The following is a 45,846-nucleotide window of genomic DNA, read 5'->3' as shown; positions in this document are numbered from 1 at the left end:
ACGGGTGCGCCGTCAGGGACTTGAACCCCGAACCCGCGGATTAAGAGTCCGCCAGCGTCCGTGTGAACAAATCCAGCGGGACCCCGGGCTGTCTATCTACCAGCCATTTCACGTGGCGTCCGTACTAACCAGTGCAACGTCGTCTATCTGGTTTCGGGCTGTCTCCGCCCACCGATCGCCCACCCACCGCGCCGCGAGGACCACCCGATGAGCCCCACCCTTCCCCCCGACCAGCTCCTCGCCGCCCTGCGCGCCTGGGCGAAGGGCGGCCTCCGCGCCGAGGCCGCCGTCGAACTCCTCGCCGCCTTTAATGACGGCTACTGGATCCGCCGGATGGCGTCGACGCCCGACCGGCTCGACGTCCGCTACTCCGACGACCCCGAGTACGTCGGCGCCGGGCCCCCGGTGGCCGACATCCGCTGGCGGAACCTCGCCACCCGACCCCTCACGGCCTCGTCCACCGAGCACGCCGTCCTGCTGATTGCCTGCGCGATCGGCGGCGACACCCGCGTCGACCTTGGCAACGAGCTGACCCGCCTCGGCAGGCACGGCATCGAATGCGTGACCGCCGCTGTCCGGCACGCTGGCGGTGTCCGATGACGGACCTTCCCCGTCCCGCCTGGGCCGACCGGATCACCCCCGGGATGACGATCAGCATCCCCGTCCGCTCCCCACAGGGACACCTCCCCACCGACGGCGAGCAGATCACCATCCTTCAGACCCGCCCGGACGGCGACTACGTCCACATCCTCGGCATGACCGAGGCGGGCCCGTTCGCCCGCGGCTTCGACGACGTCGAGCCGGTGATCGTGCACGCCGAGCCGGAACCCGAGCCGGAACCCGAACTCTCACCCGCCGCTGCCGCGCTCGCCCGCGCGGTGGGCCTCACCACCCCGGCCCATCCCCGCGACGCCCCCCGTGGCCGTCTCCTCCAGGCTGCCGACGGCGCCGTCTGGGCCCAGGACCCGGCCGCGGGCCTCTGGTGGTACCCGCTCGACGGCCGATGGTGGGAAGGCCACCCCGACGACGAGCACGACCTTCAGTTCCTGCTGCCCTGCGGCATCCCGGGGGAGGAGTAGTGGTGGACGACTGCGCGTGCATCACCGTCGAGGCGGCACCGGCACCCGAGCCGGCCACCCGGCGCGCCTTGGCCGTCGAGCGGGCCGCCTCCGCCGACGACCGCCAGGCCCACGCCGCCGCGATCCTCGAACTGCGCCGTGAGCATGCCGCCGCGATCGCCGAGCGGGACCAGCGGATCGTCGCGCTCGCCGGCGAGGTCGCCGCGCTGCGCCGGCAGCTGGCCCACGCCCGCGGCGGCCCCGTCGGCGCGGCGCTGCTCGTGGCGGCCGCGCTGGCCGTGGGCTGGTGGCTGGTACGGCGGGCGGGGGTGCTGGGGTGGTAGGGAGCTTCACCGCAGCGTCGCACCGGCACCTGTGGACGCTCTGGCGGGGCGAGAAGGCGTGGCACTGGCTCGCCCTGTTCGCCGGCCACGCCCAGCCGATCGGCTACCGGAACCACTGGCACGGCCGCTACGAGTGGCAGCTGCACCTGACCCCAGTCCACCTGAGCCGGCACTGGTCGCAGTGGGAGGCCGGCGTCTGCTGGGGACGGCGGTCGCTGTACGTCAGGAGGCACAGGTGAGCGCCGTCGACCGGGCCGCCGAGGAGACCCACAAGGCACTCCTCACGGACGAGCCGCTCCGCGCGGCCGTCGAGCTCGCGCTCCGAGCCCCGACGCGAGACCCACGCTGGGCGGTCACAGCCGACGTGCTGGGCGCGATCGCTCCGCTGGTCGCCGCCCGGATCGACGACGCGCGGAACCGTGCGTACGAGGCATCCGAGCAGCGGTGGTCGGATCTGATCGCCGAGTTCCGCCGGATGATCCAGATCGTGCAGGGGCAGGTCGATCGCGCCCGGGGCGGCGCCGACGCCGGGCTGCTTGTCGAGGCGGTCAGTCTGCTCGCGGCCCGTTCCTGCGAGACATTCACCAGCGGTCCCGGGTCCTGCACTCGGTATCCGGGGCGGTTCGCCTACGCCCGTGATGGTGCGTCCTCCTGGTGCAACCCGTGTGTGGCGTGGGCCGCGGTGAATGGCGTGGCGCTCACTCATCAGGAGGCATCGCGGTGAGCGCCGTCGACCGGGCCGCCAGCCCACGTCCGGCCAGCGACGATCCTTCCGTGCTTGCGGTCCTTGCCGTCTGGGATCCCAAGGGAGACTTTCAGGACGACCCCGACGCCGCGCCGGTGATGCTGCGGTACGCGCGGGACGCTGTCGCCGCCGTGCGCGCCACGGCCGCCGCCGAGCGGGAGCGGGACCAGGCGTTGGCGGCGCTCGCCCGGATCGAGAACGGCGACTACCCGACCGTGGCCGAGGCTGCCGCTGTCGGCGCCGATGGCGGTCCGGACAGCCCGACCACTGCGCAGATCATCGCCGCCGCCGCGCGGCTCAACAACGGGGGGAACCGTGCCTGAGCTGGACACGGCCGCGCTCCGGGCGCGGTACGAGAAGGACACCACCCGCATCAACGGCCAGCAGGCCCGACGCGACATCAGCGCGCTCCTGACCCGCATCGGGACGCTGGAGGAGACGCTGCTCGCCGCCGCGACGCTGGTCTACCCGGATGACGACTGGGGGCCGCGGCCTCCGGGTGGCGGGCAGAGCTACGACTCCTACCTGTCGGAGAACGTCTACGAGGAGGCCGTCAGCGTCCGGGCCGCGTGGAAGAAGCGGGGGTGGCATCGTGGGTGACCCGCTGGACCTCGACGCGATCGAGGACCGTGCCGGCGAAGTCGACCCGCTCGGGGATATCCGGGCGCTGGTCGCCGAGGCCCGGCGGCTCCGCGCGCAGGCCGACGACGTCACCGCCGCCCGTGACGAGGCGGAGGAGTGGGCCGATCGGATCGCCCTCGCAGTCGCGCCCGTCGAGGAGATCGGCGAGCACAGCTCCGCGAACAACCCGTGGGCGAACGCGATCGAGGCGGCAGGTCGGCTCCGCCAGCGGGTCGCCGGGCTGGAGGTCGCGGTCGAACCCGACGGTGCGCGCCGCCTCGAACTCGCGAAGAAGCTGGCGGTCTCCGCTGGCAACCTGCTTCGCGTCGAACGTGACGACGCGCGGGCTCGTGCGGAGCGCGCCGAACGGCGGGTCGCCGATCTGGAGGCCGCCGCCTCCCGTCCGACCGTGGTCACGGACGCCATGGTCGCCGCCGCTGTCGACGGTGCGCTCGACCTCGTCTACGAGGCGTTCCCCGGGCCGCGCGGCCAGCTGAGTCACCGCCAGCACGACGCCCGCGAAGGTGTCCGCGATGAGCTGGGCGGCTACGACAGTGGCTGCCCGTTCTGCCGGCTCGCCGGCTCACATCCGTTGATCGCCGGTCCGGCTCGTGAGCGGGTGGCGCGGGCCATGCTGGAGGCCGCTGCCGCTGTGGGTGTGCCGCCGGCCGGCAGCCCCCGTGGGCGCGCCGAGGCGCTTCTTATCGCCGCCGACGCCGTCAAGGCACTGGAGCGGATCGCCAACTACGAACGGCCAAACGACGACGAAATGGCAACCCTCACCCGCGACTGCTCGCCAGGGGACGGCGAGGTCCTGCGCCGGACGATCGGGCAGGACCCGCAGAGCATCGCCGCCGCGGCTCTCGTCGATTTGCGCGAGCGTCACCGGGTGGCCGGCATCCCCACACCGTCAGACCCCGATGTGTTCGAGGCGCCGCCCGGGACCATGCTGCGGCGCGTGGGCCGTCTCGGCGCTACCGGAACCCTCTACCCGCGCGGCTCGCTGGTCGCCGCCGCGGACAACCCCTGCCGCGCCCTGTACGACGCGACGTGGCCGGTCACCGCCACACCGCTGCCGCGGTGCGAGCCGCACTGTGGCGCCGACTGTGCTGCGCCCACGGAATGCCCAGCACCGGACAGCGCAACGGAGACGTCCCGGTGAGCGCCGCCGAGGGTGCCATCCGCCGCTGCGACCACCCGGGCTGCGGCGCCACCTACGACGCCGCCGCCGTCATGACCGGGCAGGCCCGTGCCGATGGCTGGACCAGGTACACGTCCCGTGGTGAGCATTACTGCCCGTCGCACCAGGACAGCCCCGTACTCACCGCGCAGCGCGCGCTCCGCGACCGCTACGGCCTGGAGTGGAACCGCGTACTCGCGGACCTGCCGGGACGGTGGCCGCGAGAGGACATGGTGGACCTGCTGACGGCCATGCCCACCATGTCCGGGGTGTGGCGGCGGCTCGCCGTCGAGGTGTTGGACCTGCTCGACGCCGTGCCGGCCGGCAGCGTCCGCATCGAGTGGGGACACCGGCTCGACCCGGCGTTTCCGCGCTTGGACGAGTTCGACCCGGAGGACCGGGCCGAGGTACACCGCTGCCGGAAGGGTGGGCGGTGCGACCGGCCGATGATCAGAGCTCTCTACCCTGCGGTCCACGTCTGGCGGCTGGTACCGACCGGTGACATCCCGTGGCAGACAGGGCCGGCACCGGAGGTGACCCGGTGACCGCCGTGAAGTGCAAGATCGTCTACCACGACGACCCATTCTCCCCGCCCTCGGTTCTCGCCTACACCACCGACCGGACCATCGCCCTCACCGCGGCACGGCGCTGCTACGACCAGCACGGCTACGACGACGAGGCCGACGGCCCGCTGACCGCCGGCGAGCCGAGGCTCTGGCGTTGGGTACCGACGGGGCCCCACAGCACCTCCGACTACTCGCGCATGCTGCATCTCGCTAGCCGACCGGGTCGGGGTGTGTTCACGGCGATCGAGGTTCGGCCGGCACCGGAGGTGTCCCCGTGACGCCCTGCCCGGCCACCGTCGAGGAACTGGCCGCCGACGTGCAGGCACTGGAAGACCTGCTCGGTGACCTGTGGCTGTACGTCAACTGGCGGTGGATCACCACGCAGTTGACGACGCCGCAGAAGGAGCGGTTCGCGGACGCGGTCGAGGCGTCGTCAGCCCGGTTGAACGCCGGCACCGACGAGACGACGCATGTCGACCGCTGGTGGCGCGACGACGAGGAGACCGGGTGATGTCCCGTCCGGTTCCGCCCGTCCTGGCCGCCCCGTTCTCGGACAGCCCCACCGCGCAGCCCAGCCCGGCCCCGGTGTTGAGGCAGCGGGACCTGACCTGGCAGAACGCCGGGGAAACCGCCGGCCTCGACGACGAGGTCGGAGACGACGAGGAGACCACCACCGATGGTTGAGATCAACTTGGCCGGCCCGGACGCCCGGACCGCCATCCAGCACGGGGACATCGTCCGCTACGACGGACACCCAATGGTCGGCCCCGGCGGTGCCTGGCGCGAACTGCTCGGCGAGAACCCGCGGCCGGCGTGGGCCTACCTGCCCGACCGGCACGACATGGATGATCCCGATCCTTGGGCGCTCCTGACCGACCGCGAGGGGGTGTGGGATCTGTGGTGGGGCTGGGAGGATCTGCCGCCGCTGGTGACGCTCGTGCTCCGCGGGGGGATGCCGGTCGGGCGCGGGGAGGACCGTCCCTGCCCGGCGTGCGACGACGGCGTCGGGCCCTGCACCTGCGGTCTCGACGACGAGGAGAACGACACCGATGGCTGACCCCAGCCTGACCATTACGATCGACGCGGCCAAGCTCGCCCGGGAAGTTGCCGCCGAGCTCCACCGGCTGAAGAACGCACGGATCCGTCGGATCTGCGACGAGCTCGCCGCCGAACGCGCCGCCGAGCAGAACGCCGCCGACGGGTTGGACGACCAGGACGGGCCCGCCGTCCGCGCACGGCTCTACGCCGAACTCCACGACGGCCCCGTCCTCACCTGGGCCCATCTCCCCAGCGGCGGCTGGCGCTACGTCGGCCTCGACGGCTGGCACCGCGACGACTTCGACGGCGCCCCCGACTGCACCGTTGAGGAGCTGATCCCGCTGGGCTGGGTGGAGATCCCGGCCAGCGCCATCCCGGCCGCCGGCGAGGAGAAGATCAGTGGCTGACGTCGAACAGCTCGCGGACCTCCTCGCCGACCTCGACCGTGACCCTGACGGCTACACCACGAACGGCACGGTCGCCGCGATGATCCGTGCGGCGTGGGGGCCTGACGCCCCGGCCGACCCGGATGCGTGGGAGCCGTGCGAGTGCGGATGCAACGAGGCCGCCGAGTGCCCGTGCGACGAGCCGGCCCCAGCCGAGGAGACCGAGGGCCACAAGTTCACGGTCACCTCCGGACACGGCGGCACCGGCTGGCACTGCGCGACCTGCGTGTGGACCGGCGTCGATGTGGGCAGCGAGGCCGCAGCCCGACGGGAGCACGCCCGGGTGGCTGCAGACATCACTTCCGGACGTCTCGTGCCCGCCCCGGCCGAGGAGACCGATCGGTGATCAGCCCCGACTTCTACCTACCGCCGAACCCGCCCGAGGATCCCGAGGTTCCCCACTGCCCTGCCTGTCTGCATTCCGTGGTCGCCCACAGGCCGACGGGAGGGTGCGGCGTTGAGCGCATCGGCGGCGACGTCATCCATCTGTGCGAGTGCACCCGCACCTACATCAGCTTCTTCGAGGCCCCGGCCGAGGAGACCAGCGAGGAGCAGAAGCATGGCTGACCAGCCTGCCGCAACCGAACCGCGCGCCGCCGGACCCACCTGGGCCAACAGCGACTACGACCTGCTCGACGCCCTCAGCGCCCGCTTCGAGCAGCTGATCCACGACGAGGCCGCCACCTGGGAGGTGGATTTCGACGCCGGACCCGGCGCGGTGGTCGGCGTCCCCGACGCGGCCCGGGTCATTGCCAGGCACGTCCTTGGGAAGCCGGAGCATGTCCGGGTCGGCCCGGCCGAGGAGACCGCAGGTGCGTAGCCCGATCATGAAAGGTCGCTGCATCGACTGGCGATACGAGCTGGGTAGAGCACGCACCCGAGCAGCCATGAAGATCGCCTGGCGCCTCCCCCGGTGGCTCGTCTACTGGGCCAGTATCCGGCTCATATCCCACGCCACCACCGGCCGGTACGGCACCACCGTCGTCCCCGACCTGACCGCGGTGGACGCCCTGAGTCGCTGGCTGGCAGCCCCGGACGGAGATGCCAGCGCCGCCCTCGACGGAAGCCAGGTCATGGTCATGTGCCCGATGACGCACCTACCCGAGATGGCCTGCGACACCTGCGGCAAGCCGGTGGAGACCAGCGCCGAGGAGGCCCCCCGATGATGCCTGCCGCGAAGACGCCGCCGCCGGACCGCCGCCCGTACCAGCCGGCATCCGCCGCGACCAGCGACCGTGTCGTCTACACCACCCCGCCGTCCGGGCAGGTGGTCCGCGAGGTGCTCCGCCAGATCGGCTGGCACGGATTCTCCGGCGCGTTCTACAGCCTGGGCGAGGAGCCGATGCGGCACGAGCCGTCCGGGTTCGCGCCGGTGTGGCTGACGGTGGACAGTCAGCCGATCGCGCCGCCGGACGACGCCGAGGAGGCCGAGCGCCGTGGCTGAGCTGACCACCGACCAGAAGATCGACTACCTGTGGGATCGGAGCCTGTCCCGTTACGTGGACGTGTACCGCGTCGGCCTGGGCGACGACCTGCACCGGCTCCGCTGGGCCGGGCTCCACGCCCGAGCCGCCGGTATCTCCCGGGGCCGGTACGTCCGCCGGCATCTCGCCCGTACGCTCCGGCTCACGCTGACCCGGCGGAGCCACCGCGGGGTCTGGCAGGCCGAGCCCGCCGCGTGGGCGACGCCGGTCCTGTGGCCGCGGGCGCCGCGCGGGCTGACCGAACGGTCGTGCCGGCGCCGTGCGTTGCGGATGTACGCCCGGGCCCTGGCGGAGGCGTCCCGTGCCGACACCTGATCTGCCGCGCCGCCGGCTCGCCGACCTCGACTGGGTGATCACCCCGTCGGGCGGCAGGCTTCACCACACCAGCCAGCCCGACCATCTCGCCGAACAGTTGGAAGACAACGGCTACCTCGACAGCCTCGCCACCGGCGGCTACACGGTCGGATTGGACTGCGGCCGGCAGGCAGCCCGGGTTGACATTCCTGGGGTGCTGTCCCGCATGTCCGTGCCGCGTTGCGCCCGCTGCTGCACGGCCACCGGTATGCCCCGCGGCCTCGGATCACCGAGGAACGACCCTGCCTGCCAGGCGCTGCTCGGCCTGAACGAGGAGACCTCTCATGCCACCTGACCCGTCCGGCCCGACCGTGCTGATCAGCATCCGGTCCGAGTCCGGGGAGACCGCCGGACGTGCGCTGCACGAGCTGATGCGCACCGTCAACCAGATCAGCTCGATGCCCAGCATCACGACTGTCCGCGCGGAGATGGTGCCCGCCGCCGGTGTGGTCGATGTCGCCGAGCTGATCCGGGTTGCCGGCAAGCTGGTCGACCTTGACAGGGACATGACCGCGCGGGCATCTACCAGCCTGCCGAACCTGATCGGCGAGTTCCGCCGGGCGCTCGGAGAGGACGATGGCCGTGACGACTGATCGGCGGGCGCGTCGCCTGATGGAGATCCACGCAGGGGCGGTTCCGATTGCCCTGTGGCCGGCGTTGCGCGACGCGCTGGTCGGCGCCGCCGACGAGCTGGGCATACGGCTGTCTCTCATGCCGGTGGGTCCGGCGGACGGGCCGATGGTGGACCTGGACGCAGTCGAGGTGTTCCGGCTCCGCGCCCGGGTCGCTGAACTGGAAGCGCAGGCTGCGGCCGAGGAAACCGCGCTGGCATTCGAGACGACCTGCACCGGCTGCGGGCAGGCGTGGGCCATCGCCTACGACGAGCGGCTCCGCAGGGACGCCGCCGAGGCTCGGCTGGCCCGGGTGTGGGCACGGCTGGACGATCTCCCGGAGATCGGGGGGCCGCCCTACGCGCACCCGCGGTTCGCGGCTGGCTGGCTGGCTGGCCGGGACATGCTCGCCGCGATGGTCCGGAGCGCCCTCGACGCCGACGGCACGACGGTCAGCCAGCCGCCCGCACACTGACGAGCCCGGCGGCGGTCCGGACACACTGGGCGGCCCCTGCCGCGGTGAGAACCAGACCGCGGTCCGTGCGGGCGAGCAGGCCGCGGTCGATCGCCTCCTCCACGGCGGGCTCGAGCCGATGTCCGCGTACCCCCAGCCGGCCGGCGATGGCGGTCTCGTCGACTCGCGCGTCCTCCGCGCGGAGGGCGGGGGTGATCACTGCGACGATTGCCAGCCACAGCTCCGCGGCCCTCGGCGTCTCGGCCAGCACCCGGGATGACCACGCCCATCCCTGACCGGTGACCAGCCACCGGCCCGCGTCCAGCGTGAGCAGCCCCTGCCCGGCGAGCAGCGCCAGACGCAGTGCGAGCAGCGTCCGATCCGCGCGGCCGGCGGGGGCATCGAGCGCAGAGGCGAGCGTGCCCAGGGTGACGCCCCTGGGCTGGGCGAGCAGGTGTAGCGCCGCCCACAGCTCGCGGCGGGAGATCCCGGTGTCCGGCCGGCGGTCCCGCGCCGACCCGAGCCCGGGCAGCTCACGGCGGGTGTAGATCGTGCCGGCGGACAGGCGCATCGCGCCGAGCATGCCCAGTCCCGCCAGCGAGTCCAGCGCGGCGCCGATCGCGGCCTCCTCGGTCGCGAGGCGGTCCGCGACCGCACGGGCGGTGATTCCACGGCCCCGCGCCTGGCCGAACCCGGCGAGCACTGCCCGGTGCAGGTCAGCGGCCCGCACGTGGCCGAGGGGCCGGGTCACGACCCGGTCCGTGCGGATGCGGCGGCGGGCAGCACCCCGGCGCGGGCGGCGGCAACGATCTGCTCCCAGATGGACGCGGGCAGGATCAACATGGTGCCGCCGGCCGCGACGGTGACGTGACCCTCGGGCCGGCGGACCGCCGCTCCGGTCGGCCCCCAGTAGATCCACTCTCCGTCCGGGCCCGCTGTCTGCTGCCTGGTCGTGGCGGTGGCGGCGAGGCCGTCCCAGTCGGGGGCGGGCATGGTGAGCGCGTGCTCCACGCCGGTGTACCGCCAGCGGACCAGCACGCCGTCGCCGTCGCGGGCGAACTGGCAGGCGGGCGCGGCGGGGGTGGACCTCCAGGGCATGATCTCTCCGGGGTGGGGTGGTCAGGGCCTGCCCGCCCGGCGTCGAGCAGCAGGCGGGCAGGCTGATCAGGGGATGTCCCCGCCCGCGGCCGCCCGTGCCGCGGGCGGGGACGTGGATGGCCTGCCCGCTGCGCGGACCGACAGGGGCAGGCCGGTCTCGGGGTCGGTCAGACCGTCGCGGGCGCCGGCGCGTCGGACGCGCCGCGGAGCAGCAGCTCGGCGCGGGCCTGGACCTGCGCGGCGGTGAGGACGCTTACGCCACGGTAGGTGCCTGTGGTGTAGGCCCGAATCAGGTCCACCAGCAGCACACCCATCCGCGTCACCGCGACGTCCAGCCCTTTCATGTCGTCGTCGGTCGGGGCGAGCTCGCCGAGCAGGACGCTGTGGATCACGGCGGTGATCTGCGCGATCTCCTGCCCCGCCGACGCCGCAGCCTGCTGGTAGCGGGTGCACTCGGAGTGCAGCACGTCCACCTGCGACTCGGACAGCCCGAGCCTGGCGCGGTCGTACACCTCCTGCCCGAACAGGTTTTCGGGCAGGACGGTGAGCACGGACATGGGGAGGAAGGCCATCAGAACGCCACGCCGAGCTGGTCCCGGTCGAACTCGCCGCTACGGACGCCGGCGACGAAGGCGTCCCACTCGTCGTCGGTGAACGCGAGCACGGGGCCCGCCGGCTCCCTCGAGTGGCGCACCGCGACCCCGCCGAGCGACAGCCGGGCGGCCTCGACGCAGGCCCGCTCGCCGTCGCTGTAGCTGCTCTTGCGCCACGCCGCCTCGGGCGGGGACACACTGTCAGTCATGATCACTCCTGGGGTGTGTGGGCTGCCCTCCCCGCGGTGAGACGCGGCGGGTGAGCGTGCGCCGACTAGGCGGCGCGGCGCGACCGCGGGCCGCGGGGAGGGCAGCGGGGGTGTCCCCAGCTCGGAGGGTGCTGGGGACGATCAGGGGCCGGGCAGATGGACGAGGTGGAGCGGGACCACCGCGGCATCCGCGAGGCCGGAGAACCGGGCGGCATGCCGCTCCGCGGCGGCGGGCGTGCCCCAGGCGCCGTGGATCTCCTGGTCCCCGGTGGCCCACCGGATCAGCACCGCGTAGAGGACCAGCGTGCCCTGCACGATCTGGTCCTCGGCCAGCCCGGTCCAGACCACGCGGGCGGGGAGGAGCTCCCGGCGTGACGGCGCTGGCACGCCGGGCCCGTCTCCCCGCCCGGTGATCTCAACCGGCCTGGGGTGGGACTCCTGCATCAGCCGTACCTCCCCGTCGTGGCCGGCTGACCTGCCGGTCTCCACATGACACACTGCGCACCAGACCTGAGACAGACTGCAATGCAAATACATCCATGCAATGCAGATCCACACAGCCCGTGCGGCCGGTCGGAGGGGAGCCACCGTGCACACTGGACCCGGACCGGAACCCCGGCCAGCACTCGACCAGCTCATCGCCCACATCGCGGCGCTACGCAAGGCCAGAGGCCGGGCGGCGAGCTGGTCAGAACTGGAAAGGAGAACCGGCGCGCTCCGCCAGGCGCTGTCAGCGGCCGGCAGCGGGCGCCAGCCCGGCGGTCGGGTGTGGGCCATCCCATCTGAGGGCACGATCATCGCGTTGGATCAGGGACTACGCGCAGGTGGAAGCGTGTTCGCGGCCTGGGTCCAGGCCCGCCGCGAGGACGAGGAGATCCAGCTCGCCAGGATCGCCGCCAGCGCATTCCCCGGGATGGGTGGACTACCCCCGCATCCGGGGCGGACAGTGGACGCGACGCGGGAGGTGATAGAGATGGACCCGAGCCGGCGGCTCTTCACCGGTGGGCTATCCGCTACGGCAGTACTCGCGTTCGCGGGCACCGTGGACGAGCAGCTCCAAACGTACCGACCCAAGATCACGGATGTGGCGGACGCGGAAAGCGCCTTGGCCGACCTCGAACGGCGAAGGACCACGGCCGCCCCCGCTGACCTGTTCCCACCCGCTTTCGACGCATGGAAGGCCGTGGAGGAGATCCTCGGGCGGCGTGTCCACCCCTCCTACATCCCCAAGTTGACCTTGCTTGCGGGGACGCTGGCTGCCGGCTTGTCCACCGTGGCGGCGTTCGCGGGTGACGATCGGACCGCTCGCGTCTTCGCTGGCATCGCCGAGGTCCACGCGACCGCAGCCGGTGAGCCGGTGCTCCAGGCTCGCGTGGCAGGCATCCGGTCATGGCAGGCCCTCGACGCCGGCCTGGCGCTCACCGCCGCAGACATCGCGGCGGAAGGCCGCCGCCGCGCCGTGCCCGCCGACCAGGCCAGGCTCGCCGGCTACGAGGCAGAAGCCGCGGCTGTCGCCGGCCAGTACGACCGCGCAGACGCGGCCCTCGCGGTCATGCGCGACGGTCGGCGGGCCGCAGCAACCGGGCATCCGGCGATCGAGTGGGAGGATGCCAACGAGGAGCTGTTCACCGCGCTCGCCGCATCGACTACCCCAGGGCGGGGCCGCCTCGCTACGGAGGCCGGCACGCGCGCCGTGGACAGTTTCCGTGGGCCGTGCCAGGGCATGGCGCTGGCCCACCTGGCGGTAGCGTTCGGCCGCCTGAAGATGGACCGTCCCGACCCGGGTGCCGCGGCGGTTTCGGCTCTCGCCGCGTTGAATGTCGTCGCCACGGCGCCGAACGCCGAGGTACATGACCGCGCCCGCAGACTCTCGGCGGAGCTGGTGCCGTGGCAGGGAGAGCAGGCCGTGGCGGAGCTGGGCCGCCGGGTCGCCGCCGTCTGAGCCGCGCGTGCCGGTTACAGATCCGGCACGCTTGCTCCCCGTCCGCGCATGTCGGGGTTACTCTCCCCGTCGTACCGGCAGAGACGGCGGGACGGAGGGCACGGTGGGCTGGGGTAAACCCAAAGATCAGGGCGGCGGATCGTCGGGCACGAGCGGCCGAAACGTCGACAAGCGGGGTAACACGGGCGGCGGATCCAGCACCGGCCGGTCCGGCACCAAACGCGGCGGCAAAGATCATTCGATTGACCATGAACACACCGAGGACAAGGGCGCGCTGACCTGCCCGACCTGTCTTGGTGCCGGCGAGGTTGACCGGCCACTCAGCGAAGCGGACGAGGACGGCAACTTCTCCGGTGGCCACCGGAAGAAATGCGGCCGGTGCGATGGCACAGGAAAGGTCAACAAGAAATGACCGAGCCCGCGCCGGAGCCGGCCGAGGAGCTGATGGTCACGGAGATCCGGATCTGGTGCAAGAAGTGCCGGCGACGCCGGGGCGCCGCGCTCACCGGCCGAGGCACCGAACCCGGACGGGTGAACTGCACGCACGGCGTGACGCTGTACGCGCCGGGGCATGGTCCTGGCGAGGCGCCTCCAGATCCGACGACGCCGGAGGAACGCCGCCGCGGGGCGGTATGACCGCCGTCCGCCCCTTCTGCGGTGCGTGTCGGCGTGCCGCTGGTGCCCGCCGTGTCCGTGCCATGCGGGGCGCGGCCGGGCTGCCAGTGGTCGGGGCTGTGGCTCCGGCCTGCCCTCGCCACGGTGCGGCGAGGATCCCCGTCGATCGGGTACGGCTGGACCTGTCGTCGCCGGAGGAGCGCCGCGAAGGCCCGATCTGAGCCACCGGCACCGTCGGAGTGTCACCGCCCGGGAGGTCTGATCCCGGGCATGCCGAAAGCGCCCCGGCCACCCGCGTGAGATGCGGGTGGCCGGGGGCGCGCTGGCGTCTGGGGTCAGACGGTCGGCTCGTCCGGGGACGGCTCCGGCGTCGGCTCCGGGGCGGGCGGGTTCGCGACCGCGTCGACCCGCGCGACCAGCTCGTCGACGCGCGAGAAGTCGAGCGGCTCGCCTGCGGCGACCTGCGCCTTCAACGTCTCGATCTCGGCCGCGATCGCCGTGATGTCCTCACCGATGGCGGTGACGGCGGCGTCCAGCTTCTCCTGGTTGGTGGCCATGGTGGCGACCTTTCGTTCGAGGGTTGCGACCGTCCGGCGGGACGGCCACGGGGGGAACCGGGGTAGGCGCATCAGTACGCCGCCCGGGTGTCGTCGGCCGGTGGGCGGGCCGCGCGGGGGCTGACCTCGCCGCGGTGGCCGATGCCGAGCGCCGCGGCGACGAGCGCGAGGATCGCCGCGTCCGCGCCGGGCGGGATGTCCACGGCGAGCAGGACGAACGCCGACACGAGCGCCTGGATCACCGCGTAGATCAGCGCCGGTTTGAGCGGTGCCGTCCGCCAGCCCGTCACCGCGGCGAGCACGGCCGCCGTGATGGCCAGGATCGCCGCCTGCCATCCGGGGGTGAGCGTGTCCGGCCACCACAGGGCGGCCAGGCTGACGGCGGCGGCGATGACGGCCTGGGTGCCACCGGCGAGCGCGGCCGGCTCACGGGCGGGCAGGGGGAGCGCCGCGGTGGCGGGCGCGGTCTCGAGGTAGGGCATCAGGAGCCTCCGGATGGAGTCGGGGTGACGAGGGAGGCGAGGTGGGCGCCGGCGGCCTGCATCAGCCGGGCCGTGTCGAGCGCGTCCAGCCGGGTGAGAGCGTCGGACAGCTCGTCGAGGGTGGGCGGCGCCGGAGCCGGGCCGAGCTGCTGGCGGACCGCGGCCACATCCGCGCTCACCCGCGACGTCCACGCGACCAGCGGCCCCTCGGCGCCGAGATGGTCGCCGATGCGGTGCAGCTCAGCGAGAGCCTGGCCGTCCCGGGCCATCCCGAACGATGAGCGGAGCACCAAGAGGCCGAGGGCCTCGCCGAGGCTGCCGAGGTTGACGTCCTTCATCCGGACGGGCAGGCCGCTGTCCGGGTCGGTGGTGACGAGCTGGCGCATCTGCGCGGTGAGCAGGTTCGCGAACGCGGGTGCGCCATGGTCCTCCCACGCCTTCCAGTCGTCGGCGGTCCACTGGCTCGGGCTGGGCATGTCGTCCTCCGGCGCTGCGGGTGGGGGTTTGAGGGTGCCGAAGGCGGCGGCGAGGATGTCCCGGCGGCGTCCGGCACGGATCGGCCCGGGGCAGGCGTGGCCACCCCACGCCGTGCCGCCCATCTGGTGGGTGCCGAGGCCCCGGCCGTCGGGGCTGTCGGCGAGCTGGAGCGGCCAGCCGAACGCGCGCACACCCCAGGCCATGAGCTGGCCGAGCGCGCGCACCTGCGCGGCCGTGTAGTCCTCCTCCGGCCGTCCCTCGCACTCGCAGGAGATCCAGTGCGGGTTGCCGGCGGCCTGCGCCCACGCTCGCTGGTCGAAGGGGACGTACTGCTCGAAGTCGCCCGCCCGGGACAGCCACAGGTGGGAGCTGACCTGGCTGGCGGCGTTGTCGAACCAGCCGAACAGCGAGCCGGTGCCCACCTGGACGTGCGCGATCAGACCTCGGGTCGGCTGGATCATCGCCCCGGACCTGTTGCGGACCGGGCGGTAGCGGGCCGGCGGGTAGAGCACGGGTGCGCCCATCAGCGGTCCCCGTACCGGGTGCGGCAGTCCACCGGCGCCGGGATCGCCCGCAGGTACTCGTCGTAGGCGACTTCCTCGGCGCGCAGGTAGGCGACGATCGGGGAGAGCACCGGGCCCGGCGCGTCGACCTGCTCCGCCGCGAGCATGAGCGCGTGCGTGTCATCCCTCAGCGCCGTGTTCTTCGTGCGCAGCGCGGCGTTCGACTGCTGCGACTTGGTGCATGCCTCGATCAGCCCGGCGTAGACCTTGTCGAATCGGGCCGCCTCCCGGCGCTGCTGCGTCCACGCCGCCAGCACCACGGCGGCGACCACCACGAGCGCGGCGGCGGCGACGATGACCCGAGTTCGGATCTGCCCCCGCAGAGCGGCGGACTCGTCGTCGAGACGGGTCTGCGCGGTCTCGTCGACCTCCTCGACGCGGCTGGCGGCCTGCTCGGCGCGCCGGTTGACCTCGGCGAGCTCGGCGCGGACCTCACCCAGCCCGGCGGTGATGCCCTCCGTCGACCGGGCGAGATTTCCGCGTTCGGCGGTGAGACGCTCGACGGCGAGCCGGAGCCTGCGCACTTCGTCGATGTCGTCGTGGGGGAGATCTGGCGTGGATGGTTCGGTCACGGCCGCCTCCTCATATCGGTGTGGATGTAGGCGGCGAGCTCGTCGATCACCTGGTCATGGGCGCGGAGCCGTGCGGCGAACAGGCTCGCCGCACGGTCGGCCTGGCCGAGGACGGCATGCAGCCGGGCCAGCAGATCCGCTGACACCGGCGGCAGCGCGACGGGCCGGCTCACCGCCTGCGCTCCCGGGCGAGCAGCCGCAGATACTCGGTGTTGACCTCGGTGCTGCGCACCAGCGCCTCCCCTGCGCTCGTGAGCGCGGGCACCGTCCGATCCCGGGTGAACGTGTACGCCTCGTCGAGCGCCTCGCGCAGTGCCGCCACCTCTGCCGTCAGCCGGTCGATCTCGTCCGATCGAGCCGTCAGCTCGCGGGCGTGCGCCGCTTCGATCCGCCGGATGACCCAGTAGGCCCCGAGGATCGCCAACACGGCCACCAGGCCGAAAGGTCCCTGTTTCGCCAACTGGCCGAGAGGGTCGGCTCCACCCGTCTCCGTGGCGGCCCAGATCGCCAGCATCAGCCGCCCCGCTCCAGGCCATGACGGTCACGCACTGGCGCGGTAGGCGGCGAGGTACGCCTGCGCCGCCTTCGGGTTCGCCGGCGTGCTGGTCATGCCCATGATCGACATACGCTGTTGATCATCATCGTAATAGCACTCGATCAGCGGCACGCCCGTGGCGACCGCCTCACCGAAGACCTTGACCATGTTCGCGATGAAGCTCGGGTTGTCCCCGCCGCCGTTACCCGCCGCCGGGTTGTTGCCGTCGCACGCCCATTCGGCGACTGCGAATCCCTTCCCGGCCGCGCGCGCGAGGTCGAGATACCAGCGGACCCCGTTGACCTTCCGGGACTCGACGTCAAAGTCGACCTTGTTGGCGCCAGCGGTGCCGCCCGGCGACGGCGGGTAGTGGTCGTAGTAGTCGACGCCGATCCAGTCGACGACGTCGTCGCCCGGGTAGATGTTCCGCGGGTCTCCGGCCGGGAACTTCCCCGCGCCGAACCCGGGCGAGCCGTGGCCGTTCGGCACCCAGGCGAACCGCGCCCCCGGGTACACGCCGCGCACCGTGGCGACGAACCGCCGATATGTCTGGATGTACTGCTCGTACGTCTGGAAGTGCTGCTCCGAGCCCTTCACCGTGCCGCCGGGGCCACCCCAGTAGTGCATGGCGTTGTGGTTGGCCTCCCACCCCGGGGAGAAGACCGGCCGGGCGAACCCTGCGGTCTCGCGCGCTGCCCAGTTCCGGCCGAGCTGCTGCCACTGGCCGTCGTAGTCGCCGCGGACCGCCGCCGCGTAGGTGTTTCCGCCGCCCTGCGGGAAGAACGGCATCTGAACGATCAGGACGATCGTCTTGTCTTTCCACGCCCCCGGCTGGCCGGACGTGGCGCTGATGAGCGGCCCCCAGCCGGCCTCCCGGGTTGGGTAGCAGAGCGCCGCCGTGATGGGCCTGCCGCGCCACGTGCCGAACCTGAGCCCGGTGTCCTGGCTGTTGTTGTTCGGGTTCCCCCCGGACAGCCAGCGCGCGGTCGTGCCCGTCCCTCCGCCGCCGCCCGGTCCCGGGTCGGTCGGCGTCCCGGTGCCGAAGGCCAGGACCTCGAGCCCTTGGAGGCAGCCGCCGTTGACCACGGTCACCAGCGTCACGGTGAGCCGGCCATCCGAGCCGACCGTCGTCGACACCTCGCGCACCACGGGCCGGTACAGGCCGCCAGCCAGCGCCACCAGGTCGACGTCGTCGAGCGCCAGCACGCCCTGAACGGCCACGTCGAACTTCCGCAGCCCAGGTCCGATGTCGCCCGCGTAGCTGTCGGCCATGTGCAGCCGTACGGCGGCCGCGCCCGGCGGCAGGCCGGTCAGCACGTACGAGAACGACCCCCACCGCTCGGTCTCGAGCACGAGGTCGGCCCCGTAGTGGCCGGCGCCCTGCCCGCTGGCGGTGCCGCCGCTGTACGCCCGGTCCGCCTCCCACGCGATGCCGGCGACGGTGACGGCCGGGCCGCCGCAGTTGATCCGCACCGTCGAGGTCGGCGTCGGCCCGCCCGGGTCCGGGTCGGGATCGGGATCGGCCGGCGTAGTCCAGGGGTGGGCGGTCATCCAGTCGGCCAGCGCGGCACCGGCCCGCGCGGCGTACTCCGGCCACGTGGCCATAACGCCTCCAAGGGAGGGAGAAGGGGGAGGTCAGGAGGCGATGCGGAACACGGAGAGCTGGCTCGCGCCGTCGGCGACCGACGTGTTGATGGTGCCGCCGGAGTTCTGCCAGGCCGTGAGCTCCAGATACTCGCCGGAGTTCAGGAAAGCCACCCGAAGGCCCATGTCGAGAAACGCCTCGACGCCGCCGGTTGGGGCGCCGAGCGACGCCGCACGGAGGGTGTTCCCGTTACGCTTGTACTTCCCGAACCGACTGCCATTCGCGTTGGCAGTGAACGTCACCACTCCACTGACCGCATACCAGCCCGAGGTGTTCGCGGTTACCCGTGTCGGGGTCAGCGCGCTCCACATGTTGTCGACATTGACCTCGGCGGTTCCGAACGTGATCGGAATGTCCGTTGTTGTGATGATGCCCTGCTGGGCGGTCTGCCGGACGTGACAGATCCCCCCCGAGTTGAACTTGAGGAAGTTCAACATGTCGCTGATCTCGTTCATCTTCGCCGAGGTCAGAAGCTCGTTTGTCCACGTACGAATAGACGGCACCGTAGCCATCTCAGGCCCCCAGGAACATGATGGTCATCCCGCTTCCGGCGTCCGCGATCGACGTCTTCAAAGTCGAGCCCGAGTTCTGCCGTGCGCGGAGCTCGACGTAGTCGCCTGTGGCGAGGCGGCCGATCCAGGATCCGACGGGGATAAACGCTTCGATAATCCCGGCCTGGGCGGGCCGCAGCGTCGTTGCCAGCGTCTCGGGTGAGCCGCCACCGCCGTTTTTCATCAGCTTCGCCGCGCGGAAGCCGGTGGCGTTGGCGGCGAACGCCACCTGACCGGACAGCAGGTAGACGCCGGACGTCTTTACCATGTAGCGGGAGAGATTGTCCAGGTCGGAATGACCGCCATCCCGGTCCACCTCTTCGTTCTGGAACGTGATCGGGTAGTCCGAGTTCTCGGGGATGTCCTGGGTCTGGGTTTGGCTCAGCTCGCAGAACCCGCCGTTGCGGTAGGAAAGGAACGTGAGGAACGACGAGTATTTGTTCATCTGCACGGATGTCAGATAGCTGTCCGGCCATGTGATGGCCGAGGGGATCGTCGCCATTCAGTACCACCCGAGCTGGCACTCGGCCGCGCCGAGGAGACTTAGATTCGTGCCCGTGTCGATCTCACCCATCTTGTGTAGCACCGCGGACCATGGGGACAGGCCGAGGGTGTAGGTGGTGTTCCGTGGGCCGCCGTCCATCCGTGACTCGATGCTCTCCACGAAGGCGTCGAGGGACTGCCATGGGGCGAGCCCTGGCAGGCCTTGGACGCTCACTCTGTCGCCGATCTCCAGCGTGAGGACGATCGGCCACAGGGTCGGCCGGGCTCCCGGCTGGAGCTGGAGGGAGGAGATGCGGGTGCGGTTGTCCTTACGAGTCGCGACGCGCCACTGGCCGAGCGCCGCCGCTTCCTCGTTCGAGGTGACGGCGACTTCGAGGTCGTCGGCGGGCTTGAGACCGTAGCGGCGGATCGACGTCGCGTCCGAGGCGACGGTCGCCGCGCCTTTCGTCCTCGTCACCTTGATCGAATTCTCTATGAACTGATCATCCTTTTTCGGGGTGAAATCCTTGGCGGCGATCGGGGTGTTGTCTGCGGCGCGGAACGTCGCCTTCACCGGCTCGTTCACCCGGAAATGCCGGTTCCGCATCACCAGCTTTCCCGCGCCATCGATATACACAACCGCCGAAGTTTGCTTGGCGATATCCTGGATCTGAGAGAGGGCCGTGGTCTGCGCCCACGACCGGTTCATCATCTCGGACAGGCCGACATCGACGCGGGTCCACGCGTCCGGCCAGCCGACCAGATTCGAGATCCCTCCGATCCGGTTACCATCCGTCTCACCGCCAAAGTTCCCGAGGCGGCCAACGACCGAGTGGGCTAGCACGCGGCTGTCGGTCAGATCCCGTTTCCAGAACGCGATATGTGCGATCTTGTTTCGCCATGCGTACTGGAGGCTCCGAATACCGGACTGGTAGAATCCGCCGATCCAGATCCGATCCGGTACCCCGTTCGTGTAGGGGCTAGTCGACAGGGAAACCGACAGCATTTCGGCGCTGCCGGCGATGCGCAGCTTGAGAGTCCCCCACGCACCGCCGGTCGGGCTCCACACGATCGCGATCGGGAGCGTGGTCCCCGTCCAGCCGAATGTGCTGGCGAGCAGCGTCGCGGTGGGGCTGTGAAGCGTTATCGTGCCATCGACCTCATGCTGAAGCTGAAGACCGGAATGACCTTCGCTGCCGCCGCCGTAGCGTGCGGTCCGGAAAAGGACGCGGGTCTCGGGCGGCGGGTCCTGGGGGAGCGCGGTCCAAATCTCCATCGTCCAGCCCGTGAACCCGCCCGACAGGACATAGGGGTTCGCCGCCGGCACAGCGGACAGGTCGAGGACGTTCCCCGCGCCGTTGATGATCTCGGACGGGTTGAGGTCCAGCCAGCCCTGCCCGTCGTCTGCGGTTTTTCCTGTGTCCAGGACGGGTGCGGCGCTGTCCCCACCGAAATCGGTTCCCAGGCTGCCGTACTTGGACGTGGCGAGAGTGATGACTCCACCATCCCCGGCGATGCTCCCCGCCCGCGTCGAACCCTTCTCCTCGTTCAGGCGGAAATAGGCGTCGGGCGCGTCGAGCATGATTTCCGCCGGCAGCGGGGGGAGGAGGGGACGGCCGAACCATCCGAACGCGTCGGTGGCCTGAACCTCGACCTCACTCCAGCGGCCGTTGGAGTGGATCGACTGCTGCCACGTCTCGGTGGTTCCCGTCCACTCCGGGTAGAGCACCCCGCCGACTCGGCGGAGCAGGACCAGCCGCCGGCCAGAGTCGATGTTGCCCAGGTACGGCGCGGGGGCAGCCGACCCGTCGGGGGTGAGGTAGCCATCGGCGTTCTTCAGCGTCACGGTGCAGGTGGACGCCTGCACCTGGCCGAGCTCGTCATTCCTGCCACGCTTCCAGGTGTGGGAGCGGACCCGGCCGGCGAGCAGCGTCCCCAAATGATCACAGGTGAACGTGTCGTACCAGTGCACCTCGCCCACGGCCACGTTCGCGATCGACAGGTCCACGCGGAGCCGGGACACGGACACCCCGGTGGGCGCTTGGCCGACGACGGCGACGGGCCACCACTGCCCGGCGATCTCCGGCACGGTGCACGTGGCCGTGGTCAGTGTTCCCAGCGCGGCGGTCTGGAACGTCATCGTGATCTGCGCGGTGCGCGCGGTCGTGCCCGGCCGCAGGTAGAGCAGCGCGAGGTACCAGCGGCCCGCGGTCACGCTGCCGACGGCGGACTGCCAGAACACGGCGAGCGGCCCCGTCGAACCGGTGCGGGTCAGCTGCGTTGAGCTGGTCCCGGCGTGCACGAGCCCGCCCGAGACGACCACGTCCACCGTGTTGGCGTTCGCGTGGTCCCAAGTGTTGCCGCCCTCCATCGTCGCGTCGTTGCCGGTGGCGATCGGGCAGTCGAGCGGGTCCTTGTCGAACGACAGGAAGCACAGGAGGTCGGCGACCGTGCCGGCGCTCGGCACCCCGACGACCTGCTCGGTGAGGATGTTGATCGCGCCGAACTGGGCGCTCCCCGGGCTCGCGGGTGCGGCCCCCCAGTAGCCGGACAGCAGGCTCACGGACACGGCCGAGGTCGTGATCCCGGCCGCCGCGGTCCGCCGCGTGGTCCACGTCGCCGAGTCGGGCGACGTCGCCCAGGTGATCGTCCCGCCGGTCTCGGACATCCGCCACCAGCGGTGCGCCGCCGGGTCGTAGGGGATCGTCAGATCCGAGGAGGTGCCGACCTGCTGCCGCATGGTCAGCACCTGCGCGCCGCTGGCGTCGGCCTCGACGAGCATCTCCAGCCGGTTACCAGAACCGTCCATGATCTGTACGACGGCCTGGGTGGTGCTCTGCTGCGGCCGGGTCGCTCCCGCGTTCGCGAGGAAGTTGTCGCGGACGTACCCACCCCACGTGGTCGTGGTGGTGTAGTCGGCCGCCGTGATCGCGTTCGAGTCGTACCAGTTCCCAAAGAGGAACGCGCAGACGCCGCCGAGGTTGATGCGGGACGCGAGCTGACCCGCGAGGGCTGTCGCCGCGGCGCCGCCCCAGGCCGGGTTGTCCACCCCGGGACCGTTGTTGATCCCGAACTCGGTTTCGATGATGACGTGACGCTGGCTCGACCCGCCGGTCGCAGCAGTCCACGTGGCCGTGGACCAGGTCTGCCCTGGGGAGTCGTTCGGGTAGTCGTGGCGGGCGAACGCCACATTGGCCCGACCGCTACCGGTCAGCGTCGCATCGAGGGCCTCGAGGTTCGTGAACGCGGTGTCGTCATAGTCATGCGCCCACGTCGTCGGGTCGATGATCAGCAGGCCGCGGTAGCCGATCGACGTGCGGAAATGGGTGATCGTCGCGGCCATCGCCGTGTACCAGTCGGCGGCGCTGACGTTGTTCGGTTCGTTGAACGGCTCGTACAGCGTCCACGGGTCTGTTGGGCCGATCGCCGAGGCCACGGCCGTCATGAGAGGGAACGTCAGGTTGTAGTCGGTCGCCCAGGCGGCGCCCTTGTGCGTGCCGTCGAGCGCGTCCCACCAGCAGAAGCAGGTGAGAAGCCCGGCGGCCTGCGCGGCGTTCCGCCAGCCCACGGCCTTCGCGACGTACGCGGCCTGACTGGTGGTGTCGAGCCCGTTCCAGTAGTCGGCGAAGAGTCGGATGCGGAGGTAGTTCGCGCCCCAACTGCGCAGCGTGGCGCAGATCTGATCCCGGGCCGCGTACTGCTGATCGCCGAGCGGGTCGGGGCCGACGATCGGGTCCTGCACACCCCACACGGCAACCCCAGCGAGGACCATCCGCGGCCCGGTCAGCGAGCCCTGGCGCAGCTGCGAGGTGGTGGAGGTGATGTCCGCGACCGGGGCGACCGCGGCGATCCCCGCCGTCGGCGTCTCCAGCACGGAGACGGCGACCTGGCTGCCCCGCATGTCCAGCCCGGTCGCGCTGGTGACGTGGCCGTACGACCCGGTGCAGGGGATGGTGAGCGTGCTGCCCGCCTCGGTGGCGCCGGCGACGTCGACCCAGGGAGGGTTGTCGACGATCCCGTTGTCGAAGTCGTCGCGGACGTCGCCCGTGTAGGTGGCCGCGCCGGCGCCGATGCCGTAGGGGCCGAGCCCGTAGACGCCCTGGCCGTAGGCGCCCATCAGTTCGGCGCGATCGTCGTGACGGTGCCGGCCGGGCTGGTCCAGACGAGCGCGCCCGCGCTGCTGGTGAGGGCCCCGGCGGCGCCCGTGCCGGTACCGATGCGGAGGCTGGGCGCCCGGTCGTTGAACCAGCGGTACGGGTTGGTCGTCGAGCCGGCGAGGGTGGCCGTGGTCTGGGTGGTGGACACGTCCCACATCCACACGTGCGCGGTCGTCAGGTCGGCGCCGCCGTAGACGATCGGGAAGGCGGGGGTGCTGACGGTGCACGACCGCTGCTTGACGCCGTGCGCGGCCAAGCGGGCGCCGTTGTCAATCTTGAACAGCCCGATCGAGTTTGCGATGTTCGCCGAGGTCAGGAACGATCCGACGAGGGTCGTGTTCGCCATGAACACGCTCGTCGACGCGCCGTACAAGCCCACCAGCCCCGAGAAGTTGGTGACGGGCTCCAGGCCCTCCATGTGCAGGCCGAGGAAGCTGACGCCCTCGCAGGTGGAGAGCACGACGGAGCTGTCCTGATGCCGTGAGTGCTCAATATTGATCACCGACAGGACCGAGTCGCTCATGTTCTGCAACCGGATGCCGCCGACGGCGAGGTTCCGCACGCCCGCGGACGGGTTGTTGTGGGTGTAGATGTTCGCGAAGTAGCTGCCCGTCGAGGTGTTGCTGATGGCGACCAGGTCGAGGGCCCACCCGGAGTAGATGACGACCTCGATGTCCTGCACCGTGCATGACGCGAGGTAGGTGTTCCCGCGCCCCTTCGCCAGCCCGATGCCGGTGTAGCAGTTGGAGATGTGCAGCCGCTCCAGCCGGCAGATGAACGCGTTGTGCAGCTCCACCGCGACCGCGCTCGTGCCGCTCTGCGCCGTCGAGTAGGTGATCCGCAGGTCCGACAAGGCGTTCCCGCCGGTCGCGAGGCGGATCACCGGGGTGTTGCTGGCCGTCTGCGTGATCGTCGTCGACCGGTCCGAGTCCCCGGACAGCTTCACATTCGGCGGCACGTCGAGATAGGCGCTGATCGAGTGGTTGCCGGGGCCGAGCCGCACCAGCCCCCCGCCCGCGGTCTGTGCCGCGTTGAGCGCGGTCTGGATGGCGCTGGTGCGGTCCCCGGACGCCCACGGCACCCGCACCATGCCGGCGCCCGCGTCGAGCTCGTTGACCGCACCGAACAGGGTGCTCAGCTGGCTGTTGTTCGCCGCGCCCCACACGTCCCCGGCCGAGGTGCCGACGGGGGTATACGTCCAGCTCACAGGGGGTCTCCTGGGTCAGGCCACGAGGCCGGTCGCGCCGCCATTCCTGCCGGCGTACTTGTTGATCTCGTTTCTGACGGGCACGGCGATCTGCGCGGCCAGCCGGGCGATCCCCGCGCTGTCCGCGTAGACCGGGCCGGAGAACATCACCTGCACCGCCTGGCCGACCTGCTGCGCGGCCGCCGCCGCGGTGGTCGGAGTCGGGTTCGCGACGGCGCCGGCGATCCCGGAGATAGCCGGGGCGATCGTCTGGAGGTAGGAGGCGACCTGCGGCCAGCGGGCCTGGAGGCCCTGACGCAGACTGTCCATGATCGCGTTACCGGCGGGGATCAGGAGACGCCGGTCGTACTCGATCGGCCCCTTCAGGCGGGTGATCGCCCGACCCATCCCGCCGACCAGCCCCTTGACCTTGTCCCAGCCGGCCTCGATGCCCTTGAACAAACCTTCCATGATCTTCCGGCCGGCGTCGACCAACCACTGCGACGCGTTCGCGAAGTAGCCGGTCACCTGGGCGCCGAAGCCGGCCACGACCCCGAGCACCTTGCCGATCGCAACACCGACTGTGCCGACCAGCGCCGACAGTGCGGAGACCAGAATCCGGATCGCCCCGACGACGACGGTCAGCGCCGCCGTCAGGATGTTCGCGAAGGTGACCGCGAGGTTCACCAGCAGCTGGATCAGCGGCATCAAGATCGGCATCAGCGCGTTCAGGAGCGCGACGACTAGCTGCGCCAGCACCGGGATCAGCGGCAGCACCGACATCCCGATCTGGAGGAACGCCGGGATCAGGGGCAGCAGCGCGGGCAGGAGCGTCACCACCGCCCCGATCACCGCTGTCAGTGCCGGAGACGCCTCCTCCAACGCGTCGACCAGCGCCGCGGCGATCTGCTGACCGGCCTGGACCAGCACCGGCAGCAGCGGCTGAAGGGCGCTCAGGAGCTGCGCGATCAGCATCCCGGCGATCTCCGCCAGCGGGCCGACGAGCGAGAGGAACGCGGAGACGAGCTGGCCGATCGGGGGTAGCAGCGGGGTCAGCGCGGTCAGGATCTGCCCGAGGGCTTTGCCGACGGACAGCAGCACCGGGGCGAGGGCGGTCATCAGCTGGGACAGGAGCCCGCCGGCGGCGACGGCGAACTGGCCGAGGGGCCGGGCGATCTGCTCGAACGCCGGGCCCATCAGCGACACCGCGCCCAGCAATTTCAGGATCGGGCCGAGGGGGCCGGTCGCGAAAAGCATCAGGAGCGGCATCAACTGCGAGAACAGTGGCGTCATCTGCTCGAACGACGGGAGAAGCTGTCCGAGGATTTTGAACACCTCGGACAAGGCGTTCCCCAGTGCGCCCGAGAACGCCTTCCCGAGCTCCTGAATGATGTGGATGACGGCCTTGTTCTGGGTGAACTGGAGGAACGCCTGCGACAGGGCTTCCAGGGTGTTCAGGATCCCGCCGCCGGACATCTGGAAAGCACCGAACAGGTTCCCGATACCGCTGCCGACGTTCCCGAGGATCCGGCCAAGCTGCTTCAAGTGCTCAACCGCACCGCGAATGATCTCGGTGAGCCGGCCCGACGCGTTCGCCTGCTCCGCCCACAGGCGAAACTTCTCGGCGATACCACCGACACCACCCGAGATTTCGGCGAGCACGGGGGAGGCCGCAGCGCCGATCGAGAAGAAGCCGCGGACCACCGAGACGAGCGCGTTCCCGAAATTTTCGGTGGACACCGCGTTGTTCTGCATCATCGTCTGGAGCTCGCCGCGGAACCCGGGCCCCGAGAACAACCGTCCGGCCCTCTCGGCAACCCGAGATATGCTGTCGGCCGTGGAGCGGATACCCGCTTTGAAGACGTCGAAATTGGTCATGACGTTCTTCAGTGCGGACGTCATTCCGGGGAAAACGTGGCTCGCAGCCTCTTTGAGCTGGTCGAACTGCGGCGCGTAACTCATCAAGGTCTTCACGAACTCGCGGGCGAGCGGTTGGAGCTTTGCGAGTGCGTCGGCGTAGGCGTTCGTCCCGCCCGCGCCGGCCGTGCTGGACTTCTCCCGGGCCTGCGCGAGGGCGTACTCGGCGTCCGCGACGCCGCGCAGGGCGTCGCGGATCTGCCGCTGCCCCTCCCGCTGGGTGTCGACAACGTTCTGGGCGGCGTCGTTGGCCCGCTGCTGGGCCTCGATGACGTCGTCCTGGCCGTCGACGCCCTTCGCGGTCATGTCCGCGAGTTCCGTCTTGTTCTTGACGATTTCCTCGCGGGTGTCGCTCAATGAATTCTTGGCGCGCTCGTAGGCGAGGATCGCCCTTTCCTGGTCGTCCGCCGTCGACGTGGAATCGCCCTGGACCCGCTGCAATTCCCGCTCGGCGTCCCGGACGGAGAGGGCCGCTTCCCGCTCGTCGAGCGAGCCGCGTTCGACCTCGCGGCGCAGATCCTGAAGGCGCTGCAATGCGTCCTGGCGGGCCCGGTTCAAATCTTTCTGGGCCTGCATCGCGTCGCGCTGCGCCGCGATGTTCCGCCGCTCAGAAGACTGGTAGGCGTCAGCGAGATGCTCGCGGGCGTCGCCGAGGGACCGCTCGGCCTGCTGGATCGCGTGGGCGCGCTGTTTCGCCTGCGCGGCGGTTTCCCCGCCTCCGCCTCCGCCCCCGCCGCCACCCTGGCGCTGCTTCAACCCGGCGCTGATTGCCGAACCGACGCCGGAAAAGGCGAGCTTGAGCGTTCCGAATGCCTGCGCCAAGCCAAGAACCGCCGGGATGGCGACGGCCGCGGCCGGGGCGATCGCGCCCAGAACCGCGCCGACACCGGCGATTGCCTGAAGGCCGGACGCGGCTACTCCGAGGTAGGCGACCGCATTACCGAACGCCGAGGTGAACCCGGCGAACAGCATTCCCGCACCGGCGAGCCCGCGGGTGAACTGCGCCGTATCCAATTCCAGCGTGGCGTACAACCTGCCGACGTTGAGACCGCCGCCGACGGAGGCCATTAGGCCTCCCGAGGCTGCTCACATGCGGTTGATGAGACTGCGGATCTGCGTCTCGTCCGTGACGAGCGCGGGGGCGTGGCGGACGACCTGCCGGTAGACCGCCTCAGCGGACAGGCCGCCGAGGTAGCGGCAGAACTCCCGCCAGGACAGGCGCGCTACCGCCTCCTGCGCGAGGCCGTACTCCCGCGCGAAGTCCGCGACGACGAACGGCCAGAAGCGGATCCAGCCGGGCGGCTCGCGGCGCGGCGTTCCGCCCGGTTCGTAGGGCCCGCCTGGGACTGGGCGACCTTCTCCGCGGCCTCCGCGAACGAGATCCGCCTGCCCTCCGCGTTCGCCAGCGCCCAAGCGCAGACGACGGGGAACTGCGACCTGGTCATCCCGTTCGAGATCCAGAGGGACAGGACGTCCTCACCGAACATCAGGTCGATGACGCGTTCCAGGTCGCGGTCGGTCAGCTCGCCGCCGCGGCGCTGGAGGATGACCTCGACCTCGAGCGGGAGGTCGGTGGGAACCTCGACGTCGACGCCGCAGATCTTCGCCCGGCGGATCTCGACGACCGTGCCGTGTTCGGCCCAGTAGGCGTCGAAGTCCTCGTAGTCGCTCGGCCCGTCGTCCGGGTCGACGTCGTCCGGGTCGAAGATCTCCGACGGGTCGACCGTGTACTCGTCCAGCGGCTCGCGTGACGCCGGGGCGCTGTGCTCCGAGCGGGTCACGGGGCGGACGCCGTCATGGACGAGCCGGTCCTGGTGGCCGTCACGCTCCACCCGGTCATGTCGTTGTTGCCGCCGCCCTGCTCGCCGATGCTGAGGATGGCGTCCCAGACCTTCCACTGGGTGTCCATCGGGTGCCGGAATCGCACGCGGCCGACGCTGTCCTCGGCGAGGCTGTCGGCGATGACCTCGCAGCGGGCCTGCCCCGCGTCCTGGACGCCGGTGATCGTGTCCTTGTAGAGCTTCCCCTCGCCCTTCAGGGACTTGCCGCGCTGCATCTTGCGGGACTCGGCGTCACCCTGCGAGTCGTAGGTCGTGACGTCGGTGACCTCTTCGCCTTCCGCCGGGTTCATCGTCCATTGGGTGATGCCCTTGATGGGGAGCCACGTCGTGCCGTCCGCGGCGCGGACCTGCACGATCAGGCTCCGCGCGGGGACCTGCGTCGCAACCATGCGTCGTCTCCTGAACTGCGAAAGCCCCGCCGGTGCGCCCGGCGGGGCTCGTGAAAGGTGGGAGGTGGGAGGTGTTAGGCGGGCCGGTGCTCGGTCGGCGCCATCACCTGGAGGTCGACTCCGACGACCCACTGCCAGCGGCCCTGCTCGTCCGGCGCCGACGTGGTCGGCCCGCTGTTGAGGCAGGTGGCGAGGCCGAGCCACATGCCGTCGGGCAGCTCGACATCGGACAGGCCGTGCAGCGCGCTGTAGATGCGTTGGGCGATCTGCTGGGCGCCGAACGGGGATCGGTCTCCGCGGACACGGACCTGGAGTGCCGGCATGTCCCAGGCGAGCAGGCTGTCCGACGGCTGCCCGTCCGTGGTGAGGACCGCGACGGCGACGTCGGGGCCGGCAGGGAGCTGCTCGACGTACAGGCCGACGGTGCCGTCCGGGTAGGCGCCGTCGGGCTGCCAGGCCAGGCCGGGGACGTTCGCGCCGAGCCAGGCGGCGATCCCCTCGGCGAGGCTCACCCGCGGGCGATGTCGAGGACGCCGAGGACGACCGATGTGGCCGCCGACAGGTCGACATAGACGGCACCGTCGGTCTGCTGGTAGGCGGCCCCACGGGTGTCGATGACCCGGCTGGCGCCGGCGGCGACGGTCACGGTCCGGTCGGGCAGGACGAGACCGTCCACCGTGTAGTTCGCGCGGACGGTGACGGTCAGGCTCGACCCGCCGCCGTTGCGGACCGCGAGCAGCCGGGTAGCCGCCCACGGGTAGGTGTGGCCGTTGGTGGCGTCGGCGGCGGTGGGGAACGGGTCGACGCCGGCCGGAGTGACGGTGGTCGGGGTGATGGCGGTGCGCGCCACGGCGCGCCTCCTCTCATTGGAGCTGGAGCTCCAGGTGGCTGGGGACGGGTAGGCCGCCGCCGTCCCGCGGTGAGGCGGCGAGCACCCGGGTGCGGGCGATCAGGGGGGAGCCGTCGCGGCGGAGAACGGTGACCATCGACTCGGCCGGGCAGACGGTGCCGAGGGGCAGCCAGACGGTGGCTGTGGCGGTGATCCGGCGGGATTCGCGGTCGACGGTCAGCGAGCGCCGCACCTCGGCGAAGCAGGGCAGCGGCGTGCCGGCTGGGCCGAGGATCGGGCCGTGTGCGCCGGCGCCCTGGTAGGGCTCGATGACGGCGAGGAAGCGGAGGAGCATCGCGGGGATGCCGGCCACCGGACCTCCCAGGGAGAGACGTGTGGCGCGGATCACGCGATGCGGGCGGGGGTTCGCGGTCGGGCCGCACATATAAGCCCGGTGAGACCGGCCGGCCCGCTACAACGAGCCGGCTACGATCAGCCGTGACGGTCCGCGCGGGGACGCGGAACCCGGGTTCAAATCCCGGCGGGCACCCCGGCGGTTGATCGGTACTCCTAGTCGTCTAGCGGCCCAAGGCGCCGCGTACCCGCGCGGCCGTCATCCGCCACCGATCCGGGATGATGGTCGGGTGCGCTGGGACCATGCAGCCCCATCGGGGTGGATCCACCGGTGCCGGCCGCCGATGGTGCGAGCGGTGACCGCGAGCGGCTGGACGCCTGAACTTCCCGCCGGGAACGTCTGGTTCTGCGGCTGCCGGCGGGCCTACGGCTCGCAGGGCGGCCGGTGGGTGCCGCTCACCCCGGACGTGGAGATCACGACCCTGTCAGCCGAGGACGATCGGCTGCCCGAGCAGCGGATACCCGCGCGAGTCCACGGCGGTCCGCAGCGCGGTGACGAGCCGGGGCGCGGCCCGGTCCCACGCTGATCCGGTCGTCCCACCGCCGCCCGACCCGCGCGAGATCGACACCGAGCCGATGCTCATCGAGGGATAGACCAGGCCGAGGCCGTCACGGTCCCCGGTCTGCTCCTCCCAGTGGACCTGCCAGCAGACCGCGCGGGCCATCGCCGCAGCGATCCGCGGGTCCGTAGGCAGCTCGGTCGCGGGATCGATCTCGTACCAGGCGTTGGCCAGCAGCTCGTCGAGGTACTCGGATGCGTCGGCCAGCCGGCGGATGATGTCGGCGGGCGGGGCCTGCCCGGTGGTCTGTTGGTAGTCGGCCGCGGTCGCGTACACCGGCCGGTACGGCGTCGTGCTGTCCAGAGCGGCAACGACGTCGAACTCGATGACCAGCACCCCGTCAGGCAGGGTGGTCGTGTACCGGCCCATGTGCCGGCCGGCAACGGTGGTCGTGTAGTCGTACAGGTACACGCCCAACGCCTCGTGGACGATGTCCCCCGGCGGGATCGCCGTGCGCGCCCCGTCCGGCAGCTGGACGTCGAGGGCGATCGTGTCCGGGTCGTCGGCGGCGCCGTCGATGTCGGCGACGCGGAGGGTGAGCCGGACGGCATCCCCGACGGTGTACGGCGATCCGGACACGGCCTGGTCTCCTCAGCTGGTCGAGCCGGTCAGGGTGGCCACGGGCCGCGCCGAGCCGGTGAGCCGGCCCTTGCGGTGCACAACGTGCACCAGCACCACCGGCACCAGCACTCCGGCAGCCAGGCCGTCCGGTTCTGCGCCGGCCCCGCCATGACCTTCCGCGGCGGGCGCGAGCACGGCGAGAGCCACCGTGGCCACGAACACCGTTGATCCGGCGGATGCCACCGCCACCGGGATCGACGCGGCGCAGACGACTGCCGCAGGGGCCACAGTCGAGCTGGTCGCAACAGCAGGGCCCGGAAGCTCAGCGGCCGCGGCCACCGGGTCGGTGACGGTGAGCCCAGCGCCGCCGCCCGCGACGGGCCCGGTCAGGTCCGCCGGGGCTTGGACGGTGCCGGCTGGGATCGTGCTGCCCGTCGCGACTGCCGGTCCAGTCAGCGCCGACGCGGGGAGTAGCGCGTCCGGTGTCGGCGTGCTCGAGGCCGACACCGACGGGTCGGGGATGGCCACGGCCGCGGCCACCGTCGGCGCTGCGATGGTGCTGCCGACCGCCACGCCCACCGCGGCAGCGGATGCCGTGGCGAGTAGCGGCGCCGGCTCGGCGGTGGATCCGCCCTGCACCGCGCCCGCGATGACCGCACTGGCCGCCAGGACGCTGTCGGCGGCGACCGTGCTGCCCGTCGACATCACCGGCGTGCCGACGGTGGACGTGGAGGCCACGGCCGTGGGCTGCGGGCCTGCGCCTGCCTGCACGGCGGGGGCCGGCAGCGAGGTGCTGGCGGTGGGCGTCCCGGCCGTGATAGCGGCGTCGAAGTTCAGCACCGGCACCGGAACACTCGCCGCAGCGAGCAGATCGGCCGGGGCTGCCGTCATGCCGGTCGAGACTGAAGGCGCGGCGAGTGACGCCTGACCGGGGACGGCTGCACCGACAGCGGAGGTGCCGCCGCCGATCGCCGCCAGCGGCACGCTGGAGAGAACCAGCACTGTGAGCGGCGCCGGGCCGGCTCCGGTGTGCACTGTCGGGACGGGAACATCGGCTGTGCCGCCCGCCGGGGACGGTGCGGCGCTCTGGCCGGTGGCCACCGTGGGGATGTCGATCAGAGCGGCCGTGGCGACGACGGCAGGTGCCGGCCCGGCGCCGGTCGACAGGATCGGCCCGTCCGCAGCGGTGGAGCCCTGCACCGCCTGTGGAACCGGCCCGGCGCCGGTTTGCATGCTCGGCGCGGGCAGGCCGGCGCTGGCCGAGAGGCCAGTGGGTGCCGCGGTCTGTCCTGCGCCCGCGGCACCGCCAGCCACCGTTGTAGGTGCCGCGACGGTGGACGCGTCGAGGGTCGATCCGACCGACACCGTCGGCGTAGGCATCGAGATGGCGACAGCGACCGACGTCGCCGAGGCGCCGATCGCCGGACCGGGCGCTGTGGTGACAGCGGCGACGACCGCCGGGGATGCTGTCGCCCCGGTGGACAGCGCGGGGGCCCCGGCCGTGGTCGCGGCGCTGGCGGTCGGCGGCTGGGCTGTCGCGCCGCCGCCCGCCGAGGGCGACGGCGTCGAGGTTGCCGCGACGGTGACGGCGGGAACTGCTGTCACGCCGCCGCCCACCGAGGGCGTGCCGAGCGAGGCTCCGGCGGCGACCGTGGACGGGATCGGGCTTGCGGCGGCGGTCGGCGCGGGAACCGCCGCCGTGCCCGCGATGACCGCTGGTGCGGCGGTTGCCCCCGTCGACACGGCCGGGGCCGACGTCGAGGACGAGCCCGCGACAGTTCCCGGCGTGACGCCCGCACCACCACCCGCCGCGGGCGACGCCACCGACGCCGCGACCGCGACCGCGCTGGGTGCGACCTGACCGCCGCCGCTGGCTACCGCAGCCGGCAGGGTCGTGGTGGCCGCGACGACGGTGGGGGTAACGGTTGCGTCCGTGCCGATCAGCGGCGCCGGGATCGACGCCGCCGCGGCGATGACCGTGGGAGCGGTCCGGACGCCGCCGCCCGCCGACGGGGCGGGAACAGCAGCCGAGCAGGCGACGACCGTAGGCGTAGCGGTAGACCCGGCGCTCGCCGATGGCGCCGAGATGCTGGTCGTCCCGCCGACGACGGCCGGGGTGGCTGCGGACGCGGCTCGGATCGCCCACATCACCCCGGCGCCGGACGCGTCCGCCGACCCGGACAGGGCGATCGTCTTGCTGGTGACGGTGAGCGCGGTCGTGGTGGTGGCGTACTGGGCGAGCAGGGACAGGCCGTCCGCGGTGCCGTTGCTGTAGTCGGTGGCCTTCGCGTAGGTCAGGCCGTCGCCGGTGAGCGCCGTCGAGGTGGACGGCTGGTCGTCGCGGACCGCGGCGATCAGCACGAGGCTGCCGTCGAACGAGGTCGTCAGCCCGGTGATCGGCCCGGCCGAGGTGGTCGTCTGGGTGAGCGTCGACCCGGTGCCGAGCTGGTCCTGCACTGCGGAGGCGTTCGCGCCGCGGAACGCGAGGATCTCCGACGCGTGATTGTCGTTCCCGCCGCCGGAATTGCTGGTGTAGGTGACCGTCGGCGCGCTGTCGCCTGCCTGGTACAGCCGGTAGAACAGGCTGATCCGCGCGAACCCAGAGCCGGTGTTCCGGTAGGAGACGACCGGCGTCCACCCCGACGGTGTGCCCGGTGTCGCCGGCCCGCCGGTACCCGACCAGGAAACGACACCGTCGACGAGGACCAGGAGGTCCGCAGGCTGGAGCCCGGCCGGCAGCGCCGGAGTCGCCGCGCCGGCCGTCGCCCGGGAGACAGTCCCAGCGGAGACGAGCGCGAGCCCGTTCCAGCCCGCCGACACCGTCGGTGCCGCTACCGCCACGGCCGCGGCGGTAACGGCGGGTGTCGCCGTCGCGCTCGCCGCCGCGACGACCGACGGCACGGCGGCGGCCACACCCACCACACCAGGTGTGGCGGTGCTTGAGAACGACGGCGCCGGAACCGACGTTGTCGCCGTCACGGCCGCCGGCGCGATGGACGCCGCGACCACCGGCGCCGGAATCGTCGTGGTGGCAGCGACCACTGCGGGCGTCGGGTTGGCGCTGGACGTGACCGTCGGCGTGGGCGTCGCCGTGGGCGCAGCCACCACAGTCGGGGCCACCGACGCACGGACGGTGTTGTAGTTGTCGAACGTCATCACACCGTCGGTGCCGGCGGTCGAGCGGAACGCTCTGGCGCGGGCGTAGACGGCGGTGAGGCCCGTCCCCCAGGCGGGGGTCGCGAGCGAGTGCCGGTTGGTCCAGGTCAGCCCATCGGCGGACGTGTCCCAGTAGATCGTGCCGGCGGTCTCACGGATCCGCAGCCACGCGTGGGCCGTGGTGTCGTAGGTGAGGTCTACCTGGGTGCCGATCGCCGCGTTGCCGGTGATCAGCACGGCGGAGAGCAGCGTCGCCCCGTTGCGGTACCACCTGATGCGGTTCGTCCCGGCGGTTTGCGAGTCGGAGACCTCGAAGGCGGACTGAATTGGCCCGGTCGACGCGGGGAAAAGGATCTTCGCGAACGCGAACGAGCCGGTCAGATCCTCGGCGGGCTGCCGATACAGGTTGTAGACGGTGTTCTCGACGGTCATCTCGACATGGCCACCACCGGCGTCGGCCGCCCAGACGATCGCGGTGCTGTTGGTGGTGCCCCAGTTCGTGCCGTTGATCGCCGTGTCGAACGTGTCGACGAACGCCTCGGTTTTCGCCACCGCGCAACCTCCAGGGGACGGCAGGCGGGGCGGGTGGCGAAAACCGTGACGGCTACGGCGTCAGGTCGATCTCGAACAGGCCGGTGCTGGCCCAGGTGATCGCGAACAGGCCGTTGTTCGTCGAGTAGTCCGCCCCGAACGTGATCGCGACGATCATCGCGTCGACCATGTCCGATGGGGCCGTGACCGGATCGGCGTAGATGATGCAGCCGCGCGCGTTCGTCAGCGTGGTCGCGGACACGGCGATGTCCGCCATGTCGTAGCGCAGGCTGCCGGCGGTGCCCTCGTCCAGCGTCGGCGCGGTCGACGTTGCCCCGGCCGCCGCTGCGGACAGGGCGACACCACCCGACGCCCAGCCGGTACCGGACACCTGGTTGGTAGTCGCCCAGTTCGGAGTGGCGCTGGAGTAGTTCAGCAGGCCGGAACCCTGGGTGAGGGCATCCGAGTGCAGGGCGATCTTGTAGGTGGCGAGCCGCAGGTCGACCTGCCCGCCGGTCAGCGTCGTCGCCCGCAGCACCTCCCGGAACGTGTGGACGTAGAGCCCGGAAGTCGTGAAGGACATGGGTTCCTGCTCCTAGCCGGAGATCTTCATCGTGAGCGTCTGGGGGGTGACGTGGACGTCCACCCGGTCATCGGGGGTGCCGTGCTCGGTCACGGTCGCCCCGAGCTCGTCCGTGGTGGCCTTGAACGGCTGGCCGGTGTCAGGGTGGGAGCGGCCCTCACGGACCCGGGGGCGGGTCCTGCCGCCGCGGAGGTAGCCGACGGACCGGACCTTGTCCGCGAAGTCGCTCATGCGGCGCCGTACCTGTCGATCAGGTCCGCCTTGGTGGACCGCTCGGCCTCGATCGGGTCCGCGCCGGAGCGGACCGCGTAGGCCACCCAGTCCGCTTTCGCCGCGTTCTGCGCCGGGGGCGGTCCCGGGTCGGTCGGCGTGTGGTCGGCGTGGACGATCCCCGGCAGCGCCGCGCCGCCCGAACCGTCCTCGGTGACCGCGGGGACACCGGTGCCGGTGCCTGCCGCTCCCTCCGGACTGGTGACGGGGGAGACGGGCGGCACACCACCCCGGCGGTTGCCGGGCTGCCGCTGGCCGACCCGGTCGGTGTAGTCCTCGGCCCGCTCGTGGCCGGTGACGACGGGCAGAGGGGCGTCGGGGTCCCACTCGGCCGGGTCGTCCGGGCCGACGACGCGGGTCCACGCCTTCTTCGCGAGCCGGTCGGCCCACACCTCGGCGAGCGGCAGCCGGAAGCTCTGGGTCGTGCCGTTCTCGACGCGGAACCAGCCGACCCGCTCCTCCTGCTCGGCCATCACACCTTCTCCGGGAGCAGGAAGGCGGTGATCGTGCCGGCGTGGGCCGCCTCGATGTCGATCGACAGCGACCCGTCGTTCTGGAGGAACCGGCCGGACTCGAAGGGGCCCAGCCAGGTCACGCCGGTGTTCGCCGCGACCGATGCGGTGATGTCGCCCTGCCCGGCCGCGATCCCGGGCGGGTAGGAGCCGGCCTTCACGGTGATGGTGTGCGCCGAGGTGTGGGTGTTGGTGACCCGCAGGACGGTGCGCTCCGGGTAGGCGCGAGCGATCGTGTGATCGTTGGTGATGTCGAGGCTGGTCCCGGCCGGATCGGCCAGGCTGCCGTTCCCGACGAACGTCGAGTAGGCCACGGCGGTACGCGCCATGAGAACTCCCTGTGTTCGGGCAACGCAAAAGGCGGACGCCCGGTGGACGTCCGCCTTTCGGTGCTGCTGGTGATGGGTGCGCTGGCCCGCAGCGCGGAAGGTCAGATGGTGACGTGGGTCCAGATCTTGCCGGTCTTGATGTTCGACACGATCGAGTGGCTGATGCCCACTGACCGGGCGATCGCCGTGACTCGCTCGCCTGCCAGGAGGCGCCGCTTGATCTGGGCGACATCGGCCTCGGTCAGCTTCGCCCGGCAGTTCCTGGAGCCGGTCTGCCGCTTCGAGACGGCCGCGCGGACGGACGCGGGCTTCGGGATCCCGGCCTGCGCCCTGCCGGTCTTCCGGCACGCTTCCCGCATCGCGTCGGTCACCTGCCGGTCCGGGCCCCACAGCGTTGCCCGGCGCTCGGCGCTGAACGGGATGCCGGTCTGCCGCGCGGAGATTGCCGCGCGCTGCTCGGGGGTGAGCTTGTGGCCGAGCATGTTGTCCGCGGTCGGGAGGATGTTGTACCCGAAGGCGGGATTGGCGGCGCGGAGCCCGTCGAGCCACGCCTGCTCGCGCTCGATCAGCCGGGCGGCGTCGGTGACCCCTTCGACGACGAGGAAGAAGAACGACGCCTCGCCGTACTTCAGCCACGCCGCCTGAAGGCGCGCGTTGTAGTGCTTCCCCCTGCTGAGCTGCCGCCAGTGCTCGGCCTCACGGCGTCTGGGAGTGACTGCGGATCCGACATAGACCTTCGCATTCCGACTGTTCGCAATGACATAGATCCCCGACACCAATAAAGCATATCGAGGAACCGCAGGAATCAGGCCGGACGGGTGATCAAGCCGTAGACAACAGCTTCCGGGCGGACCATTTTACTTCCGTACAAATAGAGGCCCTTGATCGCGTCGGCGAACTTCGCCTCGGGCCGGTAGGGCTCCACCTTGTTGATCTGCTCGGCGAAGGACATACCGATGTCGGTGCCGGCCATGATGACGTAGTCCGACCCGGAGGGGTTCGGCACGTTGTTCGACACGCGCAGCGAGAACCCGGCTGCCATGCCCACGACACCGTTGTGCAGCGCGGACCCGCCGTCACTGGACTTCTCGGCGTTGATGAAGTTCGCGTCCTTGCGCATCAGGCCGTGGAACCAGGGCGGGATGATGCACCAGCGGCCCTCGGACGGGATGTTCGCCTCGTCGAGCTTCACGCCGAGGTCGACGAGCGCCTCGTAGGCCTTGCCCGCGGCGGCCAGGGTGACCGCCGAGCCGGAGTTCAGCCGGTTCGCGACGTTGACCTGGGTGTAGAGGCTGGCGACGTACTGGTCGGCCTGGTCGCGGAGCCGGTAGGCGGCGCGGCGCATCGCCTCAGGCAGCACGGGGCCCATGGACTGCCGCTTGTCGATGTCGTCGACGTAGAACGCGAAGTACTTCGACTGGTCGACGGTGAACGTCCGCTGAGCGTCGGTCAGCTCCTCGGGGACGATCGTGGTGTTGTTGGCGGTGTAGTTCCCGATGGTCGGGTCGGAGATCGAGGTGATACGGACCGTGTCGCCGTACTGCTGGATCTCGCCCTCGTAGTCACGGTTGACGACCCCCGGAGCCGCGTAAACGAGGCTCTTCTCCAGGGCGGTCATCAGAACCGCATGCCAAATCTGAGGCTTGAACCTCGTGAAGCTCATTAGAGCTGCGCCTTTCGGGGGTGACCCCTACAGGAGATGCTTGAGGCGGCCGTCTTCGAGGGCCGCAGCAATTTCCTTCGGGGTCATCGAGTCCAGAGCGGACTCGGTGATCTGGGTCTGATTCCCGGACCCGCCGGGAATCGGTGCGCCGGAGCGCGACGGGCCATTCCTGGCCGGCACCTGGCCGGCATCGGTGGCCCGAAATCTGGGGTTTGCCTCGCCCATCTCGCGGACGAGGGAGGACAGCGCGTCACCGAAGCCGTCTTCGGTGGGGTCCATCCCGTCGGCCCGGTCGAGGAACGACGCGGAGTCGAGAAGGGCGGAGGGGTCGACGCCGTGCTGGTAGGCGGCCTTGTAGACGGCCTGCTGCACGAGCGCCCGCTGCGCTTCGGCGGCGGCGTACCCGAACAGGTCGTTCAACGAGTCGGGGTTGACCTCGGCGACGTCGAGGCCGGCGGCATCGGCGATCGCCTGCCGCAGCCCGGACGCGCCCTCGTCGGCCTCCTTGTACCGGTGGCGCCATCCGGCGTTCTCGTCGCGCAACCGGCGGACCTCGTCCTGCACCCACTGGGGCTGGCGGGAGAAGTCCTTGGTGCTGTCGGTGACGTGCTTCGGCTGCTGGGCGGCGAGAGCGGCGGCGATGCTCTGCGGGGTGATGCCCTGGTCGGCCAGGCTCAGCCCACCACCGGCGGGGGCGGCGGGCGCCTGCGCCTGCGGCGCGGCCGGAACCGCGGGGGCCGTCCGGGCCGGTGCGGGGGGAGTGGCGGGGGCGGCGGCCGGTGCACCCCCGGGGTCGGCCGGGGCCTGACCTCCAGGGGCGTCCCCGCCGTCGTCGCCGTTGCCGCCCGCGATGAGCCGGATCGGCCGGCCGTCCTTGCGGTGGCCGAGGATGGGCAGGTCATCGAGGGAGCGGGGACGGCGCGCGTCGAGCACAGGGGATCTCCGGGCATGCGAAAGGGCCCGCCACCCGGGCGGGCCCTTGAGGGAGTGGGGTCGGGGAAACCCCCAGGTGGTGGGGGTCGGAGGGGGTTAGGCTGCTGTGCGCGGGGACGGGGTGGCAGGCCGGCGGGTCGGACCCTCAGAGCGGGGTCGCGCCTAGCTCGGTCCCCGCCTCGGAGAGTCGCGGTGGCCTGCTGCGAGACGTCGCGGAGAGGCGCGCGGCACCGGTGGGGCAGGCCGACCGTCCGTCAGGTCGCGCAAGGGCAGGGGCTTCGCGGCCCCCTGACGCCTCCCACCGGGTAGCTACCGGGCCGCCGGGAATGGCGATCATGAGCCCCTTCGCGTCAGGACGACGGCCGGGGGCGCCGCCGGGGTTGCGTCTGCCGGCGGCGCTGACCGGGCGGTTGGGTCCGGCGCCGCGGCGGCTGGCTCTCTCCTGGCGACGGCCGGCGGTAGCGAGCGGCTTCCCTGTCGCGGCGGCGCTGCTCCCGCTCCCGGGTCTGCCTGCGCGCCTCGTGCCGGTCGTTCGCAGCTCGCAGCTCGTCGCTGGATTCACGGCCGCTGCCGACCAGCCGGCGATGCCTCTGTGCCATCCGCTCGTCGCGCGCGGCCTCTTCGGCTTCGCGTCCGGCGCGGGCCTGAGCGCGGGCCCGGTCGACCTCACCGTCACCGAGGCCGCTGTTGAGGGCTCGTCCGCGCTGGGCGGTGCGGTGCTGCCGGTAGGCGTGCGCTGCCGTGTTCAACGTGCCCTGCGGGGCGGAGCCGCGTTCCCGAACACCAGCGTTGATCCGGAGCGGGCCGAGGCGGACCGAGCCGGAGCGGGCCCGGCCGCTCCCGCCGCGTGCGGAGCCGTTGCCGCCGCCGTGGGTCGCCCAGTAGTGGCGGGCCGCGGCGGCGAGGGCGGCTCGGGTGGCCGCGGAGACGATGCGGCGGGCCATCAGTGCGCCTGCTGGATCAGCCAGACGACGCCCACGATGATGATGACGAGGGCGGCGAAGGCGGCGAGCAGGGCGTTCACGTCGGCACGCACGGGTTCCTCCTGGGGCTCAGTGGAATGCGTCGCGGATGACCTCGGCGAGGGCTATCCGGAGCTCGTTGGGACGGACGGCGTCCGTGATGTATTTCGCTTGCCGTCCGGGTGCGTGTCGATACCCTAGGTGCTCGTGCTGTATGGCTCCGTAGCGTGTCGAATACGCTACGGTAACGTTGTTGCTGGTAATGGTCACTTTGCCGGTCCGCTGCAAATGCCCCTCACGCAACGGCACCAGCATCTGCGACCGCGCGAACCAGTTGTGCCCAGCACGAGCGAGAGCCCGACGGCGAACGATCGGGATCCGCGCGATGATCCGGTTCCCGTGCCACTCGGAACGGACCCGCATACCGGACACGGCGGATTCTCCCGAGACAATGAGGTGTGACCAGCGATGAAGCGCCGGAACTACCAGCCGGCTACACGATCACGGACACCGGGGCCCACCACGAGCTGTACGGGCCGAGCTACGACGACACGCCACGGCTGGTGCACTGGTTGCCGCTTGGCGACGACAACTGGGAGCGCCTCGCGAAGTTCGCGAGGGCATGCGCATCACAAAATGCCGGCCTTGGGATTCCTGGGGAGCGCATCGAATTGGTGTATCTCGATGAGCCAGAGGGCCGATGGGCCGATGAGGAGAGGTATCAGTTCAGGAAGTGGACGGCCTCCCGGTTGCCCGTGTTCCCGCTACGGGGCCCGTCCTAGACGGCCCGTTCGACCGGCTCGCCCGACTTGCGGACCTGCTCGCGGCTGGAGTAGCGCATGAGCTGCGGGTGCGCGGCCAGGAATTGGCGCATCGCGGCCTGCCTCGCGCGCACCTCGTCCCGGGCCTTCCGCCGCGCGGCCGGATCAGCGCCGGACTCCTCCAGGGCGACCGAAACCCGTTTCGCCTCGCGGATCCGGCGCTCGAGGAGCCGCTGCCGCTGGGTGGCCTGGTAGCCGGGCTCGTCGTGGGGCTGGTGGGCCTGCTGGAGCACCCGTGCGCTCTCGGCGCCCGTGATCGGGATCAGGTTGTGGCGGCAGTTCGGGTGGGCGAAGCCGCGTGCGAAGGCTTCTTCAATCGAGGTGTACACCTTGATTCCCCGAGGCGGCTTCGCGCCCTTCCTGATTGACAGGACTTTGCCTTCAAAAGGGGTACAATTATGGGTGACGATTCCGTTCGCGAAGAACCAGCCCGGATCGGTTGTGAGGTCCCAGACGTGCCCTCTGTACGCTCGAACTTCGACGTTGACGATCTCATCCGGCGTTACCGTGCCGGCGAGACGCCGAAGCAACTTCAAGCCGCCTTCGGCGTCAGCAAGTCGTACTTCTTCGCTATCCTGCGCCGCGAGGGCGTGAAGGCCACCCAGCGCGCCGAACGCGGGTCTTACTGCCGGAAGCTCTCCGAGGCCCAAGCGGCCGAGCTCGTCGAGCGGTACCGAGCCGGCGAAGGTCTCGTGCAGCTCGGGGAAGCGTACGGGGTCAGCGACCGTTCGGCCCTCGATTACATCCGCCGAGCCGGCGAGCAGGCTCGGCCAAGGGGCCACCACTTCGCCGACTACTGGGCCAGTGTCGACCCCGACGTAGTCTCGGCGATACGCAGCCGGATGATGCTGCGCCGCTGGGAAAAAGCCGGGCCGGAGGAGCGAGCCCAGATGCTCGACCCCATGCACGAATCGAATCGTGGTCGGGTCGTGTCCGACGAGACCAAGCGTCGGATCGTGCTCAGCAAGGCTGCGCGCGGCGGCTCCGATTCCCCTTACGAGGAGATGGTCGCCCAATGGCTCACCGAGCGGGACGTCCCATTCCGCCAGCAGGTCGCCGTCGGGAGATACTGCGCGGACTTCGCGGTAGGCAACACCATCATTGAGCTGACGACGGGCTGGTCCCGCAAGAAGCAATGGCGCGACCGATTTTCCTGCTTCTTCGATGAGGGTTGGGACCTGTACGTCATCTGGCACGACAACGCCCACGCTGGCTGTGGCCCGCTGCTCCCGGCCAATGCTGATGACTTGATCGCCTGGACGAAGGCTCTTGAGGACACGCCACCCGCCGAGCGTCAACACCGGGTGCTCTGGCGTTCCCACAAGGTGCTTTCCAGCGGCGGTGGTGATGCGGACTACGTCGCCGGCGTACTCGGTTCGACTGCGGAACGTGGGCGCTGGCCCCTCTATGGTCGTCCCGGGGAGTAGGCAGAGGTTGCAGCCGAAGGGGATGTCCGGCACGCCGACCAGCTCGATGCCGTCGGCCCGGTATCGGTCCAGCGCGCCGGCGAGCGTGGCGCGGGCGAACGCCGCCCGCATCGCCATCTCGCTGTACGAAACGATGTTCCAGCGTCGTCCGGCCTTGTCCGTGAACCCGGTGATGCCCTCCACAGCGAATCGCTCGAGGAGCCGCTGTGACGCCTCGCGCCGCGGTAGCCCTTCGGCCAGCGCCGGGGCGTAGGTCTCGGCCACGAGACGCCGGTAGATGTCGTCGACGCCCCGCAGGACCTGCGGGTGGAAGTCGCGGATCAGCCGTTCGGCCAGCCCGTTCGGGTCGGCCGGGCCAGGCAGGTCCGGATGCCGTCCCGGACGTTGCGGTGGGCGGATCGGCTGTTCACGGCCGCGGCCACCGGGCGGGTTGCGGCGCGCCGGGGCCTGGTCGATGTCGCGCTGCCGTAGCCGGCGCACCTCCGCGGCGGCCTCGTCGGCGCCGATGTCGTATGCCTCGACGACGAGCGGCGGAAGCTCTTTGCGGATCTTCGCGTTGAGCCGGTCGAGGAGCCGACGGGCCGCGCGGCCGAGAGCGCCCCGCTTCCCCAGCGCCGAGCCGAGCGTGCCCTTGCCGACGCCCAACGCGCGGGCGATCCGGGCGACCAGGCCGAGCTCGAGGTCCTCGTACGCCCGGCGGATCTGCTCGCCGAGGTGGGAGGCGTCGTCCGGGGTGGGGGCCATCCGACCCCCAGGAGTGCTACTTGCCGCGGCTGCGGAGCCAGCGGTCCTCTTCGTCGTAGCCCGCGTCGCCGGGGCGCAGGATGACCATCGCGTCGCCGATCATCCCATCGCCGGCACGACCGCCGACCGTGCGCGGCGTGCGGATCGACCCGTCAGGGAGCCGTGTGGGAAGCATGCCGCGCAGCCTAGACCAGGGTGTCCAGGAAGTCACCGAGTGTCCGACCCAGACGTTCCGATTCGCCGCCGAGCTTCGGATCGTCGACGGGCGCACCCAGACCGGCGGCGATCTTCCGCGCCCGGTCCGGATCATGGCGCCAGGCGTTCCACCCGGCATACGCCTCCGCGAACGACTCCCGCTGACCCACGCCCTGGTCCTGCGCGTAGTAGCGGTGGAGCAGGCCGTAGTGCCGGCCGCGGCTGACCGCCGGCCACACCGGCAGCTTCCGGTTCTGCGACGGGAAGCCCAGGGCGTGGTCGAGGGCGTGGCCGGCCTCATGCTGGGCGACCGACGGGGAGCTCGTCTCGTCGGTGCCGATCGCCAGCACCCGAGGCCCCGACATGTACAGGCCGACCGCGTCCCGGCCGAGGGGGGTACCCCACACCTTGTCGATCAGGTCTTGGCGGCGGTGGGTGCGGTAGACGTCCATCGCCCGGCCCTTGCCGATCAGGATGCCGCCGCCGGGCTCGCCGGCGAGGAGACGGGCGATGCGCTCCTGATGGTCGACGGGCATCGCGTCCAAGTCGATCAGGGCTTGGCGGACGGCGGGATGGTCCCGGTCGGCGACGTGGATCCGGTCCGCGCCGAACCGCTGACGGAGCCGCCGTTCGGCTTCCTCGTGCGCGGCCGGGGGGCGTCCGGCGCGGTGCCGGCCGGGTTCCTTGCGGCGGCCGATGCCGATCGCGGAGGCGTCCGGGCCTGAGTTGGCGGTGTGGGCGAACCGGCCGCGGCTGTCGCGCTTGTAGGTGCGGGCACTGCGGGCGAGATCGCCGAGCTTCGGGCGGGCCATAAGGCCCCCCGAAGGTCAACGTGTGTTGTTGTCGGCTACCCGGCCGCGAGGGTCGGTCTCAGCGTCTGTCGCCTGTGCTTGAGGAGGTCGATTCCGTCGGATGGGGGACGGTTTCGCGGTTGATGAGCTGTGTCGCCTCAGTCTTCGTCATCCCGAACGTGGCCTGAGCGAGCCGGATACGGTCGTCGCGGGTCAACTCCACAGCATCCATGTCGATCAACTCCGAAGTAGGTTCAGGTCGCCGAAGATCCGCCGCATCTCCGATGCTATGGGCTGGAACTCCTCGTCAGTCCACTGAAGCGGGTAGAACGGGGGGTTACTGCCCGGCTTCAGTGTCCACGATGGGCTCTCCGAAGTGACAACTTCCTTCCGGATCTGGCGCAGGAGAGCAGCGTTCCCGGACTCGGTGGCGATCCACTGCGCATACGCCCGCGCGAACACCTCCCGAGGATCCACCAGGTACTGGGCGTAGTCCGATTCGGGGTTCCATCGGGCATTCCGGCCGTCGGCGAGGGTGAGCTGGGACCAGGGGCCGTCACGGTCCGGGTTGTGGATGAGCATCCGGGACAGCGAGCGGACCGGTTCGCTGTCAGCGGTCGTGCGCCACCAGGCGCCCAGGGTTTGCCCGGTGCCTCGCTCCTCGGTGGAGGAGAACGGGCCCTGTGAGCCGAGGACCTGACTGTCGACCATGTGACCGAGTTCGTGCACGATCACGCTTTCGAGGGCGGTGCCGTGGACGTTGAGCTGAAAGTAGCCGGGTTCGCCGGTCAGCCGGTCGTAGACGTAGGCGCCTTGGACGCCGTCGGTGGGATCGCCTTCGTAGGCGTGGATCGGGAGTTCGGGGAGGCGCCGGTCGGTGCCGTGAACGGCGGCGATCGCGTCGACGGCGTCCCGCCAGGCCCTGCGAGCGGGCCGGGGAAGCCCTTCGACGCCGGTGATGTTCTCGGCGACGGTGTGGGAGGGGCCGCCGCCTGGCTGACGGTTCTCGACCCGGGCGCGCTGGGCGTTCGACGCCGTGTGCGCGAACCTGCCGAGCTTGTCCCGCTTGTACTTCCTGCTGTTCCGCCGGGCGAGGTCGCCGAGTTTCGGCCGGCTGCGGGAGGCCACCGGGCCTCCTGCGGGTCAGTGCTGTGCCATGTGGGCGGTCATCGCCCGTTCGACTTCCGCGGCGAGCGCGGCGACGTGGTCGGGCCGGTCGGGGTCGTAGCCGACGGGGATCGCGAGGTGGACCGGCCAGCGGCAGCAGGGCACCGTGAGGGCTACGCGGGCGGGGCCGAGGCGGGTGGGGGCGATCGGGACCATCGGCCGCCCCCACCCGGGTATCTGGGAATCCGCGGCGGCTGACTACGAGTTCGGTGGCGGGGTCCAGCCGAGAGCGACGAGCGCTTCGCGGAGTCGGTCGGGGATCACCACGTGGAACCCGCCGTCGATCTCGACCTCGGTGATCGTGAGTTCAAGGTTGAGCTGGGGCGGACGGCACGGCTCGCTCTCGACGGTGATCGAGCGGACGGCGCGCGTGATGTCGACGCCGTCCACGTTGATCGTGCCGCTGCCGTCGGCCCGGAGGGTCATCTTGGCATCGCGGATGCTGCTCATTGGAACGGGAACCCTCCGCCGCCGCTGTCGCCGCCATCGTCCGCCTCGGGGTCGTCCTGCTGGTCGCCGCCGGACGGCATCGGCGGGCCGCCGAGGGGCTGCTCGGCGCCCATGCCCATCGGGTCCGGTGCCGGTGCGGCGCTCTGCGCGTCCTCGTCCATGCGGGCGAGCTCGTCTTGCACCTGGTCCTCGTCCCAGTCGGGATGGAGCAATTTGACCAAGGTGTATTTCGACG

General features: G+C 71.2%; 66 protein-coding genes (1 of these 66 only partly in view). 27 read left to right on the top strand and 39 right to left on the bottom strand.

The annotated features are described in order from the left end of the window. Positions 1–207 precede the first annotated feature (207 nt). From AC6EXY_RS15440 to AC6EXY_RS15330, 23 genes are read left to right on the top strand one after another with little or no spacing between them, the layout of a single operon-like run. The gene (locus AC6EXY_RS15440; protein ID WP_499842352.1) at positions 208–600 is read left to right on the top strand and encodes a hypothetical protein; all 393 of its coding nucleotides are present in this window, start codon (positions 208–210) and stop codon (positions 598–600) included. Further along, the gene (locus tag AC6EXY_RS15435) at positions 597–1,079 is read left to right on the top strand and encodes a hypothetical protein (protein WP_499817124.1); all 483 of its coding nucleotides are present in this window, start codon (positions 597–599) and stop codon (positions 1,077–1,079) included. The genes AC6EXY_RS15440 and AC6EXY_RS15435 overlap by 4 nt, the downstream gene beginning before the upstream one ends. Before the next feature lie 2 nt (positions 1,080–1,081). Beyond that, positions 1,082–1,402: a hypothetical protein gene (locus AC6EXY_RS15430; protein ID WP_499817125.1), complete on the top strand. Its 321-nt coding sequence runs from the start codon at positions 1,082–1,084 to the stop codon at positions 1,400–1,402. Then, positions 1,396–1,641, top strand: coding sequence for a hypothetical protein (locus AC6EXY_RS15425; RefSeq protein WP_499817126.1), 246 nt, complete (start codon positions 1,396–1,398; stop codon positions 1,639–1,641). The genes AC6EXY_RS15430 and AC6EXY_RS15425 overlap by 7 nt, the downstream gene beginning before the upstream one ends. After that, the gene (locus AC6EXY_RS15420) at positions 1,638–2,126 is read left to right on the top strand and encodes a hypothetical protein (protein WP_499817127.1); all 489 of its coding nucleotides are present in this window, start codon (positions 1,638–1,640) and stop codon (positions 2,124–2,126) included. Before AC6EXY_RS15425 ends, AC6EXY_RS15420 begins: the two co-directional genes overlap by 4 nt. Then, a complete protein-coding gene (locus AC6EXY_RS15415) occupies positions 2,123–2,470 on the top strand; it encodes a hypothetical protein (protein WP_499817128.1) in 348 nt (115 codons plus the stop codon). The genes AC6EXY_RS15420 and AC6EXY_RS15415 overlap by 4 nt, the downstream gene beginning before the upstream one ends. After that, complete coding sequence (locus tag AC6EXY_RS15410; protein ID WP_499817129.1) at positions 2,463–2,747, top strand: hypothetical protein; 285 nt, start codon at positions 2,463–2,465, stop codon at positions 2,745–2,747. Before AC6EXY_RS15415 ends, AC6EXY_RS15410 begins: the two co-directional genes overlap by 8 nt. Then, positions 2,740–3,930 carry a hypothetical protein gene (locus AC6EXY_RS15405; protein ID WP_499817130.1) on the top strand — a complete coding sequence of 397 codons (1,191 nt, stop codon included), beginning with the start codon at positions 2,740–2,742 and terminating at the stop codon, positions 3,928–3,930. The genes AC6EXY_RS15410 and AC6EXY_RS15405 overlap by 8 nt, the downstream gene beginning before the upstream one ends. Then, positions 3,927–4,493: a hypothetical protein gene (locus AC6EXY_RS15400; RefSeq protein ID WP_499817131.1), complete on the top strand. Its 567-nt coding sequence runs from the start codon at positions 3,927–3,929 to the stop codon at positions 4,491–4,493. The genes AC6EXY_RS15405 and AC6EXY_RS15400 overlap by 4 nt, the downstream gene beginning before the upstream one ends. Beyond that, the gene (locus AC6EXY_RS15395) at positions 4,490–4,792 is read left to right on the top strand and encodes a hypothetical protein (RefSeq protein WP_499817132.1); all 303 of its coding nucleotides are present in this window, start codon (positions 4,490–4,492) and stop codon (positions 4,790–4,792) included. The genes AC6EXY_RS15400 and AC6EXY_RS15395 overlap by 4 nt, the downstream gene beginning before the upstream one ends. After that, the gene (locus AC6EXY_RS15390) at positions 4,789–5,025 is read left to right on the top strand and encodes a hypothetical protein (protein ID WP_499817133.1); all 237 of its coding nucleotides are present in this window, start codon (positions 4,789–4,791) and stop codon (positions 5,023–5,025) included. The genes AC6EXY_RS15395 and AC6EXY_RS15390 overlap by 4 nt, the downstream gene beginning before the upstream one ends. After that, positions 5,025–5,198 carry a hypothetical protein gene (locus AC6EXY_RS15385; RefSeq protein ID WP_499817134.1) on the top strand — a complete coding sequence of 58 codons (174 nt, stop codon included), beginning with the start codon at positions 5,025–5,027 and terminating at the stop codon, positions 5,196–5,198. Before AC6EXY_RS15390 ends, AC6EXY_RS15385 begins: the two co-directional genes overlap by 1 nt. After that, positions 5,191–5,571, top strand: a complete 381-nt coding sequence (locus AC6EXY_RS15380) for a hypothetical protein (protein WP_499817135.1) — start codon at positions 5,191–5,193, stop codon at positions 5,569–5,571. Before AC6EXY_RS15385 ends, AC6EXY_RS15380 begins: the two co-directional genes overlap by 8 nt. Then, positions 5,564–5,959 carry a hypothetical protein gene (locus AC6EXY_RS15375; RefSeq protein WP_499817136.1) on the top strand — a complete coding sequence of 132 codons (396 nt, stop codon included), beginning with the start codon at positions 5,564–5,566 and terminating at the stop codon, positions 5,957–5,959. The genes AC6EXY_RS15380 and AC6EXY_RS15375 overlap by 8 nt, the downstream gene beginning before the upstream one ends. Beyond that, entirely contained in the window at positions 5,952–6,344 is a 393-nt protein-coding gene (locus AC6EXY_RS15370) for a hypothetical protein (protein WP_499817137.1), read from the top strand. The genes AC6EXY_RS15375 and AC6EXY_RS15370 overlap by 8 nt, the downstream gene beginning before the upstream one ends. After that, positions 6,341–6,565 carry a hypothetical protein gene (locus AC6EXY_RS15365; RefSeq protein WP_499817138.1) on the top strand — a complete coding sequence of 75 codons (225 nt, stop codon included), beginning with the start codon at positions 6,341–6,343 and terminating at the stop codon, positions 6,563–6,565. The genes AC6EXY_RS15370 and AC6EXY_RS15365 overlap by 4 nt, the downstream gene beginning before the upstream one ends. Beyond that, positions 6,558–6,818: a hypothetical protein gene (locus AC6EXY_RS15360; RefSeq protein WP_499817139.1), complete on the top strand. Its 261-nt coding sequence runs from the start codon at positions 6,558–6,560 to the stop codon at positions 6,816–6,818. Before AC6EXY_RS15365 ends, AC6EXY_RS15360 begins: the two co-directional genes overlap by 8 nt. Then, entirely contained in the window at positions 6,811–7,164 is a 354-nt protein-coding gene (locus AC6EXY_RS15355; protein ID WP_499842351.1) for a hypothetical protein, read from the top strand. The genes AC6EXY_RS15360 and AC6EXY_RS15355 overlap by 8 nt, the downstream gene beginning before the upstream one ends. Next, on the top strand, positions 7,161–7,442 hold the full coding sequence (locus tag AC6EXY_RS15350; RefSeq protein ID WP_499817141.1) for a hypothetical protein: 282 nt from the start codon (positions 7,161–7,163) through the stop codon (positions 7,440–7,442). Before AC6EXY_RS15355 ends, AC6EXY_RS15350 begins: the two co-directional genes overlap by 4 nt. Continuing rightward, on the top strand, positions 7,435–7,797 hold the full coding sequence (locus AC6EXY_RS15345) for a hypothetical protein (protein WP_499817142.1): 363 nt from the start codon (positions 7,435–7,437) through the stop codon (positions 7,795–7,797). Before AC6EXY_RS15350 ends, AC6EXY_RS15345 begins: the two co-directional genes overlap by 8 nt. Then, positions 7,784–8,131 (top strand): hypothetical protein, encoded by a 348-nt coding sequence (locus AC6EXY_RS15340; protein WP_499817143.1) that lies wholly within the window; start codon positions 7,784–7,786, stop codon positions 8,129–8,131. The genes AC6EXY_RS15345 and AC6EXY_RS15340 overlap by 14 nt, the downstream gene beginning before the upstream one ends. Continuing rightward, positions 8,121–8,429 carry a hypothetical protein gene (locus AC6EXY_RS15335; RefSeq protein WP_499817144.1) on the top strand — a complete coding sequence of 103 codons (309 nt, stop codon included), beginning with the start codon at positions 8,121–8,123 and terminating at the stop codon, positions 8,427–8,429. Before AC6EXY_RS15340 ends, AC6EXY_RS15335 begins: the two co-directional genes overlap by 11 nt. Then, positions 8,419–8,922: a hypothetical protein gene (locus AC6EXY_RS15330; RefSeq protein ID WP_499817145.1), complete on the top strand. Its 504-nt coding sequence runs from the start codon at positions 8,419–8,421 to the stop codon at positions 8,920–8,922. Before AC6EXY_RS15335 ends, AC6EXY_RS15330 begins: the two co-directional genes overlap by 11 nt. On the opposite strand, the gene AC6EXY_RS15325 is transcribed toward AC6EXY_RS15330, so the two are convergent. From AC6EXY_RS15325 to AC6EXY_RS15305, 5 genes are all read right to left on the bottom strand, one after another. Further along, a complete protein-coding gene (locus tag AC6EXY_RS15325; protein WP_499817146.1) occupies positions 8,900–9,652 on the bottom strand; it encodes a hypothetical protein in 753 nt (250 codons plus the stop codon). The two genes, AC6EXY_RS15330 and AC6EXY_RS15325, sit on opposite strands and share 23 nt — an antisense overlap. Beyond that, positions 9,649–9,999, bottom strand: coding sequence for a hypothetical protein (locus AC6EXY_RS15320; RefSeq protein ID WP_499817147.1), 351 nt, complete (start codon positions 9,997–9,999; stop codon positions 9,649–9,651). The genes AC6EXY_RS15325 and AC6EXY_RS15320 overlap by 4 nt, the downstream gene beginning before the upstream one ends. 167 nt (positions 10,000–10,166) lie before the next feature. Continuing rightward, entirely contained in the window at positions 10,167–10,571 is a 405-nt protein-coding gene (locus tag AC6EXY_RS15315; RefSeq protein ID WP_499817148.1) for a hypothetical protein, read from the bottom strand. Further along, positions 10,571–10,801 (bottom strand): DUF397 domain-containing protein, encoded by a 231-nt coding sequence (locus AC6EXY_RS15310; RefSeq protein WP_499817149.1) that lies wholly within the window; start codon positions 10,799–10,801, stop codon positions 10,571–10,573. Before AC6EXY_RS15310 ends, AC6EXY_RS15315 begins: the two co-directional genes overlap by 1 nt. Before the next feature lie 141 nt (positions 10,802–10,942). Further along, entirely contained in the window at positions 10,943–11,245 is a 303-nt protein-coding gene (locus AC6EXY_RS15305; RefSeq protein WP_499817150.1) for a hypothetical protein, read from the bottom strand. Between the two features lie 145 nt (positions 11,246–11,390). Between AC6EXY_RS15305 and AC6EXY_RS15300 the strand changes: the two genes are divergently transcribed. From AC6EXY_RS15300 to AC6EXY_RS15290, 3 genes are all read left to right on the top strand, one after another. After that, complete coding sequence (locus AC6EXY_RS15300) at positions 11,391–12,743, top strand: serine/threonine-protein kinase (protein ID WP_499817151.1); 1,353 nt, start codon at positions 11,391–11,393, stop codon at positions 12,741–12,743. A gap of 103 nt (positions 12,744–12,846) precedes the next feature. Next, on the top strand, positions 12,847–13,155 hold the full coding sequence (locus AC6EXY_RS15295) for a hypothetical protein (RefSeq protein ID WP_499817152.1): 309 nt from the start codon (positions 12,847–12,849) through the stop codon (positions 13,153–13,155). Then, positions 13,152–13,379 (top strand): hypothetical protein, encoded by a 228-nt coding sequence (locus AC6EXY_RS15290; protein ID WP_499817153.1) that lies wholly within the window; start codon positions 13,152–13,154, stop codon positions 13,377–13,379. Before AC6EXY_RS15295 ends, AC6EXY_RS15290 begins: the two co-directional genes overlap by 4 nt. Positions 13,380–13,693: 314 nt before the next feature. Here the strand turns inward: AC6EXY_RS15290 and AC6EXY_RS15285 are convergent, their stop codons facing one another. The 27 genes from AC6EXY_RS15285 to AC6EXY_RS15155 all read right to left on the bottom strand — a co-directional run bounded on the left by AC6EXY_RS15285 (position 13,694) and on the right by AC6EXY_RS15155 (position 39,998). After that, positions 13,694–13,915, bottom strand: coding sequence for a hypothetical protein (locus tag AC6EXY_RS15285; protein ID WP_499817154.1), 222 nt, complete (start codon positions 13,913–13,915; stop codon positions 13,694–13,696). Between the two features lie 71 nt (positions 13,916–13,986). Beyond that, on the bottom strand, positions 13,987–14,397 hold the full coding sequence (locus AC6EXY_RS15280) for a hypothetical protein (protein ID WP_499817155.1): 411 nt from the start codon (positions 14,395–14,397) through the stop codon (positions 13,987–13,989). Beyond that, a complete protein-coding gene (locus AC6EXY_RS15275) occupies positions 14,397–15,398 on the bottom strand; it encodes a peptidoglycan recognition protein family protein (protein ID WP_499817156.1) in 1,002 nt (333 codons plus the stop codon). Before AC6EXY_RS15275 ends, AC6EXY_RS15280 begins: the two co-directional genes overlap by 1 nt. Further along, complete coding sequence (locus AC6EXY_RS15270) at positions 15,398–16,009, bottom strand: hypothetical protein (protein WP_499817157.1); 612 nt, start codon at positions 16,007–16,009, stop codon at positions 15,398–15,400. The genes AC6EXY_RS15275 and AC6EXY_RS15270 overlap by 1 nt, the downstream gene beginning before the upstream one ends. Beyond that, positions 16,006–16,182 (bottom strand): hypothetical protein, encoded by a 177-nt coding sequence (locus tag AC6EXY_RS15265; protein WP_499817158.1) that lies wholly within the window; start codon positions 16,180–16,182, stop codon positions 16,006–16,008. The genes AC6EXY_RS15270 and AC6EXY_RS15265 overlap by 4 nt, the downstream gene beginning before the upstream one ends. After that, the gene (locus AC6EXY_RS15260; RefSeq protein WP_499817159.1) at positions 16,179–16,523 is read right to left on the bottom strand and encodes a hypothetical protein; all 345 of its coding nucleotides are present in this window, start codon (positions 16,521–16,523) and stop codon (positions 16,179–16,181) included. Before AC6EXY_RS15260 ends, AC6EXY_RS15265 begins: the two co-directional genes overlap by 4 nt. Positions 16,524–16,550: 27 nt before the next feature. Beyond that, positions 16,551–18,149 (bottom strand): malectin domain-containing carbohydrate-binding protein, encoded by a 1,599-nt coding sequence (locus tag AC6EXY_RS15255; protein ID WP_499817160.1) that lies wholly within the window; start codon positions 18,147–18,149, stop codon positions 16,551–16,553. A 30-nt stretch (positions 18,150–18,179) separates the two neighbouring features. Continuing rightward, the gene (locus AC6EXY_RS15250; RefSeq protein WP_499817161.1) at positions 18,180–18,644 is read right to left on the bottom strand and encodes a hypothetical protein; all 465 of its coding nucleotides are present in this window, start codon (positions 18,642–18,644) and stop codon (positions 18,180–18,182) included. A gap of 58 nt (positions 18,645–18,702) precedes the next feature. After that, entirely contained in the window at positions 18,703–19,242 is a 540-nt protein-coding gene (locus AC6EXY_RS15245) for a hypothetical protein (protein ID WP_499817162.1), read from the bottom strand. Continuing rightward, the gene (locus tag AC6EXY_RS15240) at positions 19,243–23,340 is read right to left on the bottom strand and encodes a cellulase family glycosylhydrolase (RefSeq protein WP_499817163.1); all 4,098 of its coding nucleotides are present in this window, start codon (positions 23,338–23,340) and stop codon (positions 19,243–19,245) included. It abuts the gene before it with no gap. After that, on the bottom strand, positions 23,340–24,587 hold the full coding sequence (locus tag AC6EXY_RS15235; RefSeq protein ID WP_499817164.1) for a hypothetical protein: 1,248 nt from the start codon (positions 24,585–24,587) through the stop codon (positions 23,340–23,342). The genes AC6EXY_RS15240 and AC6EXY_RS15235 overlap by 1 nt, the downstream gene beginning before the upstream one ends. Before the next feature lie 15 nt (positions 24,588–24,602). Further along, positions 24,603–27,551, bottom strand: a complete 2,949-nt coding sequence (locus AC6EXY_RS15230; RefSeq protein WP_499817165.1) for a phage tail protein — start codon at positions 27,549–27,551, stop codon at positions 24,603–24,605. Positions 27,552–27,706: 155 nt separating this feature from the next. After that, positions 27,707–28,315 carry a hypothetical protein gene (locus tag AC6EXY_RS15225; RefSeq protein WP_499842350.1) on the bottom strand — a complete coding sequence of 203 codons (609 nt, stop codon included), beginning with the start codon at positions 28,313–28,315 and terminating at the stop codon, positions 27,707–27,709. Beyond that, complete coding sequence (locus AC6EXY_RS15220; protein WP_499817167.1) at positions 28,261–28,713, bottom strand: phage tail tube protein; 453 nt, start codon at positions 28,711–28,713, stop codon at positions 28,261–28,263. Before AC6EXY_RS15220 ends, AC6EXY_RS15225 begins: the two co-directional genes overlap by 55 nt. A 74-nt stretch (positions 28,714–28,787) precedes the next feature. Next, positions 28,788–29,225 (bottom strand): minor capsid protein, encoded by a 438-nt coding sequence (locus AC6EXY_RS15215; protein ID WP_499817168.1) that lies wholly within the window; start codon positions 29,223–29,225, stop codon positions 28,788–28,790. Next, entirely contained in the window at positions 29,222–29,563 is a 342-nt protein-coding gene (locus AC6EXY_RS15210) for a hypothetical protein (RefSeq protein ID WP_499817169.1), read from the bottom strand. Before AC6EXY_RS15210 ends, AC6EXY_RS15215 begins: the two co-directional genes overlap by 4 nt. 13 nt (positions 29,564–29,576) lie before the next feature. Further along, positions 29,577–29,915: a hypothetical protein gene (locus tag AC6EXY_RS15205; RefSeq protein ID WP_499817170.1), complete on the bottom strand. Its 339-nt coding sequence runs from the start codon at positions 29,913–29,915 to the stop codon at positions 29,577–29,579. Between the two features lie 466 nt (positions 29,916–30,381). Beyond that, positions 30,382–31,095, bottom strand: a complete 714-nt coding sequence (locus AC6EXY_RS15200) for a hypothetical protein (RefSeq protein WP_499817171.1) — start codon at positions 31,093–31,095, stop codon at positions 30,382–30,384. Positions 31,096–31,107: 12 nt separating this feature from the next. Then, positions 31,108–34,785: a beta strand repeat-containing protein gene (locus AC6EXY_RS15195; RefSeq protein ID WP_499817172.1), complete on the bottom strand. Its 3,678-nt coding sequence runs from the start codon at positions 34,783–34,785 to the stop codon at positions 31,108–31,110. A gap of 52 nt (positions 34,786–34,837) precedes the next feature. Then, positions 34,838–35,347: a hypothetical protein gene (locus tag AC6EXY_RS15190; protein WP_499817173.1), complete on the bottom strand. Its 510-nt coding sequence runs from the start codon at positions 35,345–35,347 to the stop codon at positions 34,838–34,840. Positions 35,348–35,359: 12 nt separating this feature from the next. Continuing rightward, positions 35,360–35,578: a hypothetical protein gene (locus tag AC6EXY_RS15185; protein WP_499817174.1), complete on the bottom strand. Its 219-nt coding sequence runs from the start codon at positions 35,576–35,578 to the stop codon at positions 35,360–35,362. After that, positions 35,575–36,090 carry a hypothetical protein gene (locus AC6EXY_RS15180; protein ID WP_499817175.1) on the bottom strand — a complete coding sequence of 172 codons (516 nt, stop codon included), beginning with the start codon at positions 36,088–36,090 and terminating at the stop codon, positions 35,575–35,577. Before AC6EXY_RS15180 ends, AC6EXY_RS15185 begins: the two co-directional genes overlap by 4 nt. Then, positions 36,090–36,458 (bottom strand): hypothetical protein, encoded by a 369-nt coding sequence (locus AC6EXY_RS15175; RefSeq protein WP_499817176.1) that lies wholly within the window; start codon positions 36,456–36,458, stop codon positions 36,090–36,092. The genes AC6EXY_RS15180 and AC6EXY_RS15175 overlap by 1 nt, the downstream gene beginning before the upstream one ends. A 101-nt stretch (positions 36,459–36,559) precedes the next feature. Continuing rightward, complete coding sequence (locus AC6EXY_RS15170; protein WP_499817278.1) at positions 36,560–37,234, bottom strand: GIY-YIG nuclease family protein; 675 nt, start codon at positions 37,232–37,234, stop codon at positions 36,560–36,562. Positions 37,235–37,263: 29 nt separating this feature from the next. Further along, positions 37,264–38,076, bottom strand: a complete 813-nt coding sequence (locus tag AC6EXY_RS15165) for a phage major capsid protein (protein ID WP_499817177.1) — start codon at positions 38,074–38,076, stop codon at positions 37,264–37,266. Between the two features lie 72 nt (positions 38,077–38,148). Then, entirely contained in the window at positions 38,149–39,054 is a 906-nt protein-coding gene (locus AC6EXY_RS15160; protein WP_499817178.1) for a hypothetical protein, read from the bottom strand. A gap of 350 nt (positions 39,055–39,404) precedes the next feature. After that, positions 39,405–39,998: a hypothetical protein gene (locus AC6EXY_RS15155; protein WP_499817179.1), complete on the bottom strand. Its 594-nt coding sequence runs from the start codon at positions 39,996–39,998 to the stop codon at positions 39,405–39,407. A gap of 476 nt (positions 39,999–40,474) precedes the next feature. On the opposite strand from AC6EXY_RS15155, the gene AC6EXY_RS15150 reads away from it, so the two are divergent. Continuing rightward, complete coding sequence (locus AC6EXY_RS15150; RefSeq protein WP_499817180.1) at positions 40,475–40,798, top strand: hypothetical protein; 324 nt, start codon at positions 40,475–40,477, stop codon at positions 40,796–40,798. Here the strand turns inward: AC6EXY_RS15150 and AC6EXY_RS15145 are convergent. The 7 genes from AC6EXY_RS15145 to AC6EXY_RS15115 form a co-directional block, all read right to left on the bottom strand. After that, on the bottom strand, positions 40,795–43,008 hold the full coding sequence (locus AC6EXY_RS15145; RefSeq protein ID WP_499817181.1) for a phage minor capsid protein: 2,214 nt from the start codon (positions 43,006–43,008) through the stop codon (positions 40,795–40,797). The two genes, AC6EXY_RS15150 and AC6EXY_RS15145, sit on opposite strands and share 4 nt — an antisense overlap. 16 nt (positions 43,009–43,024) lie before the next feature. Beyond that, on the bottom strand, positions 43,025–43,183 hold the full coding sequence (locus AC6EXY_RS15140; protein WP_499817182.1) for a hypothetical protein: 159 nt from the start codon (positions 43,181–43,183) through the stop codon (positions 43,025–43,027). Positions 43,184–43,193: 10 nt separating this feature from the next. Beyond that, positions 43,194–44,015 carry a hypothetical protein gene (locus tag AC6EXY_RS15135; RefSeq protein WP_499817183.1) on the bottom strand — a complete coding sequence of 274 codons (822 nt, stop codon included), beginning with the start codon at positions 44,013–44,015 and terminating at the stop codon, positions 43,194–43,196. Between the two features lie 216 nt (positions 44,016–44,231). Further along, positions 44,232–45,122, bottom strand: a complete 891-nt coding sequence (locus AC6EXY_RS15130) for a hypothetical protein (RefSeq protein ID WP_499817184.1) — start codon at positions 45,120–45,122, stop codon at positions 44,232–44,234. A 15-nt stretch (positions 45,123–45,137) separates the two neighbouring features. Further along, positions 45,138–45,317 (bottom strand): hypothetical protein, encoded by a 180-nt coding sequence (locus AC6EXY_RS15125; protein ID WP_499817185.1) that lies wholly within the window; start codon positions 45,315–45,317, stop codon positions 45,138–45,140. Positions 45,318–45,359: 42 nt separating this feature from the next. Next, positions 45,360–45,611 carry a hypothetical protein gene (locus AC6EXY_RS15120; protein WP_499817186.1) on the bottom strand — a complete coding sequence of 84 codons (252 nt, stop codon included), beginning with the start codon at positions 45,609–45,611 and terminating at the stop codon, positions 45,360–45,362. Then, positions 45,608–45,846 carry the 3' end of a hypothetical protein gene (locus AC6EXY_RS15115; RefSeq protein WP_499817187.1) on the bottom strand. Its footprint extends 2,143 nt past the window's final position, so only the last 239 of its 2,382 coding nucleotides appear in the window; its start codon lies off the right edge, out of view — the gene reads right to left on this strand; it ends in the stop codon at positions 45,608–45,610. The genes AC6EXY_RS15120 and AC6EXY_RS15115 overlap by 4 nt, the downstream gene beginning before the upstream one ends.

It is taken from the genome of Frankia sp. RB5 (assembly GCF_059816245.1).
The sequence above is the reverse complement of the archived record's forward strand: the minus strand, read 5'-3'. Positions and strand labels throughout refer to the sequence as shown.

Excerpts from the sequence above, each read along its gene's own strand:
- AC6EXY_RS15440 (WP_499842352.1), top strand. The coding sequence starts at position 208 with ATGAGCCCCACCCTTCCCCCCGACCAGCTCCTCGCCGCCCTGCGCGCC.
- AC6EXY_RS15435 (WP_499817124.1), top strand. The coding sequence starts at position 597 with ATGACGGACCTTCCCCGTCCCGCCTGGGCCGACCGGATCACCCCCGGG.
- AC6EXY_RS15385 (WP_499817134.1), top strand. The coding sequence starts at position 5,025 with ATGTCCCGTCCGGTTCCGCCCGTCCTGGCCGCCCCGTTCTCGGACAGC.
- AC6EXY_RS15380 (WP_499817135.1), top strand. The coding sequence starts at position 5,191 with ATGGTTGAGATCAACTTGGCCGGCCCGGACGCCCGGACCGCCATCCAG.
- AC6EXY_RS15375 (WP_499817136.1), top strand. The coding sequence starts at position 5,564 with ATGGCTGACCCCAGCCTGACCATTACGATCGACGCGGCCAAGCTCGCC.
- AC6EXY_RS15360 (WP_499817139.1), top strand. The coding sequence starts at position 6,558 with ATGGCTGACCAGCCTGCCGCAACCGAACCGCGCGCCGCCGGACCCACC.
- AC6EXY_RS15350 (WP_499817141.1), top strand. The coding sequence starts at position 7,161 with ATGATGCCTGCCGCGAAGACGCCGCCGCCGGACCGCCGCCCGTACCAG.
- AC6EXY_RS15335 (WP_499817144.1), top strand. The coding sequence starts at position 8,121 with ATGCCACCTGACCCGTCCGGCCCGACCGTGCTGATCAGCATCCGGTCC.
- AC6EXY_RS15320 (WP_499817147.1), bottom strand. The coding sequence starts at position 9,999 with ATGCCCTGGAGGTCCACCCCCGCCGCGCCCGCCTGCCAGTTCGCCCGC.
- AC6EXY_RS15315 (WP_499817148.1), bottom strand. The coding sequence starts at position 10,571 with ATGGCCTTCCTCCCCATGTCCGTGCTCACCGTCCTGCCCGAAAACCTG.
- AC6EXY_RS15310 (WP_499817149.1), bottom strand. The coding sequence starts at position 10,801 with ATGACTGACAGTGTGTCCCCGCCCGAGGCGGCGTGGCGCAAGAGCAGC.
- AC6EXY_RS15305 (WP_499817150.1), bottom strand. The coding sequence starts at position 11,245 with ATGCAGGAGTCCCACCCCAGGCCGGTTGAGATCACCGGGCGGGGAGAC.
- AC6EXY_RS15290 (WP_499817153.1), top strand. The coding sequence starts at position 13,152 with ATGACCGAGCCCGCGCCGGAGCCGGCCGAGGAGCTGATGGTCACGGAG.
- AC6EXY_RS15285 (WP_499817154.1), bottom strand. The coding sequence starts at position 13,915 with ATGGCCACCAACCAGGAGAAGCTGGACGCCGCCGTCACCGCCATCGGT.
- AC6EXY_RS15280 (WP_499817155.1), bottom strand. The coding sequence starts at position 14,397 with ATGCCCTACCTCGAGACCGCGCCCGCCACCGCGGCGCTCCCCCTGCCC.
- AC6EXY_RS15275 (WP_499817156.1), bottom strand. The coding sequence starts at position 15,398 with ATGGGCGCACCCGTGCTCTACCCGCCGGCCCGCTACCGCCCGGTCCGC.
- AC6EXY_RS15260 (WP_499817159.1), bottom strand. The coding sequence starts at position 16,523 with ATGCTGGCGATCTGGGCCGCCACGGAGACGGGTGGAGCCGACCCTCTC.
- AC6EXY_RS15255 (WP_499817160.1), bottom strand. The coding sequence starts at position 18,149 with ATGGCCACGTGGCCGGAGTACGCCGCGCGGGCCGGTGCCGCGCTGGCC.
- AC6EXY_RS15250 (WP_499817161.1), bottom strand. The coding sequence starts at position 18,644 with ATGAACGAGATCAGCGACATGTTGAACTTCCTCAAGTTCAACTCGGGG.
- AC6EXY_RS15245 (WP_499817162.1), bottom strand. The coding sequence starts at position 19,242 with ATGGCGACGATCCCCTCGGCCATCACATGGCCGGACAGCTATCTGACA.
- AC6EXY_RS15240 (WP_499817163.1), bottom strand. The coding sequence starts at position 23,340 with ATGGGCGCCTACGGCCAGGGCGTCTACGGGCTCGGCCCCTACGGCATC.
- AC6EXY_RS15230 (WP_499817165.1), bottom strand. The coding sequence starts at position 27,551 with ATGGCCTCCGTCGGCGGCGGTCTCAACGTCGGCAGGTTGTACGCCACG.
- AC6EXY_RS15220 (WP_499817167.1), bottom strand. The coding sequence starts at position 28,713 with ATGGTTGCGACGCAGGTCCCCGCGCGGAGCCTGATCGTGCAGGTCCGC.
- AC6EXY_RS15190 (WP_499817173.1), bottom strand. The coding sequence starts at position 35,347 with ATGTCCTTCACGACTTCCGGGCTCTACGTCCACACGTTCCGGGAGGTG.
- AC6EXY_RS15185 (WP_499817174.1), bottom strand. The coding sequence starts at position 35,578 with ATGAGCGACTTCGCGGACAAGGTCCGGTCCGTCGGCTACCTCCGCGGC.
- AC6EXY_RS15180 (WP_499817175.1), bottom strand. The coding sequence starts at position 36,090 with ATGGCCGAGCAGGAGGAGCGGGTCGGCTGGTTCCGCGTCGAGAACGGC.
- AC6EXY_RS15175 (WP_499817176.1), bottom strand. The coding sequence starts at position 36,458 with ATGGCGCGTACCGCCGTGGCCTACTCGACGTTCGTCGGGAACGGCAGC.
- AC6EXY_RS15165 (WP_499817177.1), bottom strand. The coding sequence starts at position 38,076 with ATGACCGCCCTGGAGAAGAGCCTCGTTTACGCGGCTCCGGGGGTCGTC.
- AC6EXY_RS15155 (WP_499817179.1), bottom strand. The coding sequence starts at position 39,998 with ATGGCCCGCCGCATCGTCTCCGCGGCCACCCGAGCCGCCCTCGCCGCC.
- AC6EXY_RS15145 (WP_499817181.1), bottom strand. The coding sequence starts at position 43,008 with ATGGCCCCCACCCCGGACGACGCCTCCCACCTCGGCGAGCAGATCCGC.
- AC6EXY_RS15140 (WP_499817182.1), bottom strand. The coding sequence starts at position 43,183 with ATGCTTCCCACACGGCTCCCTGACGGGTCGATCCGCACGCCGCGCACG.
- AC6EXY_RS15135 (WP_499817183.1), bottom strand. The coding sequence starts at position 44,015 with ATGGCCCGCCCGAAGCTCGGCGATCTCGCCCGCAGTGCCCGCACCTAC.
- AC6EXY_RS15125 (WP_499817185.1), bottom strand. The coding sequence starts at position 45,317 with ATGGTCCCGATCGCCCCCACCCGCCTCGGCCCCGCCCGCGTAGCCCTC.
- AC6EXY_RS15120 (WP_499817186.1), bottom strand. The coding sequence starts at position 45,611 with ATGAGCAGCATCCGCGATGCCAAGATGACCCTCCGGGCCGACGGCAGC.